This is a genomic window from Caballeronia sp. LZ019, from assembly GCF_031450825.1.
In the GTDB taxonomy this organism is placed as follows: Bacteria; Pseudomonadota; Gammaproteobacteria; order Burkholderiales; family Burkholderiaceae; genus Caballeronia.
Genome location: NZ_JARTVZ010000001.1, coordinates 172,757 through 229,993 on the forward strand (window position 1 = coordinate 172,757; position 57,237 = coordinate 229,993).

At 65.0% G+C, this 57,237-nt stretch carries 52 protein-coding genes, 2 pseudogenes and 1 riboswitch (2 of these 55 only partly in view); of the genes and pseudogenes, 25 read left to right on the forward strand and 29 right to left on the reverse strand.

Annotated features, from left to right (window positions below; genetic code table 11):
• From tssA to tssC, 6 genes are all read left to right on the forward strand, one after another.
• On the forward strand, window positions 1–352 hold the end of the coding sequence (gene tssA / locus P9255_RS00725; RefSeq protein WP_309768337.1) for a type VI secretion system protein TssA. The gene continues 671 nt to the left of window position 1, outside the view; 352 of the gene's 1,023 nt are visible here — the last part of the coding sequence; its start codon lies off the left edge, out of view; it ends in the stop codon at window positions 350–352.
• Window positions 353–372: 20 nt separating this feature from the next.
• Window positions 373–888: a DUF6484 domain-containing protein gene (locus P9255_RS00730; RefSeq protein ID WP_309789028.1), complete on the forward strand. Its 516-nt coding sequence runs from the start codon at window positions 373–375 to the stop codon at window positions 886–888.
• Window positions 889–912: 24 nt separating this feature from the next.
• A complete protein-coding gene (locus tag P9255_RS00735) occupies window positions 913–1,311 on the forward strand; it encodes a hypothetical protein (protein ID WP_309768341.1) in 399 nt (132 codons plus the stop codon).
• Complete coding sequence (locus tag P9255_RS00740; RefSeq protein WP_309768343.1) at window positions 1,293–2,582, forward strand: TIGR02270 family protein; 1,290 nt, start codon at window positions 1,293–1,295, stop codon at window positions 2,580–2,582. The genes P9255_RS00735 and P9255_RS00740 overlap by 19 nt, the downstream gene beginning before the upstream one ends.
• 59 nt (window positions 2,583–2,641) lie before the next feature.
• A complete protein-coding gene (tssB, locus tag P9255_RS00745) occupies window positions 2,642–3,157 on the forward strand; it encodes a type VI secretion system contractile sheath small subunit (protein ID WP_309768344.1) in 516 nt (171 codons plus the stop codon).
• A gap of 82 nt (window positions 3,158–3,239) precedes the next feature.
• Window positions 3,240–4,694, forward strand: a complete 1,455-nt coding sequence (gene tssC / locus P9255_RS00750; protein ID WP_309768919.1) for a type VI secretion system contractile sheath large subunit — start codon at window positions 3,240–3,242, stop codon at window positions 4,692–4,694.
• Between the two features lie 601 nt (window positions 4,695–5,295).
• On the opposite strand, the gene P9255_RS00755 is transcribed toward tssC, so the two are convergent.
• From P9255_RS00755 to P9255_RS00785, 7 genes are all read right to left on the reverse strand, one after another.
• A complete protein-coding gene (locus P9255_RS00755) occupies window positions 5,296–6,060 on the reverse strand; it encodes a protein phosphatase 2C domain-containing protein (RefSeq protein ID WP_309768345.1) in 765 nt (254 codons plus the stop codon).
• 13 nt (window positions 6,061–6,073) lie between these two features.
• Window positions 6,074–7,432 (reverse strand): type VI secretion system-associated FHA domain protein TagH, encoded by a 1,359-nt coding sequence (gene tagH / locus P9255_RS00760; protein WP_309768348.1) that lies wholly within the window; start codon window positions 7,430–7,432, stop codon window positions 6,074–6,076.
• A gap of 3 nt (window positions 7,433–7,435) precedes the next feature.
• Complete coding sequence (gene tssH / locus P9255_RS00765; protein ID WP_309789029.1) at window positions 7,436–10,084, reverse strand: type VI secretion system ATPase TssH; 2,649 nt, start codon at window positions 10,082–10,084, stop codon at window positions 7,436–7,438.
• Window positions 10,085–10,165: 81 nt separating this feature from the next.
• Window positions 10,166–11,239, reverse strand: a complete 1,074-nt coding sequence (gene tssG / locus P9255_RS00770) for a type VI secretion system baseplate subunit TssG (protein ID WP_309768352.1) — start codon at window positions 11,237–11,239, stop codon at window positions 10,166–10,168.
• Window positions 11,215–13,086: a type VI secretion system baseplate subunit TssF gene (gene tssF / locus P9255_RS00775; RefSeq protein WP_309768353.1), complete on the reverse strand. Its 1,872-nt coding sequence runs from the start codon at window positions 13,084–13,086 to the stop codon at window positions 11,215–11,217. Before tssF ends, tssG begins: the two co-directional genes overlap by 25 nt.
• A gap of 1 nt (window position 13,087) precedes the next feature.
• Entirely contained in the window at window positions 13,088–13,582 is a 495-nt protein-coding gene (gene tssE, locus P9255_RS00780; RefSeq protein WP_309768355.1) for a type VI secretion system baseplate subunit TssE, read from the reverse strand.
• Between the two features lies 1 nt (window position 13,583).
• Window positions 13,584–14,177 (reverse strand): type VI secretion system tube protein Hcp, encoded by a 594-nt coding sequence (locus P9255_RS00785; protein WP_309768356.1) that lies wholly within the window; start codon window positions 14,175–14,177, stop codon window positions 13,584–13,586.
• 144 nt (window positions 14,178–14,321) lie between these two features.
• Between P9255_RS00785 and P9255_RS00790 the strand changes: the two genes are divergently transcribed.
• Together P9255_RS00790 and P9255_RS00795 are read left to right on the forward strand one after the other, a co-directional pair.
• Window positions 14,322–14,804: a type VI secretion system tube protein Hcp gene (locus P9255_RS00790; RefSeq protein WP_309768357.1), complete on the forward strand. Its 483-nt coding sequence runs from the start codon at window positions 14,322–14,324 to the stop codon at window positions 14,802–14,804.
• Between the two features lie 29 nt (window positions 14,805–14,833).
• Window positions 14,834–17,185 carry a type VI secretion system tip protein TssI/VgrG gene (locus tag P9255_RS00795; RefSeq protein WP_309768359.1) on the forward strand — a complete coding sequence of 784 codons (2,352 nt, stop codon included), beginning with the start codon at window positions 14,834–14,836 and terminating at the stop codon, window positions 17,183–17,185.
• A gap of 262 nt (window positions 17,186–17,447) precedes the next feature.
• Here P9255_RS00795 and P9255_RS00800 read toward each other — a convergent pair whose 3' ends face one another.
• Entirely contained in the window at window positions 17,448–18,191 is a 744-nt protein-coding gene (locus P9255_RS00800) for an SDR family oxidoreductase (protein WP_309768360.1), read from the reverse strand.
• A gap of 104 nt (window positions 18,192–18,295) precedes the next feature.
• Between P9255_RS00800 and P9255_RS00805 the strand changes: the two genes are divergently transcribed.
• Window positions 18,296–19,222: a LysR substrate-binding domain-containing protein gene (locus P9255_RS00805; RefSeq protein ID WP_309768361.1), complete on the forward strand. Its 927-nt coding sequence runs from the start codon at window positions 18,296–18,298 to the stop codon at window positions 19,220–19,222.
• Between the two features lie 7 nt (window positions 19,223–19,229).
• Here P9255_RS00805 and P9255_RS00810 read toward each other — a convergent pair whose 3' ends face one another.
• On the reverse strand, window positions 19,230–20,168 hold the full coding sequence (locus P9255_RS00810; RefSeq protein WP_309789030.1) for a LysR family transcriptional regulator: 939 nt from the start codon (window positions 20,166–20,168) through the stop codon (window positions 19,230–19,232).
• Between the two features lie 123 nt (window positions 20,169–20,291).
• Between P9255_RS00810 and P9255_RS00815 the strand changes: the two genes are divergently transcribed.
• The 5 genes from P9255_RS00815 (at window position 20,292) to P9255_RS00835 (ending at window position 26,776) form a co-directional block, all read left to right on the forward strand.
• Window positions 20,292–21,605, forward strand: coding sequence for an MFS transporter (locus tag P9255_RS00815; RefSeq protein ID WP_309768364.1), 1,314 nt, complete (start codon window positions 20,292–20,294; stop codon window positions 21,603–21,605).
• 36 nt (window positions 21,606–21,641) lie between these two features.
• A complete protein-coding gene (locus tag P9255_RS00820; protein ID WP_309768365.1) occupies window positions 21,642–23,147 on the forward strand; it encodes a M81 family metallopeptidase in 1,506 nt (501 codons plus the stop codon).
• A 37-nt stretch (window positions 23,148–23,184) separates the two neighbouring features.
• Complete coding sequence (locus P9255_RS00825; protein ID WP_309768367.1) at window positions 23,185–24,216, forward strand: alpha/beta hydrolase; 1,032 nt, start codon at window positions 23,185–23,187, stop codon at window positions 24,214–24,216.
• Between the two features lie 441 nt (window positions 24,217–24,657).
• Complete coding sequence (locus P9255_RS00830) at window positions 24,658–25,938, forward strand: glycosyl hydrolase (RefSeq protein ID WP_309789031.1); 1,281 nt, start codon at window positions 24,658–24,660, stop codon at window positions 25,936–25,938.
• Between the two features lie 76 nt (window positions 25,939–26,014).
• A complete protein-coding gene (locus tag P9255_RS00835) occupies window positions 26,015–26,776 on the forward strand; it encodes a 3-oxoacyl-ACP reductase (RefSeq protein WP_309768370.1) in 762 nt (253 codons plus the stop codon).
• Window positions 26,777–26,783: 7 nt separating this feature from the next.
• Here the strand turns inward: P9255_RS00835 and P9255_RS00840 are convergent, their stop codons facing one another.
• Window positions 26,784–28,448 (reverse strand): alpha-amylase family protein, encoded by a 1,665-nt coding sequence (locus P9255_RS00840; RefSeq protein ID WP_309768372.1) that lies wholly within the window; start codon window positions 28,446–28,448, stop codon window positions 26,784–26,786.
• A 132-nt stretch (window positions 28,449–28,580) separates the two neighbouring features.
• Here P9255_RS00840 and P9255_RS00845 point away from each other — a divergent pair, with 132 nt between their 5' ends.
• The 4 genes from P9255_RS00845 (at window position 28,581) to mntP (ending at window position 30,894) form a co-directional block, all read left to right on the forward strand.
• Window positions 28,581–29,114: a DUF4142 domain-containing protein gene (locus P9255_RS00845; RefSeq protein ID WP_309768374.1), complete on the forward strand. Its 534-nt coding sequence runs from the start codon at window positions 28,581–28,583 to the stop codon at window positions 29,112–29,114.
• 1 nt (window position 29,115) lies between these two features.
• Window positions 29,116–29,433, forward strand: a complete 318-nt coding sequence (locus P9255_RS00850; RefSeq protein WP_309768375.1) for a cupredoxin family copper-binding protein — start codon at window positions 29,116–29,118, stop codon at window positions 29,431–29,433.
• Window positions 29,430–30,116, forward strand: coding sequence for an RNA polymerase sigma factor (locus P9255_RS00855; protein ID WP_309789032.1), 687 nt, complete (start codon window positions 29,430–29,432; stop codon window positions 30,114–30,116). Before P9255_RS00850 ends, P9255_RS00855 begins: the two co-directional genes overlap by 4 nt.
• A 21-nt stretch (window positions 30,117–30,137) precedes the next feature.
• Window positions 30,138–30,314: riboswitch (yybP-ykoY riboswitch) on the forward strand.
• Between the two features lie 10 nt (window positions 30,315–30,324).
• Complete coding sequence (gene mntP / locus P9255_RS00860; protein WP_309768378.1) at window positions 30,325–30,894, forward strand: manganese efflux pump MntP; 570 nt, start codon at window positions 30,325–30,327, stop codon at window positions 30,892–30,894.
• 15 nt (window positions 30,895–30,909) lie between these two features.
• Here mntP and P9255_RS00865 read toward each other — a convergent pair.
• Window positions 30,910–31,341: pseudogene (locus P9255_RS00865) on the reverse strand (LysR substrate-binding domain-containing protein); the annotation flags it as partial.
• On the opposite strand from P9255_RS00865, the pseudogene P9255_RS00870 reads away from it, so the two are divergent.
• A pseudogene (locus P9255_RS00870) lies at window positions 31,341–31,715 on the forward strand (MFS transporter); the annotation flags it as partial. The pseudogenes P9255_RS00865 and P9255_RS00870 overlap by 1 nt on opposite strands.
• Before the next feature lie 25 nt (window positions 31,716–31,740).
• On the opposite strand, the gene P9255_RS00875 reads toward P9255_RS00870, so the two are convergent.
• The 4 genes from P9255_RS00875 to P9255_RS00890 are packed head-to-tail and all read right to left on the reverse strand — an operon-like array spanning window position 31,741 to window position 35,453.
• Entirely contained in the window at window positions 31,741–32,535 is a 795-nt protein-coding gene (locus P9255_RS00875) for an ABC transporter substrate-binding protein (protein ID WP_309789033.1), read from the reverse strand.
• Between the two features lie 44 nt (window positions 32,536–32,579).
• Window positions 32,580–34,025, reverse strand: coding sequence for an NAD(P)/FAD-dependent oxidoreductase (locus P9255_RS00880; RefSeq protein WP_309789034.1), 1,446 nt, complete (start codon window positions 34,023–34,025; stop codon window positions 32,580–32,582).
• Window positions 34,022–34,324 (reverse strand): (2Fe-2S)-binding protein, encoded by a 303-nt coding sequence (locus tag P9255_RS00885; RefSeq protein ID WP_309768382.1) that lies wholly within the window; start codon window positions 34,322–34,324, stop codon window positions 34,022–34,024. The genes P9255_RS00880 and P9255_RS00885 overlap by 4 nt, the downstream gene beginning before the upstream one ends.
• Window positions 34,308–35,453 (reverse strand): FAD-dependent oxidoreductase, encoded by a 1,146-nt coding sequence (locus P9255_RS00890; RefSeq protein WP_309768384.1) that lies wholly within the window; start codon window positions 35,451–35,453, stop codon window positions 34,308–34,310. The genes P9255_RS00885 and P9255_RS00890 overlap by 17 nt, the downstream gene beginning before the upstream one ends.
• Before the next feature lie 100 nt (window positions 35,454–35,553).
• Between P9255_RS00890 and P9255_RS00895 the strand changes: the two genes are divergently transcribed.
• Window positions 35,554–36,465, forward strand: coding sequence for a LysR substrate-binding domain-containing protein (locus P9255_RS00895; RefSeq protein ID WP_309789035.1), 912 nt, complete (start codon window positions 35,554–35,556; stop codon window positions 36,463–36,465).
• Window positions 36,466–36,486: 21 nt separating this feature from the next.
• Here the strand turns inward: P9255_RS00895 and P9255_RS00900 are convergent, their stop codons facing one another.
• Both P9255_RS00900 and P9255_RS00905 read right to left on the reverse strand, forming a co-directional pair.
• Entirely contained in the window at window positions 36,487–36,918 is a 432-nt protein-coding gene (locus tag P9255_RS00900; protein ID WP_309768386.1) for a PRC-barrel domain-containing protein, read from the reverse strand.
• Window positions 36,919–37,011: 93 nt separating this feature from the next.
• Window positions 37,012–37,242: a hypothetical protein gene (locus P9255_RS00905; protein ID WP_309768387.1), complete on the reverse strand. Its 231-nt coding sequence runs from the start codon at window positions 37,240–37,242 to the stop codon at window positions 37,012–37,014.
• Between the two features lie 415 nt (window positions 37,243–37,657).
• On the opposite strand from P9255_RS00905, the gene P9255_RS00910 reads away from it, so the two are divergent.
• Window positions 37,658–38,752, forward strand: coding sequence for a sugar-transfer associated ATP-grasp domain-containing protein (locus P9255_RS00910; RefSeq protein ID WP_309768388.1), 1,095 nt, complete (start codon window positions 37,658–37,660; stop codon window positions 38,750–38,752).
• Window positions 38,753–38,769: 17 nt separating this feature from the next.
• Here the strand turns inward: P9255_RS00910 and prpF are convergent, their stop codons facing one another.
• From prpF to P9255_RS00970, 12 genes are all read right to left on the reverse strand, one after another.
• The gene (gene prpF, locus P9255_RS00915; RefSeq protein ID WP_309768390.1) at window positions 38,770–39,951 is read right to left on the reverse strand and encodes a 2-methylaconitate cis-trans isomerase PrpF; all 1,182 of its coding nucleotides are present in this window, start codon (window positions 39,949–39,951) and stop codon (window positions 38,770–38,772) included.
• A gap of 36 nt (window positions 39,952–39,987) precedes the next feature.
• Entirely contained in the window at window positions 39,988–42,585 is a 2,598-nt protein-coding gene (gene acnD / locus P9255_RS00920; protein ID WP_309789036.1) for a Fe/S-dependent 2-methylisocitrate dehydratase AcnD, read from the reverse strand.
• Between the two features lie 61 nt (window positions 42,586–42,646).
• Complete coding sequence (gene prpC, locus P9255_RS00925; RefSeq protein WP_309768392.1) at window positions 42,647–43,816, reverse strand: 2-methylcitrate synthase; 1,170 nt, start codon at window positions 43,814–43,816, stop codon at window positions 42,647–42,649.
• A 23-nt stretch (window positions 43,817–43,839) separates the two neighbouring features.
• Window positions 43,840–44,733, reverse strand: coding sequence for a methylisocitrate lyase (gene prpB / locus P9255_RS00930; protein ID WP_309768394.1), 894 nt, complete (start codon window positions 44,731–44,733; stop codon window positions 43,840–43,842).
• Window positions 44,733–45,038, reverse strand: coding sequence for a Rieske 2Fe-2S domain-containing protein (locus tag P9255_RS00935; protein ID WP_309768396.1), 306 nt, complete (start codon window positions 45,036–45,038; stop codon window positions 44,733–44,735). The genes prpB and P9255_RS00935 overlap by 1 nt, the downstream gene beginning before the upstream one ends.
• Before the next feature lie 11 nt (window positions 45,039–45,049).
• On the reverse strand, window positions 45,050–45,220 hold the full coding sequence (locus P9255_RS00940; RefSeq protein ID WP_309768397.1) for a hypothetical protein: 171 nt from the start codon (window positions 45,218–45,220) through the stop codon (window positions 45,050–45,052).
• Window positions 45,221–45,238: 18 nt separating this feature from the next.
• A complete protein-coding gene (locus P9255_RS00945; protein ID WP_309768920.1) occupies window positions 45,239–45,832 on the reverse strand; it encodes an alpha/beta hydrolase in 594 nt (197 codons plus the stop codon).
• A 23-nt stretch (window positions 45,833–45,855) separates the two neighbouring features.
• Window positions 45,856–47,181 carry an MFS transporter gene (locus P9255_RS00950; RefSeq protein WP_404980226.1) on the reverse strand — a complete coding sequence of 442 codons (1,326 nt, stop codon included), beginning with the start codon at window positions 47,179–47,181 and terminating at the stop codon, window positions 45,856–45,858.
• Between the two features lie 116 nt (window positions 47,182–47,297).
• Window positions 47,298–48,353 (reverse strand): 3-keto-5-aminohexanoate cleavage protein, encoded by a 1,056-nt coding sequence (locus tag P9255_RS00955; RefSeq protein ID WP_309768399.1) that lies wholly within the window; start codon window positions 48,351–48,353, stop codon window positions 47,298–47,300.
• 64 nt (window positions 48,354–48,417) lie between these two features.
• On the reverse strand, window positions 48,418–49,266 hold the full coding sequence (locus tag P9255_RS00960; RefSeq protein ID WP_309768400.1) for a TauD/TfdA family dioxygenase: 849 nt from the start codon (window positions 49,264–49,266) through the stop codon (window positions 48,418–48,420).
• Window positions 49,267–49,276: 10 nt separating this feature from the next.
• Complete coding sequence (locus P9255_RS00965) at window positions 49,277–50,257, reverse strand: quinone oxidoreductase (protein ID WP_309789037.1); 981 nt, start codon at window positions 50,255–50,257, stop codon at window positions 49,277–49,279.
• Between the two features lie 14 nt (window positions 50,258–50,271).
• On the reverse strand, window positions 50,272–51,225 hold the full coding sequence (locus P9255_RS00970) for a universal stress protein (protein ID WP_309789038.1): 954 nt from the start codon (window positions 51,223–51,225) through the stop codon (window positions 50,272–50,274).
• A gap of 146 nt (window positions 51,226–51,371) precedes the next feature.
• Between P9255_RS00970 and P9255_RS00975 the strand changes: the two genes are divergently transcribed.
• The 4 genes from P9255_RS00975 to P9255_RS00990 all read left to right on the forward strand — a co-directional run.
• Window positions 51,372–54,065: a LuxR C-terminal-related transcriptional regulator gene (locus P9255_RS00975; RefSeq protein ID WP_404980227.1), complete on the forward strand. Its 2,694-nt coding sequence runs from the start codon at window positions 51,372–51,374 to the stop codon at window positions 54,063–54,065.
• 222 nt (window positions 54,066–54,287) lie between these two features.
• Window positions 54,288–55,412, forward strand: coding sequence for a porin (locus P9255_RS00980; protein ID WP_309768408.1), 1,125 nt, complete (start codon window positions 54,288–54,290; stop codon window positions 55,410–55,412).
• Between the two features lie 21 nt (window positions 55,413–55,433).
• Window positions 55,434–55,796 carry a BON domain-containing protein gene (locus tag P9255_RS00985; RefSeq protein ID WP_309768922.1) on the forward strand — a complete coding sequence of 121 codons (363 nt, stop codon included), beginning with the start codon at window positions 55,434–55,436 and terminating at the stop codon, window positions 55,794–55,796.
• A gap of 11 nt (window positions 55,797–55,807) precedes the next feature.
• Window positions 55,808–57,237: the 5' portion of a fatty acid--CoA ligase gene (locus P9255_RS00990; protein WP_404980228.1), read on the forward strand. The gene runs 271 nt beyond the window's last position; only the first 1,430 of its 1,701 coding nucleotides appear in the window; it begins with the start codon at window positions 55,808–55,810; its stop codon lies beyond the right edge, outside the window.

Below are 57,237 nucleotides of genomic sequence, written 5' to 3' on the forward strand. Positions count from 1 at the left end.
TCCGTCGATGACCGCGCTGACGATGGCCGCACGCCAGATCGCCGCGCAGTGCCGCGCGGTCGCGCCGCCGCTCGATGCGCGCGATGAACCGGCTCCGGTTATCGATGACCCCGCGCCGGCGATCCATCGCGGGGTCGCGAGTCCCGGCGAGATCGCGACGCGCGAGCAGGCGACCGCCGCGCTCGACGCCGTCTGCGCGTTCCTCGAGCGCACCGAGCCGGCGAGCCCCGCGCCGCTTTTGATTCGCCGCGCGCGCGGGCTGATCGGCAAGGACTTTCTCGCGGTGATGCAGGACCTCGCGCCCGACAGCCTCGCGCAGATTCATCTGATCGCGGGAACGAAGCCGCAGTGACGCGTTGAAACGGCGCGCGCGTGAATCGTCTTTCGAACGTCACAGAGCGGGACAACGAGGAGAACGAGATGAGCGGACGCGATTTCCTTCAGCCGGGGCCGATGCAGGTCATCGATGGCGTGCGTATCGGCGAGCTGATCGGATTCAGCGGCGATGGCGCGCGCCCGCTCGTCGTCTATCCGGGGCAGCCGGGCGGCGCGGCGTTGCCCGCGCGGACCATTCCCGATGTGCGCGGCGCGCATATCGGCTGCGAAGTGCTTCTGATGTTCGATGGCGGCGATCCGGCGCGGCCGGTCATCATCGGCTGTCTGCGCGAAGACCGCGCGTGGCCGCTCGATGAAGCGCCCGCGCAGGTCGAAGCCGATGCGGACGGCGAGCGGCTCGTCGTGACCGCGAAGGAGGAGATCGTGTTGCGCTGCGGGCAGGCGAGCATCACGCTGACCAAGGCCGGCAAAGTGCTGATCCGCGGCACATATGTGTCGAGCCGGTTGACGGGTGTGAACCGCATCAAGGGCGGATCGGTGCAGCTCAATTGATCGCTCAACTGATCATCCAGGACGATGGAACTGATCGACGCTACCCGCATGGTCGCGGGCTCCACGATGGGAACGGAGCCGAGCGGACGGGAATCGCTCGTCGTCGTCGTCGTCGTCGTCGTGCTCAGGGGCACGTTTCGCCTGCCCGCGCCGGGTGAGCCGGTGCGTCTCGCCGATGCGCAACTGCCGCTCGTCATGGCCGATACGTTCACGCGGGACGTGCACTGGTTCATGGACCGGCTCTACGTGGCGACGGTCTCGACGCCGTACACGTTGCAAGGACGATACCTCGTGCCCGTTGACTTCGGGGAAGCGGGAACGCCGACCTGCTTCAACTTGTGTTCGGCGGGCGCAACGCTAGGGTCGATCGGCCACGACGATGTCGCCTCGTTCGATGGCGCCGCATGTCGCCGCTACGACTGAAGTCCGCCGTGAACGCCCGCCCGCCCGTCCTCGCCATTCTTCACCAGCACCTCGAAGACGCCGCCTGCCTTCGCAACACGCGCTCGACCCTCGTCCGCGCCCCGCACGTGAAGCTCAGGCACCTCGGCCGTCTCGACGAGCGCATCGCCGCGCACCTCGACGGCATCGCCGTGGCGGGACGCGCGGGTGCGCAAATGAGCATGCAGGCGCTCGATCGTCCCGGCAGGGGCGAGCTCTTCACTGCGGCAGTCGGCTGCATCGAAGCGCACGCCGCCAAGACGTTGCTGCAACTCATCGCGCTGAGCGAGGCAGTGCCCGCCGCGCGATCCGGCCTTCACTCCGCGTTCGGCTGGGTCTCCGCGAGCCGCCTGCAGGAGACTGTCGGCGCGCTGCTGGAAAGCGACGATCCCGCCGCGCAGCGCGCCGGCATCGCGGCGTGCGCGCAACATCGCGTGGACCCGAAGCGTTTCCTCGATGCGGCCATCGCCTCGCAAGACGCCGCCGTGCGCGCACGCGCGTTGCAGTGCGCGGGCGAAACCGGCCGCATCGATCTGCTCGCGTCCTGCATCGCGCATCTGGGCGACGAAGACGCGTCATGCCGCATTCACGCCGCCACAGCCGCGCTGCTGCTCGGCGATCGACGCGCGTCGCTCGACGTGCTACAGGCACTCGCGCTCGCGCATGCCGACGCCGCCGCCGACGCCGCCACCGCCGCGCTCGCGGCGAGCACGCTGCCGCCCGGCGACGCCCACGCGCTGCTGCAACGCATCGCCGCGCAGCGAGACAGCAAGCGCCTTCTGATCCGCACCGTCGCTCATGCAGGCGATCCGCACTACATCCCCTGGCTCATCGAACTCATGCAGGACGACCAGTTCGCGCGCGTCGCTGGCGAGAGCTTCAGCCTCATCACCGGCGCAGACATCGCGTGGCTCGATCTGGATCGCAAGCCGCCCGCGCATTGGCCGTCGGGTCCGAGCGACGACCCGAACGACACCGATGTCGCGATGGACGAGGACGACGGCGCGCCGTGGCCCGACGCGGACAAGATCGCGCAGTGGTGGCGGGCGAACGCATCGCGATTTCAGAGCGGCCAGCGCTATTTATGCGGCGCGCCGCCATCGCGAGCGCATTGCATCGGCGTGCTGAAGGATGGCTATCAGCGACAGCGCATGGCCGCCGCGCGCCACCTGTGCCTGCTCGATCCGGGCGCGCCGCTGTTCAACTGCGCCGCGCCCGCATGGCGGCAGCAACGTCGTCTCGCGATGCTTTAAATCCGCGCACGCTGGATCGTCTTCCTAGCGTGATCTCATGCTCACGCGAAGGAGTCGTCATGGCAACCAGCAGTCAGAAGTTCATCGGCCGCAATCGCGCACCGCGCGTGCAGATCGAATACGACGTCGAGACCTACGGCAGCGAAAAGAAAATCCAGCTTCCGTTCGTGATGGGCGTGATGGCGGATCTGTCGGGCAAGCCGGCCGAGGCCCTTCCGCCCGTCGAACAGCGCAAGTTTCAGGAAATCGACATCGACAATTTCGACAGCCGCATGAAGGCGATGCATCCGCGCGTCGCGTTTCAGGTGCCGAACAGGCTGACGGGCGAGGGCAATCTCAGCGTCGATATCACCTTCGAGAACATGGAAGACTTCTCGCCCGCCGCCGTCGCCCGCAAGGTCGATGCGCTCGCCAGATTGCTCGAGGCCCGCACGCAGCTCGCCAATCTGGTGATTTTCATGGACGGCAAGAACGGCGCGGAAGAACTGATTGCGCGTGTGCTCGACGATCCCGCCTTGCTCAGCACGCTCGCCAAGGCCGCGCCGCCCGCAGCCACGGCAGCGGCCGCCGAATGAGCCCTGACAGGAGACGATCATGTCCGATATTCCGCAAGCCGCTGCGTCGTCAGGCGAAGCGCCGTCCGCCTTGCAGGGCGCGATGCTCGAAGGCGACGATCTCGCCGCGCTGCTGAACCGTGAGTTTCGTCCGAAGAGCGACGAGGCCAAAACTGCCGTACAGATGGCCGTGCAGACGCTTGCGCAGCAGGCGCTCGCGCAGACGCAGATCATTTCCGGCGACGCGATCCGCTCCATTCAGGCGATGATCGCCGAGATCGATGCGAAGCTGACCGATCAGGTCAACGAAGTGATTCATCACCCGGACTTTCAGAAGCTCGAAGGTTCGTGGCGCGGCCTTCATTATCTGATCAACAACACTGAAACCGACGAGATGCTCAAGATTCGCGTGATGAACATTTCGAAGAAGGATCTCGGCAAGACGCTCAAGCGTTTCAAGGGTGTCGCGTGGGACCAGAGCCCGTTGTTCAAGCAGATTTACGAGCACGAGTACGGCCAGCTCGGCGGCGAGCCGTTCGGCGTGCTGATCGGCGATTATTACTTCAACCAGACACCGCCGGATGTCGAGTTGCTTGGCGAGATATCGAAGATCGCGGCGTCGGCGCATGCGCCGTTCATCGCGGCTGCCGATCCGAGTCTCTTGCAGATGGATTCGTGGCAGGAGCTTGCCAATCCGCGCGATCTGACAAAGATATTCGGCACGCCGGAGTATGCGAGCTGGCGTTCGCTGCGTGCGTCCGAGGATTCGCGATACATCGGCCTTGCGATGCCGCGCTTTCTGGCGCGCGTGCCGTATGGCGCGCGGACGGAGCCTGTCGACGAATTCGATTTCGAGGAAGACACCGGGTCGGCGGATCACACGCGTTATACGTGGGCCAATTCGGCTTACGCGATGGCTGTGAACATCAACCGCTCGTTCAAGCTGTATAGCTGGTGCTCGCGTATTCGCGGGGTGGAGTCGGGCGGGGCGGTCGAAGGCTTGCCGGTGCATAGTTTCCCGACCGACGATGGCGGTGTTGACATGAAATGCCCGACTGAGATTGCGATTTCCGACCGGCGCGAAGCGGAATTGGCGAAGAACGGATTCATGCCGCTGATTCATCGCAAGAACTCGGACTTTGCGGCGTTCATCGGGGCGCAGTCGCTGCAAAAGCCGTTCGAGTATGAAGATCCGGATGCGACGGCGAATGCTGCGCTTGCGGCGCGCTTGCCGTATTTGTTTGCTTGCAATCGCTTTGCGCACTATTTGAAGTGCATTGTGCGGGACAAGATCGGGACGTTCAAGGAACGCTCGGACATGGAGAGCTGGCTGAACAAATGGATCACGCAGTATGTGGATGGCGATCCGGCCAATTCATCGGAGCATACCAAGGCGCAGAAGCCGCTCGCTGCGGCGGAAGTCAAGGTGCAGGAAGTGCCGGGAGCGCCCGGGTATTACACTTCGCAGTTCTTTTTGCGGCCGCATTATCAGTTGGAAGGGTTGACGGTTTCATTGCGGCTGGTTTCGCGGTTGCCGTCGGCTAAGCAGGCTGCTTGAAGGTCGTTTTGCGGGGAACTTCTTTTCGTGGCGACATTTGTGAATAAGTTCATCCACTCAGAAACTAATCACTAAAAGCAAAGCAACGACAACGACAACGACAAAATAAAATGCAAAGTCAAGAGCACAGACAGAGAACTAGGGCGAGGGTAGACCACTAGCCAGAAGCCAAAAGCTAGTTTGCATGATTCGCGAGCAAGGATTCTTTGTGGGCTTCTTTGATTGATGCACGTTAGCTTGAGGCTCTGTGGGGCTTGCTTGTCGCGTGGGGCGTATACACGCGGTTGGTGTTAGCGAGCCAAGGGGCTCGGAGGACGTGAGTAGTCAGTGGGCGCGGAAGGTGATTCAAGGCTCTTTACAAGCTGAGTGCCACCGGTTTTCTACGGAGTGACTACACTAATCAGTGCATTGTGCGGTTCGAAGAAAAGCTGCTTTCTTTGGTTACTTTCTTTGCAGCGGCAAAGAAAGTGACCCCCGCCCCGGGGAGGGGCGAGCTAATAGACCGACGCGATATCAAGTTCACCGCAAGAGATCGAAAGAAAGTGAACCCGCCCGCACAAACGGGCGCACCACTAGACCAACACAAACACAAACACAAATCTCAACGAACTACCGTCGTTTCCGGCGAATCCAGAACCCACACCGCGAGAGCGGTGAAATTATCGCGAGCGGCATCGCGAATATGCCCGACCATCGCCTCAAGCCAGGCCGCCGGCGTCCGAGCCCGTCCGATAGCCTCGATCATCACCGCTTCATCGAGATATTCCCAAAACCCATCGGTACAGAGCAAAAACGCATCCCCGTCGGCGACAAAGAAAGCCTCTTCCGACGCAGCAATCGACAAATCCTCCGCCGTCCCGAGCGCAGAGAACAGCACATTGCGTCGCGGATGCCCGCGCACATCCTGCATATCGAGCAAGCGAGCATCGATCATGCTCTGCACGAGACTATGATCCTGCGTCTGCACGACAGTCGCGCCACGCCGGAAACAATAAAGACGCGTATCGCCGCAATGCGCCCACGCCGCCACGCCCGCCGCCTGATCGATGCCCAGCAGCGCCGCCGTCGAGCGCATCTGCGACAGCTCGCGGTCGTGTTCCTGCGCGTCGATGATCGCGTCGTTGGCGCGCAAGAGCACGCGCAGCAGATTGAGGCCAGTGAGCGCGACGCCCGTCGCCGCAACCCGCGTCAACTCCGCGATGACCGTATCGACCGCGATGCGCGATGCCGTATCGCCGCCGCCATGACCGCCCGCGCCATCCGCAACCACGCTCGCGTACAGCGTGCCGTGCCGCCATTCGCCATACGCATCCTCATTGCGGGACCGGCCGCCTACCTCGCTCACGCTCGCGGTTTGCAGTTGCATGTCGATTCTCTCGTCAGCGGCGAGCGCGCCGGTTCAGTGCGTCGATCTGCGCCTCATATGCCGCGACGAACGCGCGGCCGAAAAGCGTATGAAAATCCTCGGTGGCTTCGCGCGAAAGCTGCCCATACATCTCCGTGAAGCAATCCCAGCAGCGCGCGCGGCGGCTCAGTCCCGGCAGCAAGCCATCGAGCATCGAGCGGCCGGAAAGGCGCGCCTCGATGCGCTCAGGCTCGAAGCGCTCGAAGACGCCATCGAGCGCGGCGCGCATGCCCGCCATCATCCCGACCTGATGCGCCCGCAAGTCGGCGTAGGCATCGTCGAGGGCGGCGGCGGGCGGCATGAAGCCGCGCATCGGCGGATTCAGCAAATGCGCCAGCGCCGCCTCCACGTTCGGCGAAAACTTGAGCGGGTTGTTGTCCGCCGCGGCGATGATCGTCGCCTCCGTGCGCATCTCGCGCTTCAGCGCGGCCCGGGCCGCCAGCAGTTCGAGCGTGCCGCGCGTCGCTTCGCGCAACAGCTGGCCGACGAGCTGCAGCAGCGCCGGCGACAAAGCGTCGATACGCACGCCCGGCGCGTCGAGGCCGCGCAGAAAGGCATCGACGAGCGCGCGGTCGTCGGACGGCGGCGCGGCTTGCCTCTGCACAGCGGAGGCAGGGCGCGGCGGCGTGAACGCGCTATGCAGTTCGGACCCGGCATCGGATTGCGTCGCGGGCGGCTCGACCGGACGCACGCCACCCGTCAGGCTCGCGAACGGATCGGCGTCGTGAGCGGTGTTCGGCTGCGAGAGAGGATCGATAAGCGGATCGACAACCGGATCGATCAGCGGACCGGCACGCGCGCCAGCACCGAGATCGAACATCTCGTCGATCGAGCGCTTCGACGCGGGGTCGTCGAACGAGAAGTCGAAGTCGCCGCCGGCTTGCGGCAAGGGCGCGGGCTGCGCGCGCAGCAGTTCGTCGGCGGTCTCGGGTTCCGGCGCAACACGCTCCCGCGGCGCGGCGTCGAAGAGTCCGGCGAACGGATCGTCCGATGACGGTTCGCTGCTCACGGTATCGTCGTCGCCGGACACATCCACGCGCAACCGATAGCCGCCGATCTGCACTTCGTCGCCATGCGCGAGCGGCACGTCCTGCCCCGGATCGAGCGGCGCGCCATTGACGAGCGCCGGGTTGCTGCCGCGATCGATCAGCCGATACCGTCCGTCGCGCCGCACGATCTGCACGTGCAGACGCGATACGGTGCGCTCGGCGTCGTCCAGCACGAGGCGGTTCGCCGCCGCGCGGCCGACGGTCCCGCCATCGGCATCGAAGGTCGCCGCGAGCGGCACGCGCGGCGGCTGTCCGTTATGAAGCGTCACCGTGAGCGTGAGCATGATTCAGTCGAACGCATAGACGAAGTCGTCCGCGCGCGCCGAAAGACGAATGTGCGCGAGCGCGCGGCCTTCCGCGAGGCGCGTCAGATACTCCATCGAGATGCGCGGCAGCACGGTGTTCGTCAGCAGCGCGTCGATCACGCGCCCGCCGGATTCCGCTTCCGTGCAGCGCGACACGATGAGCTTCACCGCGTCGTCGTCGTAATCGAACGGAATGCCGTGATTGTCCGCGACGCGGCGGCGGATGCGCGTGAGCTGCAGGCGCACGATGTCGGCCATCATCGCGTCGGAAAGCGGGTAATAGGGCACCGCGACCAGCCGCCCGAGCAGCGCGGCGGGAAACACGTCGAGAAGCGGTGCGCGCAACGCGCGGGCGAGCGATTCCGGCGCGGGCGGATTCGCCGGATCGCGGCACATCGACATGATGAGCTCCGAGCCGACGTTCGACGTGAGCAGGATGATCGTATTGCGGAAGTCGATCGCGCGGCCCTCGCCGTCCTCCATCCAGCCCTTGTCGAAGACCTGAAAGAAGATCTCGTGCACGTCGGGATGCGCCTTCTCGACTTCGTCGAGCAGCACGACGCTATACGGCCGGCGGCGCACCGCCTCGGTCAGGATGCCGCCCTCGCCATAACCGACGTAGCCGGGCGGCGCGCCCTTCAGCGTCGACACGGTATGCGCCTCCTGAAACTCGCTCATGTTGATGGTGATGACGTTCTGCTCGCCGCCATACAGCGTTTCCGCGAGCGCGAGCGCCGTTTCCGTCTTGCCGACGCCCGACGTTCCCGCGAGCAGGAACCCGCCAACCGGCTTGTCCGGATTGTCGAGCCGCGCGCGCGATGTCTGGATGCGCCTTGCGATCATTTCGAGCGCATGACGCTGGCCGATCACGCGGCGGTCGAGCGCATCGGCGAGATTCAGCACGGCGGCAAGCTCGTTCTTCAACATCTTGCCGACCGGGATGCCCGTCCAGTCCGCGACCACGCCGGCGATCACACCCGCATCGACGCTCGGCAGGATGAGCGGGGCATCGCCCTGAAGCTCGGCGAGACGCGCCTTGAGCGTGGCGAGCTTCGCAAGAAGCGCATCGCGTGAGTCCGAGGGCGAATCGACCGCTTCGCCTTTGCCCCGGAGCGTCGCGCGCAGCGACAGCAATTCGCCGACGACGCGCTTCTCTTCCTCCCAGCGCAACTCCAGGCCGCCGAGCGCATCGCGTTCGCGGGCGAGCAGCGCGGCGGCATCGGCGGCGCGCGTGCCGGTATCGACGCCCGCATTCGCTTCCCGCGCGACGATCTGCGCCTCGACTTCGAGCGCCTCGATGCGGCGGCGGCAATCGTTGACCTGCGGCGGCGTGGCGTGCTGGCTGACGGCGACGCGCGCGCACGCCGTATCGACGAGCGATACGGCCTTGTCCGGCAACTGCCGCGCCGGAATATAGCGATGGGACAGCCGCACGGCCGCCTCGATGGCCTCGTCGAGCAACTGCACGCGATGATGCCCTTCGAGCACCGCCGCGACGCCCCGCAGCATCCGCACGGCCTTGTCCTCGTCCGGCTCCTGAACCTGCACGACCTGGAACCGCCGCGTGAGCGCCGGGTCTTTCTCGATGTGCTTCTTGTACTCGGCCCACGTCGTCGCGCCGATGGTGCGCAGGTCGCCGCGTGCAAGCGCGGGCTTCAGCAGATTGGCCGCGTCGCCGGTTCCCGCCGCGCCGCCCGCGCCGACGAGCGTGTGCACTTCGTCGATGAAGAGAATCACCGGCTTCGGGCTCGCCTGCACTTCCTCGACGACCTGCCGCAAACGCTGCTCGAACTCGCCTTTCATGCTCGCGCCCGCCTGCAGCAGGCCGAGATCGAGCGACAGCAGCGCGACTTCGCGCAACGGCGGCGGCACGTCGCCACGCACGAGCCGCTGCGCGAAGCCTTCGACGACAGCCGTCTTGCCGACGCCCGCTTCGCCCGTGAGGAGCGGATTGTTCTGCCGCCGCCGCATGAGGATGTCGACCAGCTGGCGGATTTCGTCGTCGCGGCCGGTGACGGGATCGAGCGCGCCGCGCCGCGCCTTGTCGGTGAGATCGGTCGCGTACCTGCGCAGCGCGTCCTGCGGCGCCGTGCCGCTTCCCGCCGCGTCGGCTGGCGGCGCGAACGTCGGAGCATGCGGCTCGTCCTCGCCGTCTTCGATCGATCCCGCCACGATGCGCGCGAACTCGTCGGACAGATCGTCCGGCTTGATGCGCTCGAATTGCCGCGACATGCCGAAGAGCACGCTGCGCAGTCGCGGCGTCTTCAGCATGCCGACGAGCAGATGCCCCGTGCGAACCTTCGTCGCGCCGAACAGCAGCGCACCGTAGACGAAGCCGCGCTCGATGGCGTCGCTGATGTGTTCCGAGATATCGGAGATGGAGGTCGCGCCGCGCGGCAGGCGATCGAGCGTCGCGGTCATCTCGCGCGAGAGCACGGCGGCATCGATGCCGTAGTGCGCGACGATCCGCTGCCAGTCGGAGTTCGGCGTCTCGACGATCTGCGTGATCCAGTGCGCGAGCTCCACATACGGGTTGCCGCGCATTTTGCAATAGACCCTCGCGCCTTCGACGGTCTTGTAGCCGAGCTTGTTCAGCTTGCCGAACAGCGCGACGCGACTGATTTCCGCCATCGTCCGACTCCTTTTTCATGGAAGCGCGCGCGCCGTCCGAGCGCGTCCTCATCCGATAAGACGGCGCGGCGGCGGGCTTTTTCAAGGGGCTTTCGCTTCGGCGTCCAGCTTGAGATCGGCGCAATCGGCGCAATCGGCGTGTCGGGATTTCAGGCCGAGCCACGTCGAAATACCGAGCCGTCCATAGCGGCCGATTTGCGCGGTCGGGACGTCGTCGGCGGCGAGCACGAGTTGTGCATCCCACGCGAGTTCGCCATTCAGATGCTGGCGCACGACCGCGACGAGCGTCGGCAATGCGTCGCCGCCCGGCAAGAGCGATTCGAACTGCGCGAGCGATAGCGGCCCGATCACGAGCCGGAACGCATGCTGACGATCCCACACCGCGCGGCCCAGCACCGCGCCGCGCCCGAGACATGCGCCCTTGCGCCGCAACGCGGCACGCTCGTCGGGCTGCAAGGTCATCCAGTGCCCGCGATACGGCGCGACGCGCACCGGCACGCGCAGGAGCGCGCCGGCGATCGCTTCGAGCGCGTCGGCGGGGCGCGTCTGCATGTTCCAGAGGCCCGCGAAATGCAGCTTGGCGTGATCGGAGACCGCATCGCGACGACGGTTCGCCTCATCGGCGAGACCGATCAGCGCGCCCGTATAGAACGCGAAGCGGTCGTGGCCCGGCCGGTCCAGCGCATTGACCGGCCGGCCCTGCGCCCACGCGCGATAAAACAGCAGCAGAAAGCGATGCAGCAGCGCATCGAGCAGCCGCGCGAACGCCCGGTCGCCGTGATGCAGCCCGCGCTCCCGGATGAAGTCGGTCAGATGCAGCGGCAGCGGCCCGTTAGGGCCGAGATAGCCGAAGAAGCGCTGCGCGAGGCGCGGGGCGCGGGCTCCGTTCGCGTGCTCAAGCGCGGCGAGCGGCGCGGGCGCGAACGCCAGCGACACGTCCTGCGCGAGCCGCACCGGCTCGTCCTGAGGGCGCGCGCCGGCTCCGAGGCGCGGCAGGTGCGGCGTCATGGCCTCGATGTGCCGCATCACCCGATAGAAATCATGCCGATGCGGCGCGGCGGCGACGGCATCGAGCAACTCGGTCAGCTCGCGTGAAAGCGCAGGCGGCGGCTCTTCGCGGGCCGCCTCGCTCAGAAGATGGCTCTCGTGCCGCATCGCGGTGGCAACCGCAGGACTTCGCCGCGCGCGCTCGTCGAAAGCACCGTCTGCACGAACGAATTGATCGACACGTAGCGCGCGAAGAAGCGGTCGAGCACACAGCCGAACAGCCACGCGCTGCCGCCCTGAAACGCGAGATCGTCGACGCGCACGCTTATCGTCAGGCCGCGCCCGAACGCAATCGGCCCCGGCATCGGCAAACGGCGCACGACGGGTTCCGCATCGACTGCGACGACGCCCGCGACTTGCGCACGGCCCGCCTGATCGACATCGGCCACATGCAGCGCGAGGAGCGCGCGAAGCGCGGCGGCGGCGTCGCAAGAGCCGTGGCCGATCGACAGATAGTGCAGCGAGAGCTGATCGATCAGACGCCAGCTTCGCGCCGCGTCGAGATTCGCCGGCGCGGGCCGCGACGGGCCGCTCACGCAGCGCACATCGGTGACGGGCGCGGCGACATCCAGCGCAAAGCCGTCGCGCGGCATCAGGAGCGGCAGGTCGCGATTGGTGCAGAGCGTCGCGAACGCAAGCTGCCGCAGCGAGCCGCGATACGGCGCGGCGTTCGGATCGACGATCGATACATACGTCTCGCTGCCGATGTACTCCGTGCGCGCGCCGCTCTTCTTGCGCCCGGCCGGCACGATGCGCGGCTCGCGCTCGGTCGTGAAGTAGGCTGCGTCGCCGGGGCGGTCCGCGAAGAAGTCGCCGTAGAACGCGTGGAACGTCTGCTCGGTGTCGTCGTTCGCGCCATAACCGGACACGCCTGTCACCGAATGCACTTCGTAATCCAGCGGATGCGTGCGATCCGGGACCACATGAAAGCGCGCGGCGGCGTCCGTCACGAGCGCGCGGTCGGCCTGCTTCGGGAAGAGATTGATCGCAGGCACGCAGTCGAGCAGCACACTGTCTTTCGTGACGATGCGTTCCAGCGCCGCATCGCCCGTAGCGAGCAGGAAGGTCAGTTCGATCTCGCGCGCCGCGAACGACGGCAACACGCCCGCCAGCCCGGCGATGCGCGCGAAGCGGAAGCGCTCGGGCAATGCGAAATACTCGTGCAGCAGGCGATAACCCTGGAACGCGTTGGGCGTCACCGGCAAGAGGGCTTCGGCGTCGCTGAAGCCCGCCGGCGCGAGCGCGTCGGCGGGCAGCGCGGCGAGCTTGCGGCTCGGGCGCTCGGGCGTCGATACGGCAATCGCGAGCGTGCCCGCCATCACCGCTTCGTACAGGCGATACGCCGTTTCGTCGCCGCCCGCGAAATAGAGGCTGAGCGCGTCGAGACCGAGCGCATCGAAGGAGAAGCCTTCGGCCGCCGATAGCCGGATGCGCAGCGCCCCCTGAACACGCCTCGCGATCGCGCGTGTTTCCGGCAGCGCCGCGAGCGGCAAGTCCTGCACCTGCGCGAAGTAGCGCGCTTCGGTCAGCTCGACGGGCCACAGCGTGAGATCGGCGGCGGTGCGGAATTCGCAGGGCGTGGCTTCGGCCGACTTCATCGGCGCGATCAGCGCGGCGCCGCGCGGCACGACGAAGCCATCGGCGAGATTCGGGCTCGCGAGATCGGGCGCGAGACGCGCGACGAGCATCGAGGGCGTCGGACAAGCGGCCTGCGGCAGCACCACATGCGTAAGCTGCTGCGTGAAGCGCGGAAACTCCTCTTCGATCTTCAACTGCACGCGCGCGGCGAGAAACGCGGTGCCTTCGAGCAGACGCTCCACATACGGATCGGCAACGTCGATGCCGTTCATGCCAAGCCGCGCCGCAATCTTAGGAAACTGCTGCGCGAACTCCGCGCCCATCTCGCGCAGATGCGCAAGCTCGGTGTTGTAGTGACGCAGAAGGCGCGGGTCCATGTCAGCGCGGCAGTTCCATGACGGTGATGCCGCCTTCCTCGAGATCGATCTGCGTGCGCAGCGCGAATTCGAGCGGCACCGGTTGCGCCCACAACAGGCCGCGTATGACGAGCGCGATCTGGTTGTGCATGTCGAGCACGGAGCGGTCGAGCACCGGTTCGATTTCGAGCGTCGATGGATCGATGCGCGGCTCGAAGCGTTCGATGGCCTGACGGATCGCCTGCTCGAGCATCACCGTGTCGATGGTCGAGGCGAAGCGCCCCGACAGGCACGGCAAGCCGTAGTTGAGCACGGAGGCGAACGCATGCGCGAAGTGTTCCTCGCTGATCGCGCCGCCGAGACTCGTCGTGTTGAAGAGCCAAGACACGTCGCGCAGCACCGCCGCGCGCAGGCTTCGATGCGACATGAACCGTCCGCTGGCGGGATCGGCTAAGGAGGCGGGATCGTCGTCGATCAGGCGATCGAGCAGCGACGGCTGCAGGCGGTCGGCATCCATGTCAGCTTATCCGTCGCGTCGATACGTCCAGCGCGAAGGTCACTTCCGCGCCGCGGCTGCCGGTCTCTGTCTGCGGCGCACAGGTCATCGTCAGTTGCTGCGCGGAGAACTCGAACACCTCGCAGGGCCGCGCGAAGCGTGCGCTCGTGAAGATGTGATAGTTGCGGATATACGCCTGCTCCAGCTTCATCGACAGGTATTCGATCTGCACGCCGTTGTCCGCGCCGGCCGCCTTGTAGCAGCGGATATGCGCGAGCGCGAGCAATTCGGCCTGCGCGCAGAGCTTCGCGAGCACGGGCGATGCCGAGTCCACCGTCCTGATGACGCCGAGCGCCGTCACGCGCATGTCGTTCGCGTTGAGCGCGGCGGCGTGCGGCGCGGCTTCGTAGCCTTGCGCCCAGCGCCAGCCGTGGATCTGCATCGGCGTGTCCCAGTCGCCGCGTTTCTTCGCTTCGCCCTTGACCGGCGTGTTGCTGCGCTTCGGCACGACTTGCAGGAACATGTCGTCGGATTGCGCGAGCGCGAGCAGATCGAACTGGCGCAGTGCGTCGAGCGTCAGGCTGCTGTCGGGGCGCGGCGTGTCGTGGGTGGGCATCGTGCTCGTCCGGTTATCGAAGATAAGACGGCACGCCACGAACGATTTTGAAGTTCAAAAGCAGCGGCCCCGTTTCGTTTACCGGTTGGATTGCATGCGTACGACGCCTGCAACGCACTGGACCGGACCACGACGGAGGACCGCATGAGCACCATCGACTGCTATGTGAAGATTGACGGGATCGAAGGCGAGAGCAAGCACAAGGGGGCCGAAGGGCAGATCGAGGTGCAGGGCTTCGAATGGCAGGTCGCCAATGCAAGCAATCCGACGACGGGCGGAGGCAGCGGCATCGGCAAGGCGACGCCGGGCGTCTTCATGTTCTCGCATCTCTACGACAAGGCGGCCCCCACGATCCAGAAGAGTTGCGCGACCGGCAAGCACATCGCGAGCGTGAAGTTCACGATGAGCAAGTCGGGCGACGGGCAGAAGGAATTTCTCACGGTCACGATGAAACAGGTGACGGTGTCGAAGGTCGACATGCGATGCGATCAGCGCGGTTATCCGGAGAACACGGTGGAGTTGTCGTTCGCGGATATCGAGTTCGAGTACAAGCCGCAGGACGACAAGGGCGCGATGGGCGGCGCGGTGAAGTTCGGCTGGGACGTCCGCAGCACCGAAGTCCGTTGACGGCAGCCTGAACCGGTCAGCGGATCACCATGAACGATGCCGTCGCGCAAAAGCCGCTCGTCAGCGCCGACACGCCGCTCGGCGACGACGTGCGCTTCTTGAGCCTGCGCGCGAGCGCCGAGCTGGGGCGCATGCCGCGTTGCGAACTCACGCTCGTCGCCAGGCGCGCGGACCTCGACTTCAGCCGCATCCTGGGCAAGCGCGTGAGCGTGTCCCTCACCGTGCCGAAGGCCAGGCCGCGCGTGTTCGGCGGCTATGTCGTGGGCTTTCGGCAAACCGGGATGCGCGGACGGCTGCATGTCTATGAAGCGGCGGTGCGGCCGTGGCTGTGGCTGCTCTCGCGACGCAGCAACTGCCGCATCTTTCAGAACAAGACGGTCGAGGAAATCGTGAAGGCCGTTTTTGCCGATCCCGTGTACAAGGGCCTCGAATTCGGCGAAATCAAATGGAAGGCGAATGCGCGCAGGCATCCGCCGCGCGAATACTGCGTGCAGTACCGCGAATCCGACTTCAATTTCGTGAGCCGGCTGCTCGAGGACGAGGGCATCTACTACTGGTTTCAGGACAAGGACGGCAAGGAATCACTGATATTCACGGACACGCTGGCCGCGCATGAAAGCGTCGCGGGCTGCGAATCGTTGCCCTATGGCGCGGTGATGGCCGCCGCGCCCGATGCCGAATTCGTCAGCGAATGGCGGCTGCAGCACGCAATCGAAACGCGCAACTGGCTGCTCACCGATTACGATTTCAAGCATCCGTCGCGGCCTTTGCAGAAGCAGGCCGTCAAGCAGATGGAGGGCTTCGACGCATTCTCGAGCCTGGAGCATTTCGACTATCCCGGCGGCTATGTCGAAGCGGATCACGGCGACAGCCGCGCGAAGTCGCGCGCCGACGAATGGCGCGTGGAAGGCAGCGTGCCGGACGATCCCGGCATCAACTGGCACCAGGCCGAGGGCCGCACGAACGGCAGGAGCGTGCGCGCCGGGGCGCTGCTCAAACTGCAGCGGCATCCGCGTGCGGATCAGAACGTGCAATATCTCGTCACGCGCACACGCTATGAAATAGATATTGCGGATTACGAATCATTCGACGGCGCGCAGTCGAATCGCTGCGAATGCTGGTTCTCCGCGATCGACGCGAAGCAGCCTTTCGCACCGGCCCGGACCGCACGCAAGCCGTTCGTGCAGGGTCCGCAGACGGCGGTCGTGGTGGGGCCGGGCGGCGATGAAATCTATACCGATCAGTACGGCCGCGTGAAGGTGCAGTTCTTCTGGGACCGGCAAGGCAAGCGCGACGAAAACAGCTCGTGCTGGATTCGCGTGTCGCAGCCGTGGGCCGGCAAAGGCTGGGGCGCGATTGCGATTCCGCGCATGGGGCAGGAAGTGATCGTCGATTTTCTGGAAGGCGATCCGGACCGGCCGATCATCACGGGCCGCGTGTACAACGCCGAACAGATGCCGCCGTACGATCTGCCCGCGAACATGACGCAGTCAGGCATCAAGAGCCGCTCTAGCAAGGGCGGCAGCGGCGCCAACTGCAACGAGTTGCGCTTCGAGGACAAGAAGGGCGCGGAGCAACTGCTGATTCATGCGGAAAAGAATCAGGATATCGAAGTAGAAAACGATGAGACGCATTGGGTCGGCCGTGACCGCAAGAAAAACATCGACCATGACGAAACGACAGTCGTGAAGCACGATCGGACGGAGACGGTGGGCAACAACGAAAAGATCGAGGTGGTCGTCGATCGCGACGAGAAGGTGGGGAACAATGAGACGATTGCGATTGTTAAGAACCGCACGGAGACGGTCGGGGGCAACGAGACGATCACCATCGACAAGAACCGCACGATCCTCGTCAAGATGATGGAAACGGCCAGCGTGCTGTTGCAGCGGACGCATTTTGTCGGCATCAACGAGACCATCACGGTGGGCGCGGCGCAGGAGATCGTCATCGGCGCGTATCAGACGGTGAAGATCGTCGCGTATCAGAAGGTGAGCGTCGGCGCGGATCAGACCGTCAATGTGGATGGCGGTCAGAAAACGAAGGTGGGCGGCGACCAGACGCTCAACGTGACGGGCGCGCAGACGGTCACAGTCGGCAAGGACATGGGCGAGACCATCGACGGGGCGCAGTCGAGCACGGTCAAGAAGGCGCGGACGACGTCCGTGACCGAAGACGATACCTTGACGGTGGGAAAGAACCTTCACATCAGCGCAGGCGACTCGATCACGCTCGTTACCGGCGACGCCAGCATCACGATGAAAAAGGACGGCACGATCCAGATCAAAGGCAAGAACATATCGATCGACGCGAGCGGCAAGATCAGTGTTAAGGCGGACAGCGATATCGTGATGAAGGGATCGAAGATTCTGCAGAACTAGATGAAGTAGGACCACGGTAAGTGCGGAATCGGGCGTCGATTGCGCGTGTAGTTCAACGTTACGAGGCCACCCATGCTCATCGCGATGCCTGCAATCAACCGCTCCACGACGCGACTAACCGTCCATGTTTTCGACCGCCTTTAAACACTGCCCGCAACGAATGCCTTAAAGAAAGCGACGGCGAGCAAGGCATTTTGAAAGCACAACGACGTTGCGCGGCAAGCGGCGCCGCGCAACGTTCGTCCGTTCGATAACTGCGTGCTTAGGCGTTGAATCCGCCGTCGATTGTCAGGCTTGCGCCGGTCACGAAGCCCGCTTCCGGACCAACGACATAAGCGACCATTCCCGCAATTTCATCCGGGTGCGCGTGGCGTTGCAGCGCCATGAGTCCATGAAGCGACGCAGCGAACTCCCCCGACTGCGGGTTCATATCGGTATCGGTCGGGCCGGGCTGGACGTTGTTGACCGTGATGCCACGCGGTCCGAGATCGCGCGCCATGCCTTGCACGAGGCCCTGAAGCGCGGACTTGCTCATCGCATACGCCGCGCCGCCCGGAAACGGCATGCGTTCCGCATTGCAACTGCCGATATTCACGATCCTCCCGCCGCTTCCCATGTGCGGCAAGACCGCCTTAACGGCGACGAATACGCCGCGCACGTTGATCTGCAGCGTGGTGTCGAAGTCTTCCAGCGAGAACGTTTCGACCGGTCCGAGAAACAGCACGCCGGCATTGTTCACGAGAATGTCGATCTTGCCGAACGCGGCGGCGGCTTCGTCAACTGCGCGGCCCAGCGTGACAGCGTCGCCGACATCGGCCTGCAAAGCGAGCGCACGGCCGCCTTCGCCGACGATGTCTTCCGCCAGCGCATTCGCCGAAGCGGCCGAGCCTTTGTAAGTGAACGCGACGGCGGCGCCATCACGTGCGAGTCTTCGTACGATTGCCGCGCCGATTCCGCGCGCGCCACCGGTCACGAAAGCCACCTTGCCAGAGAGAGTCGAGGTCATCTGAGTGTGTCCAGGAGAAGTGATGGACGAAGTATCGGCGCGCCGGTTGTGATTGGGTAGCAGCGATTTAGACTATGACTTTCAACCGCCGGTATCGAATGATCATGGAAGCGCTCAACTTCGTCGAATCATTCCTTCTGAGCGCGGAGCTCGGAAGTTTCTCTTCGGCGGCCAGGCGGCTCGGCATGACGCCGGCAGCGGTCAGCAAGAACATCGCGAGGCTGGAAGCGACGCTCGGCATCCGCCTGTTTCAGCGCAGCACGCGCAGCCTCACGCTGACGCCTGCCGGTGAGCAGTTCCAGCGTGAAATGTCCGAGCCGTTCGACGCGATACGCAATGCGTTCGCGGGCGCCGCCATGATCGATGGCAAGCCGGCCGGAACACTGAAGGTCAGCGTCGCGCTGGCGTTCGGCCGCGAATATCTGGTGCCGATGCTCGGCGCGTTCCTCGATCGGTACCCCGGCATCGTGCCCGACTGGCACTTCGACAACCGGCCCGTCGATATCATCGCGGAGGGCTTCGATGTGGCGATCGGCGGCGGCATCGAACTGACATCGACCATCGTGGCGCGGGAACTGGCGCGAACGCATATCGTCGTGGTGGCGTCGCCCTCGTTCATGGCGGGACGGACGATGCCGAAACATCCGTCGGAGCTTGCCGGCTTCGACGGCATCGCGCGGCGCTCGCCGACAACCGGCCGGCTGCGCGCTTGGACGCTCGTCAATCCGCTCGGCGAACGGTGCGTCGCCGAGTTCCGCACGCGCATGATCTTCGACGATCCCGAAGCGATCGCTCACGCCGCGATGCTCGGACAAGGTCTTGCGCTGCTCCCGATGCCTCACGCAACGCCGGGATTATCGAACGGCACGCTCGTGCGGCTGCTTCCCGCGTGGTATGCGGAGCAGAGCCCGATCTGTCTGTACTATCCGAAGCGCACGCTGCTTCCGGCGCGAACCAGGGCGTTCATCGAATTCGTGGTGTCGACGTTCGAGCAAGACAGGCTTGCGTCCCGGTTCGATGCGCGAATGTAAGCCATCCTTATCGATGCTTGCGCTGACCTTTACGCTGCTGCGCGAACATCGGCATCCTGCTGAGAATCCAGTCGAGCAGTTCCTGCGGACCCGCCGCGAGCGGGCGTCCCGTTTTCACGAGTAGCCTCGCCTGCGCGCTTTCGAAAAGCGGATGCGAAATGGGGATGATGGCGAGCTCGCCGCTGCCCAACTCACGATACGCGGCAAATTCGCCGATCAGCGTCATGAAATGCTCCGCCGCGACAAAGCGCTTCAACGCGCTGAGCGAGTTCGTCGTAAGCGTCGGACGAATGGCGAGGTTGTCGGTCGTCTCCAGCATCTTCACCACATGACCGATGCCGAAGCTCGGCGGCATCAACGCGAGCGGATAGTCGAGCAGGTCGCCGATCCGCGCAACGCCGCCGCGTTTCGCCAACGGATGATCGCGCCGCGCGAGCAACACCACCGGCTGCGGCGAACTCGCGCGAATCTCGATGCGCTCGTGCGGCGGCGGGTTATACGCGAGTCCGATATGCGCGCGGCTCTCTGCGACTTCGTCGAGCAGGTCGTTGACGGCGAGCATCTTCACATCGATCTGAAGGCGCGGATAGCGGGCGCAAAACGGCGCGAGCACATCGTCGACGAGCGTATCGACATAACCTTCGCTCACCGCGAGGCGAACATGGCCCTGCTGCAGGCCCTTCAACGCGTGCAACTGATCTTCGAGCTTTTCCTGTTGCGAGCGATAGCCGCGCCAGAACTCGAGCAGATGAAACGCTGCTTCCGTCGGCCTCACGCCGCGCGCTTCGCGTTCGAATAGCGTCGCGCCCAGCTCGTCTTCGAGCAGCCTGATCTGCCGCGTGATCACCGATGGCGACGTGTTCAGGTGATCCGCCGCGCCGCGAATCGTGCCGTGCGACAGCACCTCGTGGAAGTAGCGCAGGCGTTGCTGGTTGATTTCCCGCATGGCCGCCGTTCCTGTGCGTTGTCCAAAAGGCAACGATACGTGAACTTAGTTGCTCTTGCTCGCACGGTGTCGCGCGCTCAATATGCGCTCACCCGATGAGGGAAGACACCAAGGAGACGCCCCATGTCCACGATTCACATGCAATCAGGCAGCCGCGCGGTTTCGGCGCTATACAGCAGAATCAACTGGCGGCTCCTGCCGCTGCTCATCGCGTGCTACATGTTCGCTTATCTGGATCGCGTGAACGTGGGCTTCGCGAAACTGCAGATGCAAAGCGACCTTGGTTTCTCCGATGCCGCTTATGGCGTCGGCGCGGGCATCTTCTTCATCGGCTACGTGCTGTTCGAGATTCCGAGCAACCTCATGTTGCCCAGGATCGGCGCGAGGCTCACGTTCAGCCGCATTCTCGTGCTGTGGGGTATTACGTCGGCATGCATGCTGTTCGTGCGCAACGTGCCCGCTTTCTATGCCATGCGCTTTCTGCTGGGCGTGTTCGAAGCGGGCTTTGCGCCGGGCATGATCTATTACCTGTCGCGCTGGTACGGGCCGAAGCGGATGGCGCGCGCCATCGCGCTGGTGTTCGTCGCGGGGCCGATTGGCGGGGTGATCGGCGGGCCGTTGTCGGCATGGCTGATGTCGTCGCTCGGCGGGGTCAACGGTCTGGCCGGCTGGCAATGGATGTTTCTCGTCGAAGGCCTGCCGTGCGTGGCGCTCGGCGCGCTCGTATGGTTCACGCTCGCCAATCAGCCTGCGGATGCGCGCTGGCTGACGCAAGACGAGAAGCGTCTCGTGGAAGCGGAAGTCGGCGGCAACGGCGTGCATGAGCATAGGATCGATTCGTTTAGCGAAGTATTGCGCAATCCCCGTGTGTATCTGCTGGCGCTGGCGTATTTCTGCATCATCTTTCCCATCTACGCAATGAGTTTCTGGCTGCCGACGCTGCTCAAGGAACAGGGCGTCGACGACACGATGCGGCTCGGCTGGTATGTCGCGATTCCGTATGTCGCCGCGGCGATCGCCATGTATGCAGCCGGACGCCGCTCCGACACAGTGGGCGAGCGCCGCTATCACAGCGCGTTGCCGGCGCTCGCGGCGGCGGCGCTGCTGGCGGTCGCGCCATACGCTTCCGGCAATCTCGCTGCCACGCTCGCGCTGCTGACCGCGGCGACCGCCTGCATGTGGATGGCTTACACGGTCTTCTGGGCGATACCGTCGGAGACCATCGTGGGTCCGGCTGCGGCGGGCGGCATTGCGCTCATCAACACGATCGGCCTGTCCGGTGGATTCTGGGGCCCGGCGGCGCTCGGCTGGGTCAAGTCCGCGACCGGCAGCACCGGCGGCGGGCTGCTCCTGATGGCCTGCATGGCGGCGCTTTCGTGTGTGCTGATCCTCACCAACAGGCACGCGGTCGCCGCTGCGAAGCCGCGCGCCGCCTGATCTTGCATCGACGACCACACGAGAAGGAGCATCGACATGAAGATTCTGATCGCAGGATTCCAGCATGAAACGAACACCTTCGCGCCGACGAAGGCCACTTACCAGAGCTTCATTCAGGGCGAAGGCTTTCCGCCGATGGCGCATGGCGCGGACGTGCTGAGCCTGCGTGACGTGAACGTGCCGGTCGGCGGCTTCATCCAGTGGGCCGAGGCGCACGGCCACGACTTGCTGCCGGTGATCTGGGCGGGCGCGAGCGCATCGGCGCATGTGACGACGGATGCGTACGAACGCATTGCGGGCGTCATCGTCGATCACGTGAGAAAAGGCGGTTTCGATGCGATCTATCTCGATCTGCACGGCGCGATGGTGACCGAGCATCTGAACGACGGCGAGGGCGAGTTGCTCGCGCGCGTGCGAAGCATCGTCGGCGATGCGATGCCGCTCGTCGTATCGCTCGATCTGCATGCGAACGTGACGTCGCGCATGGTCGAACTCGCCGATGTGCTCGTCGCCTATCGCACGTATCCGCATGTCGATATGGCCGAGACCGGGCTGCGCGCGGGGCAATTGCTTGCGCGGCGCATCGCGCATGGCAGGCCGTTCGATCGCGCGATGCGCCGCGTGCCGTTCCTGATTCCGGTGAACGGCATGTGCACGCTCGCCGAGCCGGCGCGCGGCATGTACGCTGCCCTGGAAACGCTTGAGCACGATGTTATTTCGTTATCCTTTGCGCCGGGATTTCCGGCGTCCGACTTCGACGAATGCGGGCCCGTGTTGTGGGGCTATGCGCCCGATCGGCAATCGGCGGATCGTGCGGTCGATACGCTCTACACCCGGCTCGTCGATGAAGAAGCGCGCTGGGACGTGCCCTTCCTGTCGCCCGACGAAGCGGCCCGCGAAGCCATCGGCGCGAGCCGCGATGCGGGCGGCCCGGTCATCATCGCGGATACGCAGGACAACCCCGGCGTGGGCGGCGATTCCAACACGATGGGCATGGTCCGCGCGCTGCTGCGCAACGGCGCGCGCGATGCCGCCGTAGGCGTCATCTGGGACGAGCATGCGGCGAAGGCCGCGCATCGGGCGGGCGTGGGTGCGCGCATCCGGCTTGCGCTCGGCGGCGGATCGAACGTGCCGGGCGACTCGCCGCTCGAAGGCGAATTCGAAGTCGAGCATCTCTCCGATGGCCGTTTCCGTTTCGACGGCCCCATGCTCAATGGCATGACCGGCGAACTCGGGCCGACCGCGTGCCTTCGTATCGAAGGGGTGCGTATCGCGGTGAGCAGCATCAAGATGCAGGTTTTCGATCGCAACCTCTTTCGCGTCGCGGGCATCGAACCCGAGCGCATGAAGATTCTCGTGAATAAGAGTTCGGTGCATTTTCGAGCCGATTTCGAGCCGATCGCCACGCGCATTCTCGTGGCCAAGGCGCCCGGCCCGATGGCCGCCGATCCCGCCGATCTGCCGTGGCGCAAGCTCGATCCGCGTATGCGCGTGCGCCCGATGGGACCCACGTTGTCCGCGCTGCGCGCATCGGCTGCCTGAAACAAGTTAGCGTCACTAACAAAAAAGGAGTCTTGGAATGACGGAAAACATCAATGCATGGCGCCGCCGCTTCCTCGGCACGACCATCTCGAGCGTCGGCGCGATGCACCTCGGCTTGAGCGATTTCGCGCGTGCGCAGACCTCGAAACCGGCGCGTGCGTCATCGTCGGCGGGCTTCGCCGACATACGCCAGATCGATGCCGGCGTGCTCAACGTGGGATACGCGCAAGCGGGTCCGGCGAACGGTCCCGTCGTGATCCTGCTGCACGGCTGGCCGTACGACATCTACAGCTTCGCCGACGTGACGCCGCTGCTGACAGCGCAGGGTTATCGCGTGATCGTGCCGTATCTGCGCGGCTACGGCCCGACGCGCTTCCTGTCCGCCGACACTCCGCGCAACGGTCAGCAGGCGGTCGTCGCGGTGGACATCATCGCGCTGATGGATGCGCTCGAAATCCAGCAGGCCACGTTCGGCGCGTTCGACTGGGGCGCGCGCACCGCGAACATCATCGCGGCGCTGTGGCCAGAGCGCGTGAAGTCGATGGTATCGGTCAGCGGCTATCTGATCGGCAGTCAGAAGGCGAATCAGGCGCCGCTGCCGCCCAAAGCCGAGCTCGCGTGGTGGTATCAGTTCTATTTCGCGACCGAGCGCGGGCAAGCGGGCTACGAGGCGAATCGTCAGGGCTTCAACAAGCTCATCTGGCAACTCGCGTCGCCCAAATGGGATTTCGATGACGCGACCTACGACCGCTCCGCCCGCGCCTTCGAGAATCCGGACCATGTCGCGGTGGTGATCCATAACTATCGCTGGCGCCTCGGTCTCGTGCAGGGTGAGCCGCAATACGACGCGCTCGAGCAGCGTCTCGCCAGCGCCCCGGCGATCAGCGTGCCGACCATCACGATGGAAGGCGATGCCAACGGCGCGCCGCATCCCGACCCGTCCGCTTATGCGAAGAAGTTCACGGGCAAGTACAGGCATCGCAATGTGTCGGGAGGCATCGGGCACAACCTGCCGCAGGAAGCGCCGAAGGCGTTCGCGGATGCGGTGATCGAGGCCGATCACATGTGAAATCGCGCGTCCGAGCGGGACTGTGCCATTCGGAAAAAATGACTTGGTATTTGTTTCCGATGTGCGAGTGCCGCGCCGGTCCCGCGATCGGCCCGAACGCAAACTTGAGTGAAGCCCTTAATATCACTCAAGTATTAATTACTAGTTACAACGTTTGTATCCGCAAACGTTTCCCGTTAGGGGCGATATGTGAGCAAATTTTTCGCGCGAGTATGTCGTGCGAAAGTTTTCAACTTATTTTCAGACGTAAAAAAGTGTAACGACGACAGGTAAAAAGGAAATCAATATAGTTCAGATCATTGAACTTAACGGTCCTCCTTACCTGTCATGAAAAACGCAGAAAAACACGGTCGGCAAGCATTACCTGATTCATTGACGGATGCGCCCGTCACGCGCCGCAAGTTTTTGTCCTTATTGATGGCCGGCGCTGGCGGTGCGGCCTTGTCTGCCTGTGGTGGCGGTTTCGATTCCGCATCCGATGGCTCGGGCAGCGTCGTCAACGGCGTGGCGAAGGCGAGCACGGTGTCGCTTTCCGGTGCCACGATTCCGCCGGCCGCATCCATCACCGATAGCACGGGCACGGTGTGGACGCTGGTGGGCGGCCGGGTGATGAAAAACGGCGTGGGCGTGTCAACCGGTTCGAGCGTCGCGCAGGCGCTGATCCTGTACTTCAACGGCATCATCTACGCGCAGAATTCCAGCGGCGTCTGGTATCAGAACGGCTCGCCGTGGAAAAACATCGGCACGACCGATCCGCGCAACGTGGTCAAGCCGTCGAACACGTCGCTGTTCTACGGCATCAACGGTCACATGGCCTGGGGCTCGGGCATCTACTACACGATGACCGCCGAGCAGCAACTCGCCATCCTCAAGGACCTCGGCGTGACGATGTATCGTTGCGACACGGCCGACGCCGGCATGTCGACGACGCTTGCCATGGCGCTGCGCGGCTGCTTCGCGGGCAGCGGTGTCGGCATCATGCCCGTGCTCAATCCGCGTTCGGCGGGCTGGAACCCGACCGGCACGGAAGCCGCTGCCTATTCGCTCGGCTATGACCTCGCCGTGCGCTGCACGCAGCCGCTGAAGGGCCTCGTCACGCATATCGAATGCGGTAACGAACTGGATACCATCGGCTTGCAGGTCGGTGGCGACGGCAGTCAGACATCGGACTGGAGCCCGTCGCAGTGGCCGGCGTTCCGTGGCGTGATTCGCGGCATGATCGCGGGCGTCAAGGCGGTCGATCCGACCATCAAGTGCGGCGTGAACGTCGGCATTCCGATGGCGTATCGCGCGCTGCAAATGCTGTGGAACGGCATTTCGCCAAACGGCACGGCAACGGGCGTGTCGGGCGCGGCATCGCTGCAGTGGGACTACACGACGTATCACTGGTATCACAGCTCGGGCAAGATCGAGTGCGCGGGTCGCAACAACGCATGCATCAACGTGCTGCAAGTGCTGAAGGACTCGTTCAACGTGCCGATCTGGCTGACGGAATGGGGCTGGTCCGGCTCGGCGGATTCGCCGGCGGCGCAATCGGCCTATGTGCAGGAAACGATGGCGTCGTATTACGCGATCAAGGACAAGTACAACCTGGAATGCGTGATGATGTACGCGGTCATCGATCCGAATTACGGGCTGATTCAGGCCGATGGCGTGACGAAGAATCCGGCGTACGCGACGTTCAGGAACTTCATCGCGGCGAATCCGGTACCGGCGGTTTGAAGAAGGCGATGCGCCTTCGGGCCGCAAGGTCATCCGGCATAATGCATCGACCAATACGAACCATGTCGAGGTGTCGATGCTGCTGTCTGAACAGAACGTACTCGTGACCGGTGGCGCGCGCGGCCTGGGTGCGGCAATCGTCGAAGCGCTCGCACGCGAAGGCGCGGGCGTCGTCGTGAATTATCGCCGCAGCCAGAACGAGGCCGTGGCGCTGGCGGAGCGGCTCGGTCCGCGCGTCGTGGCCGTGCAGGCGGACGTCACGGATGCGTCTTCCGTTGCGCGCCTCTTCGACGAGGCGCGCGCACAAACCGGCCGGCCGGTGCATGCCGTCGTGAACAACGCACTCGCCGATTTCAGCTTCGATGGCGATGCGCGTCCGAAAATCGGCGACATCGCATGGACGCGCTTTCAGCAGCAGATCGACGGGGCGCTCAAGGGTGCGCTCAATACCATTCAGGCCGCATTGCCCGATATGCGCGCCGCCGGCTTCGGCCGCATTGTGAACGTGGGCACGAATCTCTTCCAGAACCCGGTCGTCCCGTATCACGATTACACGGCGGCGAAAGCGGCGTTGCTGGCGTTGACGAGAACCGCATCGAACGATCTGGGTCCGGACGGCATCACCGTGAACATGGTGTCGGGCGGCCTGTTGCGCACGACCGATGCGAGCAGCGCGACGCCGGAGGCCGTCTTCGACATGGTCGCCGGGTTCACGCCGCTGCGCCGCGTCACCACCCCGGCCGAATTCGCCGACGCCGTGCTGTTCTTCCTCTCGCCGTGGGCGCGTGCGGTGACGGGTCAGAACCTCGTCGTTGACGGGGGACTGGTCAAGGGCTGACGCAACGTCAGACCTCGCTTCGCTTCAACAGATAGTCGAGCCCGCCCACGCGATACCAGCGATAACCGAACGGTTCCAGCACGACACTGTGCTGGCCGTTGGCGTTGCCTTCACTGTGATCGTCGGAGAGCAGGTTGACGAGCCTGCCGCTTTCCGCCGCCGCCGGGCCGACGCGGAACTTGACCGTGCACGCGGCCGCGCCGAAGTTGTGCAGGCACACTACCGAGTTGTTGCGCCAGTCGTAGCGCAGCGCGAGCACGTCGTCACGCGACGTGCGGAGAATCGCGAAGTCGCCCCAGCTGATTTCGGGTACTTCCTTGCGCATGCGGATCATGCGCTCCATCCAGTTCAGGAGCGAATCCGGGTCCCTTCGCTGGCTCGCGACATTCACGCGCTCATAACCATACGGTCCGCCTGAAATCACCGGGCTGACCGGGCGCCCATGCTTCGTGAAGCCGGCGTGCGGCTCGGTCGACCACTGCATCGGCGTTCGCAGGCTTTCACGTTCCGGCAGGCGCAGATTGTCGCCCATGCCGATTTCATCGCCGTAACGCACAACCGGCGTTCCCGGCAGCGTGAACATCAGGCTGTATGCAAGCTCCAGACGGTGACGGTCGCCATCGAGCATCGGCGCAAGACGGCGGCGGATGCCGCGTTCGTAAAGCTGCATCGACGGGTCGGGGCCGAACGCGGCGAATACCGTCTCGCGCTCTTTCGGCGACAAGCGGCCGAGATCGAGTTCGTCGTGGTTGCGCAGAAAGACGCCCCATTGCGCAGTCGATGCACGCGACCTGGTCGCTTCGAGCGCTTTGCGCAGCGGCGCGGTATCGGCGCTCGCGAGCGCGTAGAACGTATTCTGATTGACCTGAAAGTTGAACATCATCTGCAGCCGCTCGCCGGCATCGCCGAAGTACTGCATGTCGGTGTGAGGCAGCACGTTGGCTTCCGCGAGAATGGTCGCGTCGCCTTCGCGCCACTGCAGGAACTCGCGGAACATGCGCAGCATGTCGTACTGCTGCGCGGGCTTCTTCACTTGCGCACCCTTGGTGGCGATGACGAACGGCACCGCGTCCATGCGGAACCCCGAGACGCCGAGCTGAAGCCAGAAGCCCATGATCTTCAGCAGTTCGGCCTGCACGTGCGGATTCGCGGTGTTCAGGTCGGGCTGGAAGTCGTAGAAGCGGTGGAAGTACCACATGGCCGCTTGCTTGTCGTAGGTCCAGGTGGACTTCTGCACGCCGGGAAAGACCACGCCGTCGTCCGCGCCGACCGGCCGCTTCTTCGACCATACATACCAGTCGCGATACCTGGAGTGCTCGTCGCGCCGCGCTTCCCTGAACCACGGATGCTGATCCGACGTGTGATTCACGACGAGGTCGATCAGCACGCGCAGGCCGCGCTGACGGCACGCGTGAGTGAATTCCGCGAAGTCGCCGAGCGTGCCGTAGCGCGGGTCGACGTTGTAGTAGTCGGAGATGTCGTAGCCGTTGTCGCGGCCGGGCGATGGCTGGAAGGGCATCAGCCAGATGGTGGTGATGCCGAGGCCCTGAAGATAGTCGAGCCGGCGCAGCAAGCCCTGAAAATCGCCGACGCCGTCGCCGTTCGCATCCATGAACGCGCCGACGGACAGGCAGTAGATGACCGCGTTCTTGTACCAGAGATCGTTGAGCATGCGCTTTGATCGAGGCCCGGTTCGTGTGCGTCCGAGTGTAACCGTGATTCATCCGGGCGGGCAATGCGGGAACGCGCGGCTTTTACGTGACATCCAATGCCGTGTCTGCCACTTCATCCGAGGAGAGGTCATATGAAAAGCATTCATTTCGCGCTCGCGGCGGCGCTCGCGTGGACGAGCATCGCGTGCCATGCGCAAGGAGCGGCGCCGACCGATCCGCAGATCGCGGCGATCGTCGTGACCGGCAATCAGGTCGATATCGACGCGGGCAAGCTCGCGGGCGACAGAACGAAATCGAAGGACGTGAAGGCATTCGCGCATCAGATGGTCACGGATCACACCGCTGTCAACAAGGCCGCGACCGACCTGGTGAAAAAGCTCGGCGTGACGCCGGAAGACAACGCGACGAGCCAGAGCCTCAAACAGGGCGGCGACATGAACATCGCCAGACTGAAGGGCGTGTCGGGGGCGAGTTTCGACAAGGCGTATATCGATCACGAGGTCGCCTATCATGAAAGCGTGCTCGATGCGCTCGACAAGACGCTCATCCCGAACGCGAAGAACGCAGAACTGAAGGCGCTGCTCGTGAAGGTGCGGCCGGCGTTCGTGGCCCATCTCCAACACGCGCGGCACGTGCAGGCGGAACTCGCGAAGAACGGTGCGTGACATGCGCCTGCTGATCTTGCTGATCTTGCTGATGAGCGCGCTCGTGCTGCCGGCCGATGCTATCGCGGCGACGCATGTCGTCGTGATCGAAGGCATGCGTTTCGATCCGCCTGCATTGACGGTGGCGCGCGGCGATCGCGTGGTGTGGATCAACAAGGACCTGTTACCGCATACCGCGACCGCCGACGCGAAGGCGTTCGATTCGCACGACATCGCGGCGAACGCTTCGTGGAGCTATGTGGCGCGCGATGCGGGACATTATGCGTATTCCTGCGCGCTGCATCCCGCGATGCACGCGGTCCTCGACGTACGGCAATGACGACGATGATTCCGGCGACAGACAGCACCAACGACGAACTCGCCATGGCGCGGCGCATCGTGGCGGGCGACCGCGCCGCGTTCGAAACGATGATGCGGCGGCATAACCGCCGGCTATATCGGCTCGCGCGCGCGACCTTGCGCAACGATGCCGAAGCCGAAGACGCGCTGCAGGATGCGTATCTGCACGCGTATCGATCGATGAACCAGTTTCGCGGCGATGCGCAGTTGTTCACGTGGCTCTCGCGCCTCGTCCTGAACGAATGCTTCGCGCGATTGCGGCGTTCGTCGCGTCGTCAGAATGTGATTCCTATCGTGGATGCGCCCGACTTCATCGACCATGCCGATACCGCACGCACGCGCGACGATGCCCCCGACGAGGCGCTGGCGCGTGCGCAAGTGCGCGCGTTGCTCGAACGCAAGCTCGATGAATTGCCGGAACTGTTCCGCGTCGTGTTCGTGCTGCGATCGATCGAGGAGATGAGTGTCGAGGAGACCGCGCAGTGTCTGAACATTCCCGAAGCGACGGTGCGCAGCCGGCATTTTCGGGCGCGCAGCCTGTTGCGCGAATCGCTTGCGCAGGCCTTCGATCTCGCCGAGCGCGATGTGTTCGAATTCGGCGGATCGCGTTGCGATCGCATCGTTGCGAACGTCCTTTTCAAGCTATTTGGTGGCGCCTCATAGCAATCATGCCGTGTTAAGCTTTCGCTTCTCGCTGGGGAGTAGCCGGCTTTCCGTCACACGGAAAGCGCTCATGTCAACACACTCGGTCCATCCATTCGGATCGTGGCATGAGCAGCCATCAAAGGTTGGCAAGACCATCGACGGAACGCGCCTTCAGGTCGGGCGGCGCGTTGCGTCGTCGATCTTCGCCCGACCAGAGCCCCGTTCGATGAACCTCGCCTCCACGATCTTCCTCGCCTTCGCCATGTCCACCGACGCCTTCGCGGCCGCCGTCGGCAAGGGCGCGAGCCTGCGCAAGCCACGCGTCACCGAAGCGCTCAGAACGGGCGTCATCTTCGGCATCATCGAGGCGATCACGCCGCTCGTCGGCTGGGCCATCGGCAGGACGGCGGCGCAGTACGTCACGGCGTGGGATCACTGGATCGCGTTCGGGCTGCTGCTGTTGCTGGGCGCGCGCATGATCCGCGAAGGCTGCGGCAAAGCCGGCCACGCGGACGAGAAGCCCAGCGCGCATTCGTTCTGGGTGCTGGCCGCGACCGGCTTTGCAACGAGCATCGATGCGATGGCCGTCGGCGCGGGCCTCGCTTTCATCGACGTGGATATCTTCTCGACGGCCGCGACAATCGGTTTTGCGACGATGCTGATGGTGACCATCGGCGTGATGATCGGCCGGGTCGTGGGCGCGACCATCGGCAAGCGCGCGGAGATCGTCGGCGGGCTGGTGCTGATCGGCGTCGGCAGCATGATTCTCGCGCAGCATCTCGGCTACGTCCGTTGAGCGCCGAGGCTGCGCTCAGGCCGCTTGCCCGGCGCGGCGCGTCACATGTTCGACCATCCGCTGGGCCGCCGGCTGCAACAGGTCGAAGCCCTTGAAGCAGACCACGAAGCGCCGTTCCGCCCAGGCATCGACGAGCGGAATGACCGCGACGCCGAATACGGAGCGATACGTCGCCGCGACCTCCACCGGCACGACGCTGATGCCGAGGCCCGCTGCGACGACACGAAACGCCGCATCGAAACTGGACACGATCACGCGATACGACAGCGTCTTGCCGACGCTTGCGGCGGATGGCCTGAGCATCGTATGGACGGCGGTTGACGGCAACAGCCCGACGTGCTCGTACTGAAGCGTGTCCTCGAAGCTCACGCGTGTCTCGTTGGCGAGCGGATGATCGGGATGCACGGCGAGCGCGAGCCGGTCGCGTCGATAAGGCTCGTGCTGCAAGATGGCTGATCGTTGACGGCGCGCTGGTGGTGATCGCAAGCGGCATCGCGTTCGGTCAGGCCCGCTCGGTGCCGATGCTGATCGCGCTGGGCGTGCTCATCAGTCTCGCGGGACAGACCATCTCGGTGTGCTATCACGCCTATCAGGCCGAGCTTTTCCCGACCGCCATCCGTTGCCGCGCCAATGGGCTGGTGTACTCGGCGAGCCGCATCGGCGCCATGATGTCGGGCTTCATCATCGCGGCGCTGTTGCGGGATTTTGGCGTGGTCGGCGTGTTCGCGGGCATCACCGCCTGCATGCTCGTGGTCGTGCTCTCCATCGGGATATTCGGACCCCGAACGAACGGCAAGCGTCTCGAGGAGCTGTGTCACTGAAGCGATCGATGCACGCGGCGGCGCGTCACTTGCCGTACATGTCGAAGTCGAAGTACTTCGCCTCGATCTTGCGATACGTTCCATCGCGCAGGATGTCCGCCATCGCGCCATTCAGCGCGTCGCGAAGATCGGGGTCTGATTTGCGGACCCCGGCGGCATCGCCGTCGCCCATGATCTTCGGGTCATAGACGACATCGCCCGCGAACGCGAAGCCCTTGCCCGCCGGCGTCGCGAGAAAGCCGAGCTTGCCTTGCACGGCGTCCATCAGCACGGCATCGACGCGGCCCGCGGTCAGGTCCGCATACGCCTGGTCGTAGCTCGGATACGCGACCACATCCACGCCCGACGCCGCCCATTTCTCACGCGCGTACGTCTCCTGCACCGTGCCTTGCTCGACGGCGACGCGCTTGCCCGCGAGCTTCGATGCCTCAGGCAGCAGATGCGCGCTTTCCTTCGCGATCAGACGGGTCTGATTGCGATACAGCCGCTCGGTGAAGTCGATTTGCTGGCGGCGCTTTTCATTCGCGGCCATCGACGACAGGATCACATCGAACTTGCGCGCCTGCAGTCCGGGAATGAGGCCGTCGAAGCTGCTCTGCACCCACACGCATTTCGCCTTCAGCTTCGCGCACAGCGCATTGCCCAGGTCGATATCGAAGCCCTGCACCGCGCCGTCCTTCGTGACGGATTCGAACGGCGGATAGGTCGGATCGACGCCGACGCGGATCGTGCTCCATTCCTTCGCCGTCGCCATCGTGCTGGCCGCCATCAGGGCGAGGGCGGCGGCGGTCATCATCGTCTTTGCGCGTGGGGTATTCATTCGGCTTCCTAAGTATGTTTCGGTGTGGTTGGCGGTGTTTGCAATCAGCTTGGAAAATCGCCGCGCGTGAAGGCGTCGTTGACGGCGATGGAATCGGCGATCTCGTCGACCGTGACGGGCTTGATCGGCGCGCGGATGCGGTAATAGCCGACATCGCCGACCGGACGTTGCTGCACTTGCGCGATCAACTCGCCGACCGTCGTGCCGCACCATCGGCCCTGACACGGCCCCATGCCGCAGCGCGAGAACGCCTTCATCTGATTCGGGCCCTGGCAGCCGAGCGCCGCGATACGGCGAATCTCGCCCGCGCTGATCTCTTCGCACCGGCACACGGTCACGTCATCGGCGGGGCGGCGCAGCGCAGCGGGCGGCGTGTACAGCGCATCGAGCAGCGGGCGCACGGCGAGATGGCGCTTCATCGCGCGCAAGGCAGGGCGGCTCCTTGCATCGCGCGACGGGGCATCGAGTGCACCGAGTTCGCGCGCGATGTCGAGCGCCGCGAGCGTGCCAGCGTGCATCGCGGCCTTCGCACCGCCGATGCCCGCGCCATCGCCCGCAATCCAGACATGTTCGACACTGCTTCTGCCCCGCGCATCCGTGCGCGGACGCCAGCACGCGGACGGCGCATCCCACTCGTGCTCGCAGCCGAGCGAGCGGGGCAGTTGTGTCGATGGAATCACGCCCTGATGCAGCAGCACGAGCGGCGTGTGGATGACCTGCTGCGCGCCGCTCGCATCGATGAAACGCACGCGTTCGGCGCGGCCTTCGCCTTCGATCGAGAACGCGCTCGCCCCGCGATGAACCGGGATGCCAGCGCCTTTCACCGCGCGCATCATGCGCAGGCCCTTGAGCAGATAATCCGCGCCGGCAAGCGCGGGCAGCGCATGCGGTAACGCGGTGCGCCACGCGTCGAGCGGCGTGGTGTCGATGATCGCGCGCACGCGGCGCCCCGCTTCGAGCAATTGCGACGCGAAAAGCCACAGAAGCGGGCCGCTACCCGCAAGCACCGCATCCTGCGACGGCGCGAGTCCCGACGACTTGACGAGCGTCTGCGCCGCGCCGATGCCCAGCACGCCCGGCAACGTCCATCCCTTTACGGGCCACGGACGCTCCTGCGCGCCGGTGGCGATCAGCACTGCGCGCGCCGCGACTTCGAGCGTGCCGCCGTGTTCATCGTGGGGCTTACGCGTCAGCATCGCGATGACGCGGCCGTTCTCGAACGCGATCTGCCAGACCGTGCATCGCACGAGATGCTTCGCGCCGCTGCCGGTGAAGCGTTCGATGAGCGCGCGGCCTGCGAGATAGTCGTCGCCGAGCACGGTCGCATCGGCGAGCGGCGACTGCGCGGCGTCGCGATAAATCTGTCCGCCGGGCGCGTGGCTCTCGTCGGCCACGACGACATCCAGCCCCGCCGCGCGCGCTTCGATCGCGGCCGACATGCCCGCCGGTCCCGCGCCGACGATCAGCAGATCGCACGTCGCCTGCGTCATGCGAGCCTCGCTTTGCCGCTCATCGCGCGCACGCGCATGCCGTCGCGCACGCGCGTCATGCACGCCTGCACGTTCGGCACGCCATCGACTTCGACGAGGCAGTCGAAGCACACGCCCATCATGCAAAACGGGCCGCGTGCCGTGCCGGCGACGGGCGTCGTGCGGCACGACGCCGCGCCGCTTTCCAGCAACGCGGCGGCGATGGAGTAATGCGTGGGCACATGCCGCTCGGCGCCGTCGATGTCGATGCGCACCGTGCGCGCAGGCAGGGTTGCGAGAGGTTCAAATAGCGTGGGCATCGGTCGATTTGGAAAAACGTGTGGCGACGAAAGGATCAAGAATCGAGGGCTTGCCGCCGCCCGCGATCCACGGCGCGATGACGTCCGCGTGCGCGGCGGCGAGCGTCACGCCGCTGTGGCAGATGGCGAGGAATGCGCCGGGATGCGCGGACGATTCCTCATAGACCGGCAGGCCGTCCGGCGTCATGATGCGCAGCGCGCCCCACGACCGCACGATGCGTGCAGCGCCGAGCAGCGGGAACGCGGTGCGCGCGCGCCGCGCGATATCGGCCATTACGGCGCGCGTCTGGCCGTCGTCGAAGCCGACCTGTTCCGCGGAATCGCCGAGCAGGACGGAGCCTTCGCGCGTCTGACGCACGACGAGCGTCGGATAATCGAGGAACGGCGCGAGGCGCTCCGTCACCATGATCTGTCCACGCAGCGGCGTGATGGGCGCGTGCATGCCGATCATCGGGGCGAGGCGCGCGTTGTCGAGACCGGCGGCAAGCACGACGCGTTCTGCTTCGAGCGTGCCGTTCGTCGTATCGACTTCGAAGCGGCCCGCGCGCGGGCGAATCTCCCGCACTTCGTTATGAGGCAAATACGTGCCGCCATGAAGCCGGAAGGCCTGCTGTATCGCGCGCAGCGTGTAGAGCGGGCTCGCGTGGCCATCGTGCGGCGAGTACAGCGCGCCCGCCAGCGCATCGGATGCCGTCGGCACCCGTGCCTTCAGCGCCTTCACGTCGAGCACTTCATAGGTCAGCGACGCATCCTGTGCGCGGATCGATTCGAGCAGGCGATGCCCGGCGTCGAGCTGTTCGGCGGTCTCGCACAATTCGATGCCGCCGGGCCGTTCGAAGCCCGCATCGACGCCGGTTGCGCGCTGCAATTGCGCCGCGAACGCGCTCCAGCGTTCCGACGATTCGCGCGACCACTGCGCATAAGGCAAGCAGCGGCCGCCTTTGCCCTGCACCCATACGAGCCCGAAGTTGCCGCGCGCCGCGCGGTGCGCCGAGTCCGCGCCGTCGCACACGGCGACGCGTTTGCCCGTCCGCGCGACGCCATACGCGATCGCCATGCCGACGAGCCCGCCGCCCGCGACGACCACGTCGAAATGGCGCGCCTTGTTATGGGCCTGCTTTTCGTGCATCGAATGCATTTCCTGCCTGTAAGAAGTATTCGACGACACTTTGAACAAGACGAAAATCGGCGTCAAATGCCGGTTCGTGCGTCGCCTATAATCCAGTGTTATGGACACGACAGGACTCAAGATTCGCCAGATCGAAGCGTTTCGCGCGGTGATGCTCCGTCATACCGTGACGAGCGCCGCGCAATCGCTGCACATTTCGCAGCCGGCCGTGAGCCGCCTGCTCGCCGATCTGGAAAGCCGCGTCGGCTTCGTGCTGTTCGAGCGTCAGCAGGGACGCCTGGCGCCCACTGCCGAAGCGCGCGTGCTGTTCGAGGAAGTCGAGCGCGCGTTCGTCGGCATGGACCGCATCGCGCTCGCGGCGCAGCAGATTCGCGCGATGCGGCGCGGCTCGCTGCGCGTCGCGGGATCGCCTGCGGTGGCGCTCGATCTTCTGCCGGCGGTCATCGCGCGATTCGTCGAGCATCACGCGGGCATCGACGTCAATCTGCTCGCGCATAGCGCCACCACGGTGGTGGAGAAGGTCGCATCGGGTCAGTGCGATGTCGGGCTGATCGCCGAGCCTATCCCGCATCCGGCCGTGAAGAGCGAGCGGCTCTCGCCGGCGGCGATGCGATGCATCGTGCCGCGCAGGCATCGTCTTGCGCGCCGCGCGTCGTTATGCGCCACCGATCTGCGCGGCGAGCGCTTTATCTCGTTCCCGCAGAGCTTCGATGCGCGCAGCGCGATCGATCGCGTATTCGTCGAAGCAGGCGTCTCGCGTGATCTCGTGATCGAAGCGCAACTGTCGCAGGCAATCGTGGCGCTCGTCACGAACGGCGCGGGTGTCGCGCTGATCGATCCGGTCACCGCCGCTTACGCACGCGAGCGCGTGGCGGTGAAGTGCTTCGCGCCAGCGGTGCAGGACCACTTCTACATCGTGACGAACGCCGCTCAGCCGATGCCCGTGGTCGCGGAAGCCTTCTGCGCGGACGTCAGGGAAGCGTTCGACAAGGTGGTGCAAGCAGATCGATGAGCATCGACCCGCTCGTCTGCGTTACTGGCTTTCTTTCAGCTTCTTCGGCTTCGGCGGCGACTTCACCTTGTTGTACTCGAACTGCGGCGTGTCCTTGAGCGCATCCTTCGTCGCGCCCGGCAGATAGAAGTTGCCGTTGCGGAGCTCGAGCGATGCGATCGGCACGGCTACATCGTGCGTCGCCACGCCGAGGAATCCGCCGGTGGAGATGATCGCGGCGGACACGGTGGCGTCCGGTGAAATCACCAGATCCATGATCGAGCCGATCTTCTCGTTCTTGTCGTTATAGACCGACTTGCCGAGAATGCTTTTCTTGGTGCTCCATCCTTCCAGCAACGCTTGCGATTGCTGCACGGTCACGCTGAGCGGTTGCGTGCCGGCGACCTGTGCGTGGGCGCCGAGGCTGACGGCACCGATGACGGTCACGAGTGTAAGGCGCTGCAAGAGTTTCATATCCGGGTCTCGTGGTGGTTGGAGCGGACGCATGCCGCAAATCCCGGACCCGGGTCGCGACATGCGCATTCCTGCTTGTTCGATGCCCTTGCTTCAGCTCGTCTTCTTCGCCTTGTGATGGCGCTTGGGCGGCGCCGAATGCTTGCCGGTCGGACCGGACGGTGTGCCGGTCTCGCCATTGCCGTTGGGCGTGCCGATGCCCACGCCGCCGCGGCCGGCGCCGTTGCCGCCGGGTGTTCCACCTGCATTGCCCTGGGCGAGGGCAGCTGTGGACAAGCCCAGCGCGAGAGCGGTCGTTACGAGGTACTTCGTTGCAGTATTCATCGTGTCCTCTTCGAATGTAGGTGTGCAGCGGACTTTCCGGGCGTAGTGGCAAAGCCCTGCATGCAGGTGGCGACGTTAGCAAACTGCGATCCCGTCGCTTGGCGCATGGTCTCATAACGGCAAGCCGCGCGTTCAGGCTGATATCGCCCGTCGATGTCATCGCGCTGAACCGAACAAACGACGCCCGCACACTTCGCCATGCTCTCGTCCCCTTCGAAGACAGGATTGCTTACGATCCCTTTTTGCATGATTAATGCATTCGTAAGCAAAAGCCGCTGAAGCGTAAGGAGTGAGTTTCAGAACGTGAATCCGGCGTCAAGAGAAAGCGCTTTTCCGCCAATTTGCGCTTCATTAAGCGTCCCATCAGGTCGCACTGGGTAACCTGTCGCACGTTCCAAAAAGGATCAATCGTTCTATGTCACCGAAGCACGTCGAGACGCTCGTCAAAGGATCATGGCGGAACCTTGCATGTCGCAGGTTCCACTGGCGGCATGGTGTCGAGGCGAGAAGCATACGGCGGGCGATCGAAGCGAGGCATGGCCGCACCGATCCCGCCCAGATCGCGCTCGCCGATGCCTATGCACGCGACGTATTCGGCGACGCATGCTATGCGCCGTGGCTGCAAGCCTATACCGCGTTCACCGGAACGTTCAGGGAAGGCTGGATTCCGGACAACTATTACGGCTGGGTGGTGGTGCCGAAGCTGAAGGGCCTGTACGGACAGATGTCGCATCTGAAGCCCGTGTCGCGGCTGCTTTTTCGCGACGACGTGTTCCCGGATATCGCGTACTACGTGAACGGCATGTTCTTCTCGGCCGATCACATTGCGATTCCCGAGTCCGAGGTCGCCGACGTCGTCTTCAGCCAGTGCGATAGGGTCGCGTTCAAGCTGGATCAGTCATCGCAGGGCAGGGGCGTCTTCCTGATCGACCGCAAGGACTTCCGCGTCGCTCAGATCAGATCACTCGGCAACGGCGTGCTGCAACGATTCATCGTGCAACATCCGTGGTTCGATCAGTTCGCGTCGAAGGCGGTGGCCACGGTGCGCCTCACGACCGTTGTTGACGATGCCGGCCGCATCTCGTTGCGCGCCTGCTTCTTGCGGCTCGGCCGGGCAACGGACACGTATATCCGCCCCGATAGCGAAGTCTGTGTAGCGGTCGATCTCAGAAGCGGCCGCCTGTCGAGCAGGGGTTATCTGAACGACTGGACCGATGTCGACGCACACCCCGACTCGAAGGTCGCATTCAGCGGGTTGATGCTGCCCGCGTTCGCCGAATGCGTCGGCAAGGTCGTCGAGTTACATGCGAAAGTGCCGTTTGCGCGCTGCATCGGCTGGGACGTGACCGTCGATGCGAACGGGCAGGTCGTGGTGCTCGAATGGAACGCCGAACACAACGACGTGAAGTTCGGCGAAGCCACGCAAGGCCCGTGTTTCTCCGATCTGGGATGGGAGTCCCTCGGGGCCGTGCGCCGGGGCACGCGCGGGACACTGGCCGAAGCGCGCTAGAAGAGAGCCACGCCGCATTACTGCGGCACGCGCACCCAGCCCTCCATCAATACGCGCGCGCTGCGGCTCATGATCGCCTTGGTCACGGTCCATTTGCCGCCCGTTTCGCTCGCCTGCGCGCCGACCCGCAGTGTCCCCGAAGGATGCCCGAAGCGCACGACCTCGCGCGCGCCGCCGCCCGCGGCCTGATTCACCAGCGTGCCGTCGATGGCCGCCGCCGCGCCGATCGCCACGGCGGCGGTTCCCATCATCGCGTGATGCAGGTTGCCCATCGATACGGCTCGCACCAGCAGGTCGATGTCCTCCGCGGCGACCTGCTTGCCGCTGGACGCGACGTAGCTTGCGGGCTTCGCGACGAACGCGATCTTCGGCGTATGCTGCCGGCTGGCGATTTCATCGATATGGCCGATCAGACCCATGCGCACCGCGCCGTGCGCGCGAATGGTCTCGAGCATCGCGAGCGCTGCGGGATTCGTGTTGATGGCGTCCTGCAACTCGACGCCCGTATAGCCGATTTCTTCCGCGTTCACGAAGATTGTCGGGATGCCCGCGTTGATCATCGTTGCCGTGAGGACGCCGATGCCCGGCACGTCGAGCGCGTCGATCAGGTTGCCCGTGGGGAACATCGCGCCGTCCGCGCCGTCTTCTTCGGCTGCCGGGTCCATGAATTCGAGCTGCACTTCGGCAGCGGGAAAGGTCACGCCGTCGAGCTCGAAACCGCCGGTTTCCTGCACCGCGCCGTTCGTCATCGGGACATGCGCGATGATCGTCTTGCCGATGTTCGCCTGCCAGATGCGAACGACGGCCACGCCGTTATCGGGTACGCGCTCAGGATCGATCAGCCCGCTCGCGATCGCGAACGGCCCCACGGCGGCGGAGAGATTGCCGCAGTTGCCGCTCCAGTCGACGAACGGCTTGTCGATGGCGACCTGACCGAACAGGTAATCGACATCGTGATCGGGCCGGCTGCTCTTCGCGACGATCACCGCCTTGCTGGTGCTGGACGTCGCGCCGCCCATGCCGTCGATCTGCTTGCCGTAGGGGTCGGGGCTGCCGATCACGCGCATCAGCAGCGCGTCGCGCGCGGGGCCGGGCGCGCGCGCGGCTTCGGGCAAATCCTGCAGGCGGAAGAAGACGCCCTTGCTCGTGCCGCCGCGCATGTAGGTGGCGGGAATCCTGATCTGCGGTGCGTGGGTCATGGTCATCGATTGGTAGCTTGTCCGAATAAGGCCCGCTTACGCCGCTGCCTGCGACGATTCCAGAAAGTCCTGCGCGAAGCGTTGCAGCACGCCGCCTGCCTCGTAGATCGAGACTTCCTCGGCGGTATCGAGCCGGCACGTGACCGGCACTTCGACACGCTCGCCGCTTCGGCGATGGATCACGAGCGTCAGGTCCGCGCGCGGCTTGCGCTCGCCGATGACATCGAACGTCTCGGTCCCGTCGATGCGAAGCGTCAGCCGATTCACGCCCGCCTTGAACTCGAGCGGCAGCACGCCCATGCCGATGAGGTTCGTCCGGTGGATGCGCTCGAAGCCTTCCGCGACGATCGCCTCCGTTCCCGCGAGGCGCACGCCCTTCGCGGCCCAGTCGCGCGAGGAGCCCGGGCCGTAGTCCGCGCCAGCGATGACGATCAGCGGTTGCTTGCGTTCCATGTACGTTTCGATGGCTTCCCACATGCGCGTGATCCTGCCCTCGGGTTCGATGCGCGCGAGGGAGCCCGGCACGATCTCGCCGTTGTCCGTCACCATTTCGTTTCTGAGCGTCGGGTTCGCGAAGGTCGCGCGCTGCGCGGTCAGGTGATCGCCCCGATGCGTCGCATACGAGTTGAAGTCCTCTTCCGGCAGACCCATGCGGGCAAGATATTCGCCCGCCGCGCTGTCCGCGAGAATCGCGTTCGACGGCGAGAGGTGGTCCGTCGTGATGTTGTCGCCCAGCACGGCGAGGGCGCGCATGCCCCTGAGCGTGCGCTCACCGGCAAGCGCGCCTTCCCAGTACGGCGGACGCCGGATGTACGTGCTCTGCGCGCGCCAGTCGTAGAGCGGGGAAGCCTGCTCGCCGGCGTCGGGGGCGAGCGCGAACATCGGCTCGTACACCTTGCGGAATTGCTCCGGTTTCACGCTCGACGCCACGATTGCATCGATTTCCTCGTCGCTCGGCCAGATATCCGCGAGCCGCACCGGGCGGCCGTCCGCATCGTTGCCGAGCACGTCTTTTTCGATGTCGAAGCGGATGGTTCCGGCAATCGCATACGCCACGACGAGCGGCGGTGACGCGAGAAACGCCTGCTTCGCATACGGATGGATGCGGCCGTCGAAGTTGCGGTTGCCGGACAGCACGGCGGTGGCGTAGAGATCGCGCTCGACGATTTCCTGCTGGATCGCCGGATCGAGCGCGCCGGACATGCCGTTGCACGACGTGCACGCATACGCCACCACGCCGAAGCCGAGCTTCTCGAGTTCCGGCAGCAGCCCGGCTTCCTGCAGATACAGCGTGACCGCCTTCGATCCCGGCGCGAGCGAGGTCTTCGCCCACGGCTTGCGCGTGAGGCCGGCGCGGTTCGCATTGCGCGCGAGCAGGCCAGCCGCGATCATGTTGCGCGGATTGTTCGTGTTGGTGCAGCTCGTGATCGCGGCGATGATGACCGCGCCATCGGGCATCTTGCCGGCGTGGTTCTCGACCGTGCCGCTGATGCCGCGCGCGGCCAGTTCCGACACCGGCAGCCGCCGATGCGGATTCGACGGCCCCGCGAGCGTCCGCACCACCGAGGACAGGTCGAACTTCAACACGCGCTCGTACTCCGCGTGCTTCAGGCTGTCGGCCCAGAGGCCCGTCTGCCTGGCGTAGGTCTCGACGAGCGCGACGAGTGCATCGTCGCGTCCGGTGAGTTTCAGGTACTTGATCGTCTGTTCGTCGATATAGAACATCGCGGCGGTCGCGCCGAACTCGGGCGCCATGTTCGCGATGGTCGCGCGATCGCCGAGCGTGAGGCCCGCCGCGCCCGCGCCGTGGAACTCCAGATACGCGCCGACCACTTTCTCCTTGCGCAGGAACTCCGTCAGCGAAAGCACGACGTCCGTCGCCGTGATGCCCGGCCCCGGCTTGCCCGTCAGTTCCACGCCGACGATATCCGGCAGGCGCATCCACGACGCGCGGCCGAGCATCACGCTTTCGGCTTCGAGGCCGCCCACGCCGATGGCGATCACGCCGAGCGCATCGACCATCGGCGTATGCGAATCCGTGCCGACGAGCGTGTCCGGAAACGCCACGCCATCCTTCACCTGCACGACCGGGCTCATGCGTTCCAGGTTGATCTGATGCAGGATGCCGTTGCCGGGCGGAATGACGTCCACGTTCTGGAACGCCTTCTTCGTCCATTCGATGAAGTCGAAGCGGTCGACGTTGCGCCGGTCTTCGATCGCCCGGTTCTTCGCGAACGCATCGGGATCGAAGCCGCCGCATTCGACGGCGAGCGAATGATCGACGACGAGCTGCGTCGGCACGACCGGATTGACGAGCGACGGATCGCCCCCCTGTGCGGCGATGGCGTCGCGCAGGCCGGCGAGGTTGACGAGCGCGGTCTGCCCGAGGATGTCATGGCACACGACGCGCGCCGGGAACCACGGAAAGTCCAGGTCGCGCTTGCGCTCGATGATCTGCCCGAGCGATGCGGCAAGCGTCTGCGGCGCGCAGCGGCGCACGAGGTTTTCGGCGAGGACGCGCGCGGTGTAGGGCAGCGTGTCGTAGGCGCCGGGCCGGATTGCATCGACGGCGGCGCGCGCGTCGAAGTAGTCGAGGCGCGTGCCGGGCAGGGGTTTGCGGTATTCGGTGTTCATGGCGCGGAGGCCGAAAGGCCCGTATTGGATTCGATGGTTGCGGCAGCGAGCATAACGGATGTCAGACGCGCTCCGCCAGCGGCACGAACCCGAGGTTATCCGGCCCCGTATAGTTCGCGCTCGGCCGGATGATCTTGTTGTCGATGCGCTGCTCGATGATGTGCGCGCTCCATCCCGACGTGCGCGAAATGACGAAGAGCGGCGTGAACATCGCGGTCGGCACGCCCATCATGTGATACGAGACCGCGCTGAACCAGTCGAGGTTCGGGAACATTTTCTTCGCGTCCCACATGACCGATTCGAGCCGTTCGGCAATATCGAAGAGTTTCGTGTCGCCCGCTTCGGCCGACAGCGACTTCGCGACTTCCTTGATGACCTTGTTGCGCGGATCGGAGATCGTATAGACCGGATGGCCGAAGCCGATCACCACTTCCTTGTTCTCGACGCGGCGGCGAATGTCGGCTTCGGCTTCGTCGGGCGTCTGATAGCGTGACTGAATCTCGAACGCGACTTCGTTCGCGCCGCCGTGCTTCGGGCCGCGCAGCGCGCCGATTGCGCCGGTGATTGCCGAATACATGTCCGATCCCGTTCCCGCGATCACGCGGCCCGTGAACGTCGAAGCATTGAACTCGTGCTCGGCGTAGAGGTTGAGCGAGACGTGCATCGCCTTGACCCACGACTCGGACGGCGCCACGCCATGCAGCAGATGCAGGAAGTGCCCGCCGATGGAATCGTCGTCGGTTTCCACTTCGATGCGCCGGCCGTTGTGCGAATAGTGATACCAGTAGAGCAGCATCGAGCCGAGCGACGCCATCAGCTTGTCCGCGATGTCGCGCGCGCCGGGTACGTTGTGATCGTCCTTCTCGGGCAACACCGTGCCGAGCACGGAGACGCCGGTACGCATGACGTCCATCGGATGCGCGGACGCCGGAATCCATTCGAGCGCCGCCTTCAGGTTCGCGGGCAACCCGCGCAGCGCCTTCAGCTTCGCCTTGTAGGCGCTTAGTTCCGCGACGTTCGGCAGCTTCCCGTGCACGAGCAGATAGGCGATTTCCTCGAATTCGCTCGTGGTGGCGAGATCGAGAATGTCGTAGCCGCGATAGTGCAGGTCGTTGCCGGTCTTGCCGACCGTGCACAGCGCGGTATTGCCCGCCGTCACGCCGGAAAGGGCGACGGATTTCTTGGGCTTGAATGTGCCGCTGTTCGGCATGCTGTTGTCTGCTTCGCTCATCGTGTCTTACTCCGGCTTAACGGTCATTGTCTGGCGGCGAACAGCGCGTCGAGTCTGTCCTCGTACGCGTGATAGCCGAGATACTTGTAGAGATCGGCGCGCGACTGCATCGTCGGCACCGCGGTTTTCTGCGTGCCGTCGCGCATCACGGTCTCGTAGAAATTGAGTGCCGCCGCATTCATCGCACGGTACGCCCCGCAGCAATAGAGCGCGACATCGACGCCCGCGTCGCGCAGCTCACCCGTCGTGAAAAGCGGGGTGGAACCGAACTCCGTCAGATTGGCGAGAACCGGCACGCGCACAGCGGACTTGAAGCGGCGGTAATCGTCGAGCGAGATCATCGCTTCGGGGAAGATCATGTCCGCGCCCGCTTCGACGTAAGCCATCGCGCGCTCGATCGCCGCATCGATGCCTTCGGAGGCAGCCGCATCGGTGCGCGCCATGATGACGAAGCTGTCGTCGGTGCGTGCATCGACCGCCGCCTTCAGGCGATCCACCATCTCCGCCGCCGGCACGACTTCCTTGCCGGGGCGATGCCCGCAGCGCTTCTGGCCGACCTGATCTTCAAGATGAACCGCCGCCACGCCCGCCCTGACGAACGACCGGATCGTGCGCGCGATGTTGAACGCGCCGCCCCAGCCGGTATCGATATCGACGAGCAGCGGCAGGTTCGTCGCATCGGTGATGCGGCGGGCGTCGGTCAATACGTCGTCCATCGTGCTGATGCCGAGGTCCGGAATGCCGAGTGAATTCGCGGCCACGCCGCCGCCCGACAGATAGAGCGCCTGAAAGCCGACGGCTTCAGCCATCTTCGCCGCATACGCGGTGATCGCACCGACGACTTGCAGCGGCGCATTCGTTTCCACCGCAGCGCGAAATGCCGCGCCGGGACTCGTGGGTTCGTTGTATCGCTTCATCAATCTTTCTCTCCCTTTTCGCCGTCGATGGCTTCGACGGACAGCTTCGTCAGGCACACATCGGGCGCGCCGACCATGCATCCCGACACGAGATCGAAGCGCAGGCCATGCGCGGGACATTGCAGGACGTGCCCATCGAGGCGGCCATTCGCAAGCGATGCGCCGTTGTGCGGACACGCGTTATCGATTGCGTGCATGACGCCCTCGATGTTGAACAGCACCACGCTGCGTCCTTCGACGAACGCGAGCTTGCGAGAGCCGGGCGCGAGGTCGCGGGCGTGAGCGATGGAGAGGCTTCGCGTCATCGTTGCTTCGTTCAGCCTTGCCATGAATCGAGTGCTCCGAGCGGCGTGTGCGCGTCCATCCAGTCGTACGGTTCGCGGGTAGAGCGCCATGCCCATGGCCGCGCGGGCGCTGCCGGCGATTCGTTGGAAGGCGTATCCGCCTCATGATCGATGACGATAGCGTTAGATTTCAGTTCAGACATTCTTGCTTCTCCTGACAGTCATGCAGCTTGATGCGGGCGCTCGAGACACAGCCCGGCGATGAGTTCGTCGGCGAGCGGCCACTCGCCGTATCCGGAAGCGGGATTCAGATGGCCCGCTGCGCCGATATCCACGAGGCGGCTGCCCCACGCTTTCGCGAGTTCCGCGACATGTTCCATGCGCGCCAGCGGATCGTTCGTGCTCGCCGCGACGATGCTAGGGAACCCTAACGGTATGCGTGGCGTGGGTAGCCAGCCGTTCTTCCGAAGCGTGTCCGGCGTGGGATAACCTGGCGGCAGCGGCGCATCGAAATTGGGCGGCGTCGCGAGAAGCGCGCCGCGTATCCGGTGCGAATGCTGCGGATGGCGCTGCGCCCAGTGTGCGGCGATCATCACGCCCGCGCTGTGCGCGACGAGCACAACGGGGCCGTCGATTCTGGCGAGCGCGGCATCGAGCGCCGCCACGCGCGCTGCACGGTTCAGCTTGTCGTGCGTGAGCGGCGGCACGGAGCGGGCATTCGGCAGCCGGCGTTCCAGCAGTGTCTGCCAGTGATCTTCGACGTGATCGCGCAGGCCCGGAACGATGAGGATCGTGTGAGTCGGATGGATGGTCATGTTCGATTGCTCGTAGATAAGGCTCATTTCGTCGCCGCTTCGCCGCGCAGCGCGTCGATGCGGTTCAGATCGCGCGCATATCTCGACTTGCCGATGGCGAACGCCAGCATCGCTGGAATACTGACGAGCGGAACGATCTGCAGCGCACCGAGCAAGCCGATACGATCGGCAATCGCCCCGGTGACGATCGGGCCGGGCGCGAGGCCGAGCAGATTGTTGGCGAGCGTGAGCGTCGCGAATGCGGAAGCGTGGATCGCCGCCGGCGTGAGATTCGCGACCATCGCGCCGGCCGGACCGGATGTGCCCGCCACGACGAGAATGCCTGCACCGAGCAGCACGAGCTGCATCGCGCCGGCATCGAGACGAAAGCCGATGGACAACAGCACCGCCGATGCGAGGCAATAGGCGATCGCGGTCATCCACTTGCGCGACGGCGCATGCCGGCAGACGCGATCCGTCACGATGCCGCACAGCACCATGCCGACGCCGCCGAGCAGCACGAACACCGCTGCGCCCGCGGCGGCTTTATCGGCCGGCAACGCGTAATAGCGATTCAGGAAGCTCGGCATCCACGCGATCACCGCGCCCATGATGAAAAGCTGCAAGCCGCTGCCGAGATAGGCGCACACCACCGAGACCGTCGAGAAGAGACCGGCCAGCAACGCACGAAGGCTCGTACGCATGCCGCCCGCCTGCCGCTTGGTGGACGGCGCATCGGGAAAGCGCGCGGCGATCCGTTTATCCGATACGGCCAGCATGTAGGCGATCACCAGCACGAAGCCGAAGCACGCCATCGCGCCGAACGACGCCCGCCATCCGAGATGCACCGCGACGAAGCCGCCCAGCGCCATGCCGAGCACCGAGCCGAATGCGCCGCCCGCCATGAACGCGCCGGTGAGCGTCGAGCGCAGATGCGCCGGGAAGATGCCGAGAATCAGCGCGATGCCCACGCTTCCATACGCCGCCTCGCCGAGACCCACGAGCGCGCGCGCCAGCAGCATTTCGCCGTAGTTCGTGGCGATGGCGCAGCCGAGTGTCGCGAGACTCCAGAGCGTCGCCATCAGGATGAGGCTGCGCACGCGGCCCCATCGATCGGCAAGCACGGAGAGCGGAAAAGTCAGAAGTCCTACCATCAATGCGACCACGCCGGAGAGCGAGCCGAGTTGCGTGTCGGACAGACCCCATGCGTGCTTGAGCAGCGGAAAAACGGCGTTGAGCACCTGTCGCGACATATAGTCCGATAGCAGCAGGCCGAAGGTCAGTGCGAAGACCACCCACGCGTATTTGCGCGATGCGGCCGCGACGGCGCGAACGCCGCCTGTTTCCTGCTCGATGCAATTGATTTCCAAGATCGTCTCCTCGGATGTCCGGCTCGAGTCTCCGTCACGCGATGAGCGCGGGGACCGTTTGTTGTTGTCGCCGTCGAGTGTCGGTCAACGATGCGGAACGCGTCCGCACCACTTGTTCAAGCCGCGCGCAGCGGAAGGTTCACTTCACCGGCTCGTCGATTCGGCGACATGCCGTTCGCGGCGAGCGTCTGATCGGCCGTTTCGTATTGCACGCCGATGCGATAGATCGCGCGGGCTTCCTTGCCCGTCGCGATCTCGCGCCCCAGTTCGCGGGCGACGCGCACGCACTGCTCGATCTGCTGCACCGATGTCATGCGCTTGCCGTGCTGGTCGATGATCGTGTCTTCGATGCCGCAGCGCGGATGCAGGCCCATCGACATCGCCATCATGTTGAACGGCAGCACGTTCTTCAGCAGCGATTCGGCGGTCAGCGTGCAGCCGTCCGGCGCGCGGTGAACGAAGTTGAAGAAGTTGAACGGATTCGGGCCGTCGAAGCCGCCGCCGATGCCGATCCACGTCAGATTGAGCGGGCCCTTGTAGACGCCCTTGCGCACGAGGCGTTCGAGCGTTTCGAGCGCATGAATGCCGGTGAGCTGGAAGTGCGGCTGAATGTTCGCGGCCTGAAGGCGCTTCAGATGCTCCTCGACCCAGGCCGGACCCGCAGGCACGGTCATTTCGCTATAAGCCGCCTGATACATCGGATGCGCGAGCGAAGTGCCTTCCAGATACGCCGGATACAGCAGCTCCATGATGTTCATCTGCGTCGTGTTGATCGCGACCGTCACCTGATCGGGCTTCGGGTCGAGTTCGGCGAGCATGTGGCGCGTATCGTCGGACAGCCATTTGGCCGCCTGGCCGTCGTCTTCCGGCGCGAATGAGATCGAGCCGCCGACCTGGATGATCATGTCCGGCACTGCTTCACGCACACCGGCAATGAGTTCGTTGAACTTCGACAGGCGCTTGGAGCCTTTGCCGTCCAGTTCGCGCACATGCAGATGCAGCACCGTGGCGCCTGCGTTGTAGCAGTCGACCGCTTTCTGAATCTGCTCGTCCATCGTCACCGGAATGTCTTCGGGGAAATCGGACGGCATCCACTCCGGGCCATACGGCGCGACGGTGATCACGACCTTGTCCTGGTTTTCGGGGTGCAGGGAATCGTCGAGGAATTGCATGTGTTGCTCCAGCGTCAAGAGATGAGATGATTAGATATCCGATGCGATGCGGCGGCGCGCCGGGTCAGTACGGCACATCGCCGATGATCCCCGCGCGCTCCATCTTCCGGTGACAGGGCGGGTAGTCCATCACCGCGTAATGCTGGGTGCTGCGGTTGTCCCATATCGCAATGCTGTTCTTCTTCCAGCGCCAGCGCACCTGATATTCGGGGATATACGCCTGGCTGATCAGATAGCTCAACAACTGCGCCGCGCCCGGATTCGCGTCCTGACCGAAGCGAACGCGCTCGGGCGTGTGATAGTTCGTGAAGTGCGTCGTGAATGCGTTGACGAAAAGCGTCTTCTCGCCGGTCTCGGGGTGCGTGCGAACCACGGGATGCTCGGCATCCGGGAACTGCGCCTTCAGCGCATGGCGCTTTTCGATCGGCATCGCGGCGCCGAAGCTCGCTTCGATGCTGTGACGCGCGCGAAGATCGGCGATCTGCGCCTTGATGTGCGCCGGCAGGTTCTCGTATGCGAGGACCATGTTCGCCCAGATCGTGTCGCCGCCCACGGGCGGGCACTCGACGCAACGCAGCACGCAGCCGAACGGCGGCGCGGCGCGCCAGGTGGCGTCCGTGTGCCACGCGTTTTCGTATCGGTCGTTCGGCTGCTCGGGGTTCTTGTAGATCCGCACGAGCCCCGGATGCTCGGGATCGCTGCCCGCGACCGGATGATCCTCGAGATCACCGAAGCGCCGCGCGAACGCGACATGCTCGGCACGCGTAATGTCCTGATCGCGCAGAAACAGCACGCGATGCGCGAGCAGCGCGGCGCGGATGTCGGCGAAGAGGCCGTCGTCGTGAATCGCGTCCGCGAGATCGACGCCGACGAGTTCGGCTCCGATGGAGCAGGTGAGTGGTTCGACGCGCATGTGTGTCTCCTTACACGACGAAAATGGATGAGCCCGTTGTCTTGCGGGATTCGAGATCGCGATGCGCCTGCGCGGCGTCCTGCAGCGCATAGCGCTGATTGATCTCGATGCGGATTCGACCGCTCGCCACGTGTCCGAAGAGTTCGCTCGCCAGCGCGTTCTTCTCGGCCGGATCGGCGATATAGTCGGCGAGCGCCGGGCGGGTCAGATACAACGAGCCTTTCATTGCCAGCAACTGCGGATTGAACGGCGGGATCGGACCCGACGCGGTGCCCACGCAGACCATCAGGCCACGGCGCTTGAGCGAATCGAGCGATGCATCGAAGGTGTCCTTGCCGACGCTGTCGAACACGACGTTCACGCCCGCGCCGTCGGTCAGCTCGCGCACGCGCCGCGCGACGTCTTCGCGGCTGTAGTCGATAACGTGCTCGCAGCCGTGAGCGCGTGCAATTTCTGCTTTCGCTTCGCTCGATACCGTGCCGATCACCGTGACGCCGAGCAGCCGCGCCCATTGCGACACGATCAGCCCGACGCCGCCCGCCGCCGCATGCAGCAGGATCGAATCGCCCGCTTCGAACGCGTGGATGCGGCGCATCAGGTACGACGCGGTGAGACCGCGCATCGTCATGGCGGCGGCGGTCGCGCATTCCATATCGCCCGGCAGCCGGATCAGCGCGGAAGCAGGCGCGATGCGTTCGGTGCTGTACGCCCCGAGCGTGTTGATGAAGCCGGTATAGGTCACGCGGTCGCCCACGCGCACGCTGTTGACGCCTTCGCCGACCGCCTGCACCACGCCTGCCGCTTCGACGCCCATGCCGGCGGGCAGCGGCACGGGGTAGAGGCCCGAACGAAAGTACGTGTCGGCGAAATTGAGGCCCACGGCCTCGTGACGCAGCCGGACTTGTCCGGGGCCGGGCTTGCCGACCGCGACTTCCTCCCATCGCAGGACTTCGGGGCCGCCGGTTTCGTGGAAGCGGATTGCATGTGCCATCGTTCTCTCTCCGTTCAATCTGTTGATGCGCGCGGGCCGTATGCGCCGCTCGCGGTGTCGTGTTTCGCGGTCTCGCTGACGAGACCCGCCGAGCCGAATCGCCAGTCGATTTCGGCCCAGTCCGCATAGCTCAGGTAACGCCGCGCCGCGGGCAGGATCACGCCCTGTTCGCGGCCCATCCATTCGTGGACGGTGCGCGCATAGGCGAAGAGCGACGCTTCGACAAGCTCGGGCGCGGGCGCGTCGTGCGACTCTCGTCCGACCATTCGCGCGAGCTCGTGGAGCATGTCGTCATCGCGCTGATGCAGCCGCTCGAGTTCGGCCAGTTCCGCGTTCACGCGCGATGTGCGCTTGCGCAGCCGCCTGAACAACGCGGCCTTTCGCTTCGCATGGATACTGCCCGCCGACAGCCGATGCAGCCTCCGAACGATCTCGCGCATCGTTTCCACCGATGGATGCTCGCCCCGCTTCGCCGCCGCGCCGATCGTGTCGAGGCACTCGTGCAGCGTCTCGGCGAGCGTGCGATGCGCGTGCAGCAGCGCGCCGATCGACGCCGTCACCGCGGGCCGCTCGTCGGTTTCGCAGGACAGCACGGCCGGACGCAATGCGTCGCTCATGCGGTCGTTCATTGCGGTCGTGGCCGTTGGCGTCGGGCTCGCGCTCGTGCAAACGAGATCGCATCCGTGTTGCCGGGCATGCGCGATGATCGCGTCGAGCGAGTCGTCGCCGGCGATACACACGGAGGCGCACGGAACGCCTTGCGCACGGGCGCCGGCTTCGGCGCGTGCGAGCCATTCATGTGCGCGCCCGTCGCCGTGCCAGCGCGGCGCGCCGACTTCGCCGCCAACCGGCGATACATGCAGGAAGGTGATTCGCGCGCCGACGGCATGGGCGAATTCGGTCGCGTGACCGATCGCTTCGATGCGTGCGTCGGTATCGCCGACAGGAACGAGCAGGTGCTGATACATGGCTTTGCGCTGAAGGACTCTGTGCGTGAATTCATGCTGTGCATGCTAGATCAGCGAGGTCCGGCGCGACCCTCTCGCGGCGAGAGGGGTTGACTCGTGCTATCGATTGGAACGATCCTGTGCCCGACCGGACCCGTCTTCATGCGATGGCTTCCATGACAAGCGACGCAGCGCCCTCGACGACCGAACTGGTCCTGAAAACCATTGCGCCGCGCGCGCCGCTGAATCTACTTGCGCGGCAGCGGCTGAGCGCCGATGCCGCGCCGTATCGCGATCGTCAGATCACGCTCGTTCAGGCTCCCGCCGGCTATGGCAAGACCTCGTTGCTCGCGCAATGGCGGCGTGAATTTCTCGCGCGCGGGTCCGCCGTGGCCTGGCTGCTCGCCGACGAACGCGACGACGCGGGACGGCTCCTGCGCGCGCTCGTGCAGGCGGTCAGGACGGGATGCGCGCGCTCGGGCTTCGGCGCGCTGCTGCTTGACGGCGCGCTCGCATCCGTGGGCGCGCTCGATGGCGCAACGGCATGGCTCGCGGAGATCGCGGTGCTGTCGATGGACGTGGTGCTCATCATCGACGAGGCCGAACGGCTGCCGCCCGCAGGCGCCGAACTGCTCACGTATCTGCTGCATAACGCGCCGCAGAACCTGCGCGTCGTCGCGGCCGGGCGAAGCGGGCTCGAAGCGCCGATGTCCGATCTGCTGTTATATGGCGAAGCCACGCTCGTCGGTCCCGATGCGTTGCGCTTCCGGCTCGATGAAACAATCGCGCTGATCGGCAACCGGTTCGGCGCGCGCGTGGACGCCGACGCCTGCGCGCGTCTCTATGAAGCGACGGATGGATGGCCGCTCGGCTTGCAGCTCGCCGTCGCCGCGATGATGCGCGCCACGGACGCCCGGCAGGCGGTGCAAGCGATCGCATCGGGGCCGGGCGGGCTGGGCGAGCATCTCGTCGGTGCGTTGATTGCGGATTTGTCGCCGGAAGACGAGGCGTTTCTCGCGCGCATCAGCGTGGTTGACATGCTGCATCCGGACCTGTGCGAGGCGCTGACGGAGTGCGCGCAGACGCCCGCCCGGCTCGCGCGCCTCGTGCGCGAAACGCCTGTGTTCATCGCCGTCGAAGACAGCGCGTGGTGCCGTCTGCACACGCTCGTGCGCGATGCGCTGCGCATGCGTCTCGTGGACCTGCCCGCGAGCGAACGTCAGGCACTGCATGCCCGCGCGATGCGGTGGTTCGTCGGGCGCGGGATGATCGAAGAAGCCGCGCGTCACGCTCACGCAGCGGGCGAGCATGAGACCGCCTACGAACTCGCCGAGCGCAGCCTGCACGAAGCGGTGCGTCAGGGCCACCTGAGTCTCGTGCTCGACTGGCTGGAGCTGATCCCGAAGCCGGAGCTGGAACGGCGTCCGCGCTTGCGGCTCGCGGCGGCGTGGGCGCTCGCGCTCGGGCAGCGCCACGAGGAGGCGCAGCGTCAGGTCGAGCAGATTCTGACCGGCCCGGCCGTCGATGTGAAGCTGCGCTACGAATGTGCGCTGATCCTGAGCGCAGCGGCCTATTTCGCCGATGAACCGGATCGCTTTCTCGCGCTTTTCGAACCCTGGGCCGAATCGCCGCCCGAGGGCGGGGGCTGGCTCGCGCAGGTTCACGCAAACCGTCTCGCGGCCCGCGCGATGATGCTCGGTGAGCCGGCGCAGGCGCGGCGCGCGCAGCAACGCACGCGGCCCGCCGATGGCGATGAAGGCGTCGCGTTCCTCATGCGCTGGGGCGATCACATCGCCGGGTCGAGCTATCTCTGGGAAGGGCAGATGTCGCTTGCCGAAGACGTGCTGAAGCCCGCGCTCGCCAGCGCCGAGGCCCGGCACGGACGGCGGCATCCGATGACCTGCATGTTCGCGGCGGCCTGCGCCGCGATCGCTTACGAAGACGACCGGCTCGACGAAGCGTCCGCGCTTCTGTCGAACCGCATGGACGTGCTCGAACGCGCCGCGACGCCGGAGATGGTCATCGTGGCCTACCACACGGCCGCGCGGCTGGCGGCGGTGCGCGGCGGCGAACATCGCGCGCTCGACATGCTCGAAGCGATGCACGCGCTCGGCGTGAGCCGGCGTCAGCCGCGCCTGTGCGTGGCGGGTCTCGCGGAGCAGGTCCGCATGCACGCGGGCCGCTATCGCATCGAGACGTGCCAGGCGCTGGTGCGGCCGATCGACGATATCGTCGCGCACGAGACCGGTCGCGGGCCGGTGTGGCGAAAGTCGGTCGCACTGCTGCAGCGGCTCGCACATGCGGATGCGGCGATTGCGGCGCGAAGCTGGCCGCAGGCGCTGGACGCGCTGGAGGCGGCTGCGCGGCAGGCCGGCGACATGAACATGGGCCGATGCCGCATCGAGATTCTGGCGCTGCGCGCATTCGCGTTGCAGGAGGAGGGCGCGGACGGGGCCGCGCTGCTGCGCGAAGCGATGAACCTCGCGCAGACCTTCCGCCTGCGCCGCACGATCGTGGATGCCCATCCGTCGCTCGCGGACTGGGCAAGGCGAATGGGCGATGCATCGGCTCACGATGACATCGACCGGACGCCCGCCGCATTTCCGAACGTGCGGCCGCCTCCGCGCGAGAGCAGCGGACCGCGCGCCGTGCCGAGCGTCGTGCTGACCCCCAAGGAGCGCGAGATTCTCGAACTGCTCGCACGCAATCTGACGAACAAGGAGATCGCGCGCGCGGGGATGATCGGCGAAGGCACGGTCAAGTGGCATCTGAAGAATCTCTTCGGCAAGCTCGACGCCAGTTCGCGCAAGCATGCGGTGCGCCGCGCCGTGGTGCTCGGGCTGCTCGAAGGCACGCAATGACCGCGCGGCGGACACCGGCCCTCTGACTCCCGTTGCTCCCCTCCCGCCGCGAGAGGGGCCGCCGGTGCAGTCCTTCCGTATTCTCGCTGCATGACTTCACGTGCTCGTGAAGCGACCCATCCGGCGACGACCTCCCAGTCCGGTTCCCCGATGCGCGATTGACCGGCTCCGCCGCGACCGCCACCCGGCGCTCGTGCAAGCCAGAAACGATATGGATACCTGATGAAACGAAAGATTCCATGCCTTGCCGCATTGCTGGCGTGTTCCGGCGCTGCCTGGGCGCAAGGCTCCGTGACGCTCTACGGCGTGCTCGATGCCGGCTTGCTTTATCAGAGCACCGCCGCGGCTTCCTTCGCGCCGAACGCACCCAATCTCGGCAAGGTGTATCGCTACAAGGACGGCGGCATCTACGCGAGCTTCTGGGGCCTCAAGGGCAGCGAAGACCTGGGTGGCGGCTACAAGCTCAACTTCAGGCTGCAGGGCACGTTCGATACCGGCACCGGCCGGTTCGGGCTTTCCGACACGCCCGGGGTATCGGCGCAATTCAACCAGTTCGCGACGATCGGCCTGACGGGACCGTTCGGCACCTTCAACGCGGGCCGCCAGATCGTGCCGATGATCTACGCGATGTACGACACCGACGTGCGCGGCGCGCAGTACTTCGGCAGCATTCTGACCGCGTGGCTCGGCATGAATCAGGCGGCCGGATGGACCGGCACGAGCACGAACGGCGCGATCGGCGCGCTGTATGACAGCAACGCGCTCGTCTACGAGTCGCCGAAGTTCTACGGCGCGTCCGTTGCGCTCGAATACGCGCCGGGCGGCGTGCCCGGCGAGTTCAAGGGCGGCACGCGCGAATCCGCCGTCCTCAAGTATTCGAACTATGGGCTGAACCTGTCGGCGGTCTATTACAACGGACACGACACGAGCCCCTTGCCCGGCGTCGCGCCGACCGGGCTGAACAACAACCGCTTCGTCTACTTCGGCGCGATGTACACCTTCCGCGATGTCTCGGTCTCCGGCTCGTGGAGCCGGGGCAAGAATCCGGCGAACACCGGCCGTGCGGATTACGACCTCTATTCGGCCGGGCTCGGCTACCGGTTCAGCCCGGTGCTCAAGGTCACTTCGGGCTTCTACTACCTGAAGGACAACAACAACTCGACGAACCATTCGAGCGAGTTCGCGGTAGGCACCGAATACAGTCTGTCGAAGCGCACGCTCACCTATGCGCAAGTCGGCTATGTCGACAACCACGGAACGATGAACCAGACGATCGTCTATGGACAGCCGGTGGCGCCGGGAAGATCGACGACGGCGGGCATGGTCGGCGTGCGCCATAACTTCTGAAGGGAGCGATCCGTGCGAAAAATGAAACCGAATGCTTATCGATGTGCGGCCCTGATCGTCGTTCTCGCAGTGGGGGCGATCATTCAGGTAAGCGAAGCAATGGCGGGGGCGGGCACGCCGGCGGCTGCATCGAACGCGAGCGCGCCCGTCGCCACGAGAGCGCAGAACCGCGCGCTGCGACGGAGCGTCTACGCGGCCTTCGCCAAAGACAAGGCCATCGACGCCGGCGATATCGGCGTGCGCGCGAACGATGGCGTCATCACGCTGACCGGCACCGTCGGTGACGCGGCGCACATCGGCAAGGCCGCGGAGCTGGCGAGGGACGTGCCAGGCGTCAGGTCGGTCACCAACAAACTGACCGTCAAACGGCCTTTCGGGCAATGAGCGGCGGTCCCATGCAACAGATCACGGAAACCTACATGAATCAGCACATGTTCGAACCGGCTGCATCGGCGTATGCGTACCCGTTGCTCATCAAGCATCTCCTTCACACGCCGCTTGCTCACGCGCCCGATCAGGAGATCGTGTATCGCGGCACGACGCGCCTCACCTATCGCGGCATGCAGGAACGCATCGCACGGCTCGCGAACGGCCTCGCGCGCCACGGGGCGACGATGGGCAGCACGGTCGCGGTGATGGACTGGGACAGCCATCGCTATCTGGAATGTTATTTCGCTATCCCGATGATGGGCGCGGTCCTTCAGACGGTCAACGTGCGTCTCTCGCCTGCCGAGATCGCCTATACGATCAACCATGCCGGCGCGCACATCCTCCTCGTGCATGGCGACTTCCTGCCCGTGATCGAATCGATACGCGGCCAGCTCGAATCGGTGCGGGCCGTCATTCTGATCGACGACGAGCGCGAGGAAGCGCAAGCGCACGCCATCGCGTTCGCCGACGAATACGAAACCATGCTCGCCGCAAGCGAGCCTTCATACGAGTTCCCGGATTTCGACGAAAACACGCGCGCCACGACCTTCTATACGACCGGCACGACCGGCTTGCCGAAGGGCGTCTACTTCTCACATCGGCAACTCGTGCTGCACACGATCACCGGCATGGCCGCGCTCGCGAGTCCGATGTCCGGGCAACGCTTTCATCGTGGCGACGTGTACATGCCCATCACGCCGATGTTCCATGTTCACGCATGGGGCATGCCGTACATCGCGACGATGCTCGGCGTGAAGCAGGTCTATCCGGGCCGTTACGTGCCCGAGCGTCTGATCGAACTCGTGCGCGAAGAAGGCGTCACGTTCTCGCATTGCGTGGGCACCATCCTGCACATGCTGCTCAGCTGCCGCGACGCGCAGAGCGTCGATCTCAGCCGATGGAAGGTGATCATCGGCGGCGGCGCGCTGCCGCATGGGCTGGCGCGCGCGGCGCTCGACCGGGGCATCGATATTTTCGCGGGCTATGGCATGTCGGAGACGTGCCCGCTGCTCAGTCTCGCGCAATTGCAGCCGGGAAGCGAGTCGCTCGACATCGATGAGCAGGTGACGTTGCGCTGCAAGACGGGCTTGCCGATGCCGCTCGTCGATCTGCGCATCGTGAACGAAGAAGGAGCCGATGTCGCGCACGACGGTCGCGCGAGCGGCGAGATCGTCGTGCGGGCGCCGTGGCTCACGCAAGGGTATCTGAAGAACGCCGAAGCATCGGCTGCGCTCTGGGAGGGCGGCTATCTGCATACGCAGGATATCGGAAGCATCGACACCAAAGGGTACTTGCAGATCACGGACCGCATCAAGGACGTGATCAAGTCGGGCGGCGAGTGGGTGTCGTCGCTGGAAATCGAGAGCCTCATATCGCTGTATCCGGCGGTGTCGGA

Coding starts and splice junctions, on each gene's coding strand:
- P9255_RS00735 (WP_309768341.1), top strand. CDS start 913: ATGGAACTGATCGACGCTACCCGCATGGTCGCGGGCTCCACGATGGGA.
- P9255_RS00740 (WP_309768343.1), top strand. CDS start 1,293: ATGTCGCCGCTACGACTGAAGTCCGCCGTGAACGCCCGCCCGCCCGTC.
- tssB (WP_309768344.1), top strand. CDS start 2,642: ATGGCAACCAGCAGTCAGAAGTTCATCGGCCGCAATCGCGCACCGCGC.
- tssC (WP_309768919.1), top strand. CDS start 3,240: ATGCTCGAAGGCGACGATCTCGCCGCGCTGCTGAACCGTGAGTTTCGT.
- P9255_RS00755 (WP_309768345.1), bottom strand. CDS start 6,060: ATGCAACTGCAAACCGCGAGCGTGAGCGAGGTAGGCGGCCGGTCCCGC.
- tagH (WP_309768348.1), bottom strand. CDS start 7,432: ATGCTCACGCTCACGGTGACGCTTCATAACGGACAGCCGCCGCGCGTG.
- tssH (WP_309789029.1), bottom strand. CDS start 10,084: ATGGCGGAAATCAGTCGCGTCGCGCTGTTCGGCAAGCTGAACAAGCTC.
- tssG (WP_309768352.1), bottom strand. CDS start 11,239: ATGCGGCACGAGAGCCATCTTCTGAGCGAGGCGGCCCGCGAAGAGCCG.
- tssF (WP_309768353.1), bottom strand. CDS start 13,086: ATGGACCCGCGCCTTCTGCGTCACTACAACACCGAGCTTGCGCATCTG.
- tssE (WP_309768355.1), bottom strand. CDS start 13,582: ATGGATGCCGACCGCCTGCAGCCGTCGCTGCTCGATCGCCTGATCGAC.
- P9255_RS00785 (WP_309768356.1), bottom strand. CDS start 14,177: ATGCCCACCCACGACACGCCGCGCCCCGACAGCAGCCTGACGCTCGAC.
- P9255_RS00790 (WP_309768357.1), top strand. CDS start 14,322: ATGAGCACCATCGACTGCTATGTGAAGATTGACGGGATCGAAGGCGAG.
- P9255_RS00795 (WP_309768359.1), top strand. CDS start 14,834: ATGAACGATGCCGTCGCGCAAAAGCCGCTCGTCAGCGCCGACACGCCG.
- P9255_RS00800 (WP_309768360.1), bottom strand. CDS start 18,191: ATGACCTCGACTCTCTCTGGCAAGGTGGCTTTCGTGACCGGTGGCGCG.
- P9255_RS00805 (WP_309768361.1), top strand. CDS start 18,296: ATGGAAGCGCTCAACTTCGTCGAATCATTCCTTCTGAGCGCGGAGCTC.
- P9255_RS00810 (WP_309789030.1), bottom strand. CDS start 20,168: ATGCGGGAAATCAACCAGCAACGCCTGCGCTACTTCCACGAGGTGCTG.
- P9255_RS00815 (WP_309768364.1), top strand. CDS start 20,292: ATGTCCACGATTCACATGCAATCAGGCAGCCGCGCGGTTTCGGCGCTA.
- P9255_RS00820 (WP_309768365.1), top strand. CDS start 21,642: ATGAAGATTCTGATCGCAGGATTCCAGCATGAAACGAACACCTTCGCG.
- P9255_RS00825 (WP_309768367.1), top strand. CDS start 23,185: ATGACGGAAAACATCAATGCATGGCGCCGCCGCTTCCTCGGCACGACC.
- P9255_RS00835 (WP_309768370.1), top strand. CDS start 26,015: ATGCTGCTGTCTGAACAGAACGTACTCGTGACCGGTGGCGCGCGCGGC.
- P9255_RS00840 (WP_309768372.1), bottom strand. CDS start 28,448: ATGCTCAACGATCTCTGGTACAAGAACGCGGTCATCTACTGCCTGTCC.
- P9255_RS00845 (WP_309768374.1), top strand. CDS start 28,581: ATGAAAAGCATTCATTTCGCGCTCGCGGCGGCGCTCGCGTGGACGAGC.
- P9255_RS00850 (WP_309768375.1), top strand. CDS start 29,116: ATGCGCCTGCTGATCTTGCTGATCTTGCTGATGAGCGCGCTCGTGCTG.
- P9255_RS00855 (WP_309789032.1), top strand. CDS start 29,430: ATGACGACGATGATTCCGGCGACAGACAGCACCAACGACGAACTCGCC.
- mntP (WP_309768378.1), top strand. CDS start 30,325: ATGAACCTCGCCTCCACGATCTTCCTCGCCTTCGCCATGTCCACCGAC.
- P9255_RS00875 (WP_309789033.1), bottom strand. CDS start 32,535: ATGAATACCCCACGCGCAAAGACGATGATGACCGCCGCCGCCCTCGCC.
- P9255_RS00880 (WP_309789034.1), bottom strand. CDS start 34,025: ATGACGCAGGCGACGTGCGATCTGCTGATCGTCGGCGCGGGACCGGCG.
- P9255_RS00885 (WP_309768382.1), bottom strand. CDS start 34,324: ATGCCCACGCTATTTGAACCTCTCGCAACCCTGCCTGCGCGCACGGTG.
- P9255_RS00890 (WP_309768384.1), bottom strand. CDS start 35,453: ATGCACGAAAAGCAGGCCCATAACAAGGCGCGCCATTTCGACGTGGTC.
- P9255_RS00895 (WP_309789035.1), top strand. CDS start 35,554: ATGGACACGACAGGACTCAAGATTCGCCAGATCGAAGCGTTTCGCGCG.
- P9255_RS00900 (WP_309768386.1), bottom strand. CDS start 36,918: ATGAAACTCTTGCAGCGCCTTACACTCGTGACCGTCATCGGTGCCGTC.
- P9255_RS00905 (WP_309768387.1), bottom strand. CDS start 37,242: ATGAATACTGCAACGAAGTACCTCGTAACGACCGCTCTCGCGCTGGGC.
- P9255_RS00910 (WP_309768388.1), top strand. CDS start 37,658: ATGTCACCGAAGCACGTCGAGACGCTCGTCAAAGGATCATGGCGGAAC.
- prpF (WP_309768390.1), bottom strand. CDS start 39,951: ATGACCCACGCACCGCAGATCAGGATTCCCGCCACCTACATGCGCGGC.
- acnD (WP_309789036.1), bottom strand. CDS start 42,585: ATGAACACCGAATACCGCAAACCCCTGCCCGGCACGCGCCTCGACTAC.
- prpC (WP_309768392.1), bottom strand. CDS start 43,816: ATGAGCGAAGCAGACAACAGCATGCCGAACAGCGGCACATTCAAGCCC.
- prpB (WP_309768394.1), bottom strand. CDS start 44,733: ATGAAGCGATACAACGAACCCACGAGTCCCGGCGCGGCATTTCGCGCT.
- P9255_RS00935 (WP_309768396.1), bottom strand. CDS start 45,038: ATGACGCGAAGCCTCTCCATCGCTCACGCCCGCGACCTCGCGCCCGGC.
- P9255_RS00940 (WP_309768397.1), bottom strand. CDS start 45,220: ATGTCTGAACTGAAATCTAACGCTATCGTCATCGATCATGAGGCGGAT.
- P9255_RS00945 (WP_309768920.1), bottom strand. CDS start 45,832: ATGACCATCCATCCGACTCACACGATCCTCATCGTTCCGGGCCTGCGC.
- P9255_RS00955 (WP_309768399.1), bottom strand. CDS start 48,353: ATGCAATTCCTCGACGATTCCCTGCACCCCGAAAACCAGGACAAGGTC.
- P9255_RS00960 (WP_309768400.1), bottom strand. CDS start 49,266: ATGCGCGTCGAACCACTCACCTGCTCCATCGGAGCCGAACTCGTCGGC.
- P9255_RS00965 (WP_309789037.1), bottom strand. CDS start 50,257: ATGGCACATGCAATCCGCTTCCACGAAACCGGCGGCCCCGAAGTCCTG.
- P9255_RS00970 (WP_309789038.1), bottom strand. CDS start 51,225: ATGTATCAGCACCTGCTCGTTCCTGTCGGCGATACCGACGCACGCATC.
- P9255_RS00975 (WP_404980227.1), top strand. CDS start 51,372: ATGGCTTCCATGACAAGCGACGCAGCGCCCTCGACGACCGAACTGGTC.
- P9255_RS00980 (WP_309768408.1), top strand. CDS start 54,288: ATGAAACGAAAGATTCCATGCCTTGCCGCATTGCTGGCGTGTTCCGGC.
- P9255_RS00985 (WP_309768922.1), top strand. CDS start 55,434: ATGAAACCGAATGCTTATCGATGTGCGGCCCTGATCGTCGTTCTCGCA.